Annotated in this window: 47 protein-coding genes and 2 rRNA genes (1 of these 49 only partly in view); 24 read left to right on the top strand and 25 right to left on the bottom strand. The window is 64.5% G+C overall.

Going from position 1 to position 47,013, the window contains the following annotated elements; all coding sequences use genetic code 11:
• Positions 1 to 271 (top strand): 23S ribosomal RNA (locus A7X65_RS36840); the annotation flags it as partial.
• A 102-nt stretch (positions 272 to 373) separates the two neighbouring features.
• Positions 374 to 488 (top strand): 5S ribosomal RNA (rrf, locus tag A7X65_RS36835).
• 110 nt (positions 489 to 598) lie between these two features.
• Here rrf and A7X65_RS36830 read toward each other — a convergent pair.
• Positions 599 to 997, bottom strand: a complete 399-nt coding sequence (locus tag A7X65_RS36830) for a GFA family protein (protein ID WP_063694282.1) — start codon at positions 995 to 997, stop codon at positions 599 to 601.
• Positions 998 to 1,241: 244 nt separating this feature from the next.
• Here A7X65_RS36830 and A7X65_RS36825 point away from each other — a divergent pair, with 244 nt between their 5' ends.
• The 5 genes from A7X65_RS36825 (at position 1,242) to A7X65_RS42310 (ending at position 6,505) form a co-directional block, all read left to right on the top strand.
• On the top strand, positions 1,242 to 1,841 hold the full coding sequence (locus A7X65_RS36825) for a hypothetical protein (protein WP_063694281.1): 600 nt from the start codon (positions 1,242 to 1,244) through the stop codon (positions 1,839 to 1,841).
• Between the two features lie 159 nt (positions 1,842 to 2,000).
• Positions 2,001 to 2,774, top strand: a complete 774-nt coding sequence (locus A7X65_RS36820) for an SDR family NAD(P)-dependent oxidoreductase (protein ID WP_063694280.1) — start codon at positions 2,001 to 2,003, stop codon at positions 2,772 to 2,774.
• A gap of 326 nt (positions 2,775 to 3,100) precedes the next feature.
• Positions 3,101 to 4,606, top strand: coding sequence for a glycerol kinase GlpK (glpK, locus tag A7X65_RS36815; RefSeq protein ID WP_063694279.1), 1,506 nt, complete (start codon positions 3,101 to 3,103; stop codon positions 4,604 to 4,606).
• Positions 4,607 to 4,774: 168 nt separating this feature from the next.
• The gene (locus tag A7X65_RS36810; RefSeq protein WP_063694278.1) at positions 4,775 to 5,368 is read left to right on the top strand and encodes a GNAT family N-acetyltransferase; all 594 of its coding nucleotides are present in this window, start codon (positions 4,775 to 4,777) and stop codon (positions 5,366 to 5,368) included.
• A 99-nt stretch (positions 5,369 to 5,467) separates the two neighbouring features.
• Positions 5,468 to 6,505, top strand: coding sequence for a hypothetical protein (locus tag A7X65_RS42310; RefSeq protein WP_156528403.1), 1,038 nt, complete (start codon positions 5,468 to 5,470; stop codon positions 6,503 to 6,505).
• 56 nt (positions 6,506 to 6,561) lie between these two features.
• On the opposite strand, the gene A7X65_RS36800 is transcribed toward A7X65_RS42310, so the two are convergent.
• Together A7X65_RS36800 and A7X65_RS36795 are read right to left on the bottom strand one after the other, a co-directional pair.
• Positions 6,562 to 6,984: a DUF6636 domain-containing protein gene (locus A7X65_RS36800; protein ID WP_063694276.1), complete on the bottom strand. Its 423-nt coding sequence runs from the start codon at positions 6,982 to 6,984 to the stop codon at positions 6,562 to 6,564.
• A gap of 14 nt (positions 6,985 to 6,998) precedes the next feature.
• Positions 6,999 to 7,946 carry a threonine/serine dehydratase gene (locus tag A7X65_RS36795; protein WP_063694313.1) on the bottom strand — a complete coding sequence of 316 codons (948 nt, stop codon included), beginning with the start codon at positions 7,944 to 7,946 and terminating at the stop codon, positions 6,999 to 7,001.
• 62 nt (positions 7,947 to 8,008) lie between these two features.
• Here A7X65_RS36795 and A7X65_RS36790 point away from each other — a divergent pair, with 62 nt between their 5' ends.
• Together A7X65_RS36790 and A7X65_RS36785 are read left to right on the top strand one after the other, a co-directional pair.
• Entirely contained in the window at positions 8,009 to 8,311 is a 303-nt protein-coding gene (locus A7X65_RS36790) for an ArsR/SmtB family transcription factor (RefSeq protein ID WP_063694275.1), read from the top strand.
• 147 nt (positions 8,312 to 8,458) lie between these two features.
• A complete protein-coding gene (locus A7X65_RS36785) occupies positions 8,459 to 9,088 on the top strand; it encodes a glutathione S-transferase family protein (protein ID WP_063694274.1) in 630 nt (209 codons plus the stop codon).
• 27 nt (positions 9,089 to 9,115) lie between these two features.
• Here A7X65_RS36785 and A7X65_RS36780 read toward each other — a convergent pair whose 3' ends face one another.
• The 5 genes from A7X65_RS36780 to metF all read right to left on the bottom strand — a co-directional run bounded on the left by A7X65_RS36780 (position 9,116) and on the right by metF (position 16,380).
• Positions 9,116 to 9,973 carry a tetratricopeptide repeat protein gene (locus A7X65_RS36780; protein ID WP_063694312.1) on the bottom strand — a complete coding sequence of 286 codons (858 nt, stop codon included), beginning with the start codon at positions 9,971 to 9,973 and terminating at the stop codon, positions 9,116 to 9,118.
• A gap of 199 nt (positions 9,974 to 10,172) precedes the next feature.
• Positions 10,173 to 10,940 carry a hypothetical protein gene (locus A7X65_RS36775; RefSeq protein WP_245324043.1) on the bottom strand — a complete coding sequence of 256 codons (768 nt, stop codon included), beginning with the start codon at positions 10,938 to 10,940 and terminating at the stop codon, positions 10,173 to 10,175.
• The gene (locus tag A7X65_RS43675; protein ID WP_283806199.1) at positions 10,922 to 11,050 is read right to left on the bottom strand and encodes a hypothetical protein; all 129 of its coding nucleotides are present in this window, start codon (positions 11,048 to 11,050) and stop codon (positions 10,922 to 10,924) included. Before A7X65_RS43675 ends, A7X65_RS36775 begins: the two co-directional genes overlap by 19 nt.
• A gap of 551 nt (positions 11,051 to 11,601) precedes the next feature.
• Positions 11,602 to 15,453 carry a methionine synthase gene (metH, locus tag A7X65_RS36770; RefSeq protein WP_063694272.1) on the bottom strand — a complete coding sequence of 1,284 codons (3,852 nt, stop codon included), beginning with the start codon at positions 15,451 to 15,453 and terminating at the stop codon, positions 11,602 to 11,604.
• Between the two features lie 6 nt (positions 15,454 to 15,459).
• A complete protein-coding gene (metF, locus tag A7X65_RS36765) occupies positions 15,460 to 16,380 on the bottom strand; it encodes a methylenetetrahydrofolate reductase [NAD(P)H] (RefSeq protein WP_063694271.1) in 921 nt (306 codons plus the stop codon).
• A 395-nt stretch (positions 16,381 to 16,775) separates the two neighbouring features.
• On the opposite strand from metF, the gene A7X65_RS36760 reads away from it, so the two are divergent.
• Positions 16,776 to 17,789, top strand: a complete 1,014-nt coding sequence (locus tag A7X65_RS36760) for an LLM class flavin-dependent oxidoreductase (protein ID WP_063694270.1) — start codon at positions 16,776 to 16,778, stop codon at positions 17,787 to 17,789.
• 129 nt (positions 17,790 to 17,918) lie between these two features.
• Here A7X65_RS36760 and A7X65_RS36755 read toward each other — a convergent pair whose 3' ends face one another.
• Positions 17,919 to 18,776 (bottom strand): prephenate dehydratase, encoded by an 858-nt coding sequence (locus tag A7X65_RS36755; RefSeq protein ID WP_063694269.1) that lies wholly within the window; start codon positions 18,774 to 18,776, stop codon positions 17,919 to 17,921.
• Positions 18,777 to 18,797: 21 nt separating this feature from the next.
• The gene (locus tag A7X65_RS36750) at positions 18,798 to 19,538 is read right to left on the bottom strand and encodes a 3-deoxy-manno-octulosonate cytidylyltransferase (RefSeq protein WP_063694268.1); all 741 of its coding nucleotides are present in this window, start codon (positions 19,536 to 19,538) and stop codon (positions 18,798 to 18,800) included.
• Between the two features lie 220 nt (positions 19,539 to 19,758).
• Between A7X65_RS36750 and A7X65_RS36745 the strand changes: the two genes are divergently transcribed.
• The 6 genes from A7X65_RS36745 (at position 19,759) to A7X65_RS36720 (ending at position 28,250) form a co-directional block, all read left to right on the top strand.
• Positions 19,759 to 20,316 (top strand): c-type cytochrome, encoded by a 558-nt coding sequence (locus A7X65_RS36745; RefSeq protein ID WP_063694267.1) that lies wholly within the window; start codon positions 19,759 to 19,761, stop codon positions 20,314 to 20,316.
• A 211-nt stretch (positions 20,317 to 20,527) separates the two neighbouring features.
• Entirely contained in the window at positions 20,528 to 22,429 is a 1,902-nt protein-coding gene (locus A7X65_RS36740; RefSeq protein WP_063694266.1) for an extracellular solute-binding protein, read from the top strand.
• A gap of 14 nt (positions 22,430 to 22,443) precedes the next feature.
• Complete coding sequence (locus A7X65_RS36735; protein WP_063694265.1) at positions 22,444 to 24,318, top strand: extracellular solute-binding protein; 1,875 nt, start codon at positions 22,444 to 22,446, stop codon at positions 24,316 to 24,318.
• 2 nt (positions 24,319 to 24,320) lie between these two features.
• Positions 24,321 to 25,430: a microcin C ABC transporter permease YejB gene (locus A7X65_RS36730; protein WP_063694264.1), complete on the top strand. Its 1,110-nt coding sequence runs from the start codon at positions 24,321 to 24,323 to the stop codon at positions 25,428 to 25,430.
• Positions 25,430 to 26,608, top strand: a complete 1,179-nt coding sequence (locus A7X65_RS36725) for an ABC transporter permease (RefSeq protein ID WP_063694263.1) — start codon at positions 25,430 to 25,432, stop codon at positions 26,606 to 26,608. The genes A7X65_RS36730 and A7X65_RS36725 overlap by 1 nt, the downstream gene beginning before the upstream one ends.
• 4 nt (positions 26,609 to 26,612) lie before the next feature.
• Positions 26,613 to 28,250, top strand: coding sequence for an ABC transporter ATP-binding protein (locus A7X65_RS36720; protein WP_063694262.1), 1,638 nt, complete (start codon positions 26,613 to 26,615; stop codon positions 28,248 to 28,250).
• An 85-nt stretch (positions 28,251 to 28,335) separates the two neighbouring features.
• Here A7X65_RS36720 and A7X65_RS36715 read toward each other — a convergent pair whose 3' ends face one another.
• Positions 28,336 to 28,563, bottom strand: a complete 228-nt coding sequence (locus A7X65_RS36715) for a hypothetical protein (protein ID WP_063694261.1) — start codon at positions 28,561 to 28,563, stop codon at positions 28,336 to 28,338.
• A 36-nt stretch (positions 28,564 to 28,599) separates the two neighbouring features.
• Positions 28,600 to 28,881 (bottom strand): hypothetical protein, encoded by a 282-nt coding sequence (locus A7X65_RS36710; RefSeq protein ID WP_063694311.1) that lies wholly within the window; start codon positions 28,879 to 28,881, stop codon positions 28,600 to 28,602.
• A gap of 247 nt (positions 28,882 to 29,128) precedes the next feature.
• On the opposite strand from A7X65_RS36710, the gene A7X65_RS42305 reads away from it, so the two are divergent.
• Complete coding sequence (locus A7X65_RS42305) at positions 29,129 to 29,368, top strand: hypothetical protein (protein WP_156528401.1); 240 nt, start codon at positions 29,129 to 29,131, stop codon at positions 29,366 to 29,368.
• Positions 29,369 to 29,397: 29 nt separating this feature from the next.
• On the opposite strand, the gene A7X65_RS36705 is transcribed toward A7X65_RS42305, so the two are convergent.
• Together A7X65_RS36705 and A7X65_RS36700 are read right to left on the bottom strand one after the other, a co-directional pair.
• On the bottom strand, positions 29,398 to 30,240 hold the full coding sequence (locus A7X65_RS36705) for a C40 family peptidase (RefSeq protein ID WP_063694260.1): 843 nt from the start codon (positions 30,238 to 30,240) through the stop codon (positions 29,398 to 29,400).
• Positions 30,233 to 31,606: a leucyl aminopeptidase family protein gene (locus A7X65_RS36700; protein WP_063694259.1), complete on the bottom strand. Its 1,374-nt coding sequence runs from the start codon at positions 31,604 to 31,606 to the stop codon at positions 30,233 to 30,235. The genes A7X65_RS36705 and A7X65_RS36700 overlap by 8 nt, the downstream gene beginning before the upstream one ends.
• Positions 31,607 to 31,803: 197 nt before the next feature.
• Between A7X65_RS36700 and A7X65_RS36695 the strand changes: the two genes are divergently transcribed.
• The 3 genes from A7X65_RS36695 (at position 31,804) to A7X65_RS36685 (ending at position 34,705) form a co-directional block, all read left to right on the top strand.
• Positions 31,804 to 32,007, top strand: coding sequence for a hypothetical protein (locus A7X65_RS36695; RefSeq protein WP_063694258.1), 204 nt, complete (start codon positions 31,804 to 31,806; stop codon positions 32,005 to 32,007).
• A gap of 291 nt (positions 32,008 to 32,298) precedes the next feature.
• Complete coding sequence (locus A7X65_RS36690; protein ID WP_063694257.1) at positions 32,299 to 33,795, top strand: metallophosphoesterase family protein; 1,497 nt, start codon at positions 32,299 to 32,301, stop codon at positions 33,793 to 33,795.
• An 88-nt stretch (positions 33,796 to 33,883) separates the two neighbouring features.
• On the top strand, positions 33,884 to 34,705 hold the full coding sequence (locus A7X65_RS36685; protein ID WP_063694256.1) for a tetratricopeptide repeat protein: 822 nt from the start codon (positions 33,884 to 33,886) through the stop codon (positions 34,703 to 34,705).
• A gap of 63 nt (positions 34,706 to 34,768) precedes the next feature.
• Here the strand turns inward: A7X65_RS36685 and A7X65_RS36680 are convergent, their stop codons facing one another.
• The 10 genes from A7X65_RS36680 to A7X65_RS36640 all read right to left on the bottom strand — a co-directional run bounded on the left by A7X65_RS36680 (position 34,769) and on the right by A7X65_RS36640 (position 43,723).
• Positions 34,769 to 35,743, bottom strand: a complete 975-nt coding sequence (locus A7X65_RS36680) for a type II secretion system F family protein (RefSeq protein WP_063694255.1) — start codon at positions 35,741 to 35,743, stop codon at positions 34,769 to 34,771.
• A gap of 9 nt (positions 35,744 to 35,752) precedes the next feature.
• Positions 35,753 to 36,730, bottom strand: coding sequence for a type II secretion system F family protein (locus A7X65_RS36675; RefSeq protein ID WP_063694254.1), 978 nt, complete (start codon positions 36,728 to 36,730; stop codon positions 35,753 to 35,755).
• A 16-nt stretch (positions 36,731 to 36,746) separates the two neighbouring features.
• Positions 36,747 to 38,219 carry a TadA family conjugal transfer-associated ATPase gene (locus A7X65_RS36670; RefSeq protein ID WP_063694253.1) on the bottom strand — a complete coding sequence of 491 codons (1,473 nt, stop codon included), beginning with the start codon at positions 38,217 to 38,219 and terminating at the stop codon, positions 36,747 to 36,749.
• A gap of 21 nt (positions 38,220 to 38,240) precedes the next feature.
• Entirely contained in the window at positions 38,241 to 39,509 is a 1,269-nt protein-coding gene (locus A7X65_RS36665; RefSeq protein ID WP_063694252.1) for a CpaE/TadZ family protein, read from the bottom strand.
• On the bottom strand, positions 39,506 to 40,240 hold the full coding sequence (locus A7X65_RS36660) for a CpaD family pilus assembly protein (protein WP_063694251.1): 735 nt from the start codon (positions 40,238 to 40,240) through the stop codon (positions 39,506 to 39,508). The genes A7X65_RS36665 and A7X65_RS36660 overlap by 4 nt, the downstream gene beginning before the upstream one ends.
• Before the next feature lie 20 nt (positions 40,241 to 40,260).
• Positions 40,261 to 41,754 (bottom strand): type II and III secretion system protein family protein, encoded by a 1,494-nt coding sequence (locus tag A7X65_RS36655; protein ID WP_063694250.1) that lies wholly within the window; start codon positions 41,752 to 41,754, stop codon positions 40,261 to 40,263.
• An 11-nt stretch (positions 41,755 to 41,765) separates the two neighbouring features.
• Positions 41,766 to 42,566 carry a Flp pilus assembly protein CpaB gene (gene cpaB / locus A7X65_RS36650; RefSeq protein WP_063694249.1) on the bottom strand — a complete coding sequence of 267 codons (801 nt, stop codon included), beginning with the start codon at positions 42,564 to 42,566 and terminating at the stop codon, positions 41,766 to 41,768.
• Between the two features lie 129 nt (positions 42,567 to 42,695).
• Positions 42,696 to 43,220: an A24 family peptidase gene (locus A7X65_RS36645; RefSeq protein WP_063694248.1), complete on the bottom strand. Its 525-nt coding sequence runs from the start codon at positions 43,218 to 43,220 to the stop codon at positions 42,696 to 42,698.
• Between the two features lie 121 nt (positions 43,221 to 43,341).
• Positions 43,342 to 43,482, bottom strand: coding sequence for a hypothetical protein (locus A7X65_RS42950; RefSeq protein ID WP_167358328.1), 141 nt, complete (start codon positions 43,480 to 43,482; stop codon positions 43,342 to 43,344).
• Positions 43,483 to 43,558: 76 nt separating this feature from the next.
• The gene (locus A7X65_RS36640; protein WP_018646598.1) at positions 43,559 to 43,723 is read right to left on the bottom strand and encodes a Flp family type IVb pilin; all 165 of its coding nucleotides are present in this window, start codon (positions 43,721 to 43,723) and stop codon (positions 43,559 to 43,561) included.
• Positions 43,724 to 43,991: 268 nt separating this feature from the next.
• Here A7X65_RS36640 and A7X65_RS36635 point away from each other — a divergent pair, with 268 nt between their 5' ends.
• From A7X65_RS36635 to A7X65_RS36620, 4 genes are all read left to right on the top strand, one after another.
• Positions 43,992 to 44,819 carry a sterol desaturase family protein gene (locus tag A7X65_RS36635; RefSeq protein ID WP_063694247.1) on the top strand — a complete coding sequence of 276 codons (828 nt, stop codon included), beginning with the start codon at positions 43,992 to 43,994 and terminating at the stop codon, positions 44,817 to 44,819.
• 154 nt (positions 44,820 to 44,973) lie between these two features.
• Positions 44,974 to 45,471, top strand: coding sequence for a pilus assembly protein N-terminal domain-containing protein (locus A7X65_RS36630; RefSeq protein ID WP_063694246.1), 498 nt, complete (start codon positions 44,974 to 44,976; stop codon positions 45,469 to 45,471).
• Positions 45,472 to 45,714: 243 nt separating this feature from the next.
• A complete protein-coding gene (locus tag A7X65_RS36625) occupies positions 45,715 to 46,293 on the top strand; it encodes a TadE/TadG family type IV pilus assembly protein (protein ID WP_063694245.1) in 579 nt (192 codons plus the stop codon).
• Between the two features lie 14 nt (positions 46,294 to 46,307).
• Complete coding sequence (locus A7X65_RS36620; RefSeq protein ID WP_063694244.1) at positions 46,308 to 46,886, top strand: TadE/TadG family type IV pilus assembly protein; 579 nt, start codon at positions 46,308 to 46,310, stop codon at positions 46,884 to 46,886.
• 80 nt (positions 46,887 to 46,966) lie between these two features.
• Here A7X65_RS36620 and A7X65_RS36615 read toward each other — a convergent pair whose 3' ends face one another.
• Positions 46,967 to 47,013, bottom strand: the 3' portion of a protein-coding gene (locus A7X65_RS36615) for a cold-shock protein (protein WP_007599788.1). Its footprint extends 166 nt past the window's final position; 47 of the gene's 213 nt are visible here — the last part of the coding sequence; its start codon lies off the right edge, out of view; the stop codon is at positions 46,967 to 46,969.

Genomic DNA, 47,013 nt, shown 5'->3' with positions numbered 1-47,013 from the left:
TGCCGTGGGTGTTGGAATGTTGAGAGGATTTGCCCCTAGTACGAGAGGACCGGGGTGAACGTACCTCTGGTGGAGCTGTTGTCGCGCCAGCGGCAGTGCAGCATAGCTATGTACGGACGGGATAACCGCTGAAAGCATCTAAGCGGGAAACCCACCTCAAAACGAGCATTCCCTTGAGAACCGTGGAAGACCACCACGTTGATAGGCCGGATGTGGAAGTGCAGTAATGCATGCAGCTTACCGGTACTAATCGTTCGATTGGCTTGATTGCTCTCATTTTCAGTGTCCATGAGGTCTTGAAGACCCAGACAGAGTGAGAGGCGCTAGTCGCCAACACAAAGATCGCTTGCTTCGTTTTCTTGTCCTTCGCCGGCCTGGTGGTTCTAGCGAAGAGCCTCAACCCGATCCCATCCCGAACTCGGCCGTTAAACTCTTCAGCGCCAATGGTACTATGGCTTAAGCCCTGGGAGAGTAGGTCGCTGCCAGGCCTGCCAAGGACAAGAAATCTTCCTCTTTCGATGTTCGAAATACAGAGCGCCGCCTCGGGAAACCGAGGCGGCGTTTTTGTTTGTGCGGTCGTCTTCAGAACTTGTCGCCTTCAACCCGCTTCTCGCGGCCCCGGCCACTGCGATCGCGCAATCTGCTCGACCACCGACATGCCGATGCCCTCCGTCGCGCGCACCGGCACCGTGGCCGGATCGAAATCCTCGAGACAGAACACGTTGACACCGAAATGATCGGGCGCCGCGCGCTTGCGGTGAAACGTGTAGATGCCGCAGCGCGAGCAGAAGAAATGCTTGGCACGGTGCGTATTCCATTCGTAGACCGACAGCAGATCGGTGCCGCTCTCGACCGTGAGTGCGCTCTCATGCACCTCTGTCATCAGCGCGTTCTTCCGCCGGCACAGCGAGCAATCGCAGGTCGTGAGCTCTTCGATTTCTGACACGAGGCTGAACGTCACCGCGCCGCAATGGCAGGATCCGCGATAGGTCGGCATGCTGTCTCCTCCCTGGTCGGCCCGACCATCTGCGCGGCAGGCCGGCAGCACAACAGACGGATTGCACGCCGTACAATGTTTGGTGATCGCTGCCGCCTCCACATGGTTGTGATCATTCAGCCATGATCGCTCACTAGCAGGGGCGAGCGGAGTTCATGTGGAGTTCATTTCGAGTTCCCTAGCCTTTCACCCGTCAGATCTTCGAACACCAAAACCAGCCATCCCCTTCAGGAGGAGAACTTCCATGCCAGCATTGCTTCGTCCCGCCTTCGCCGCGCTCGGCGTCGCGTGCCTCGTGTCCGCGGCATCGCTCGCCTCCTCCGGTGCCGCTTTCGCGCAGGCCAAGCAGCAGGCAGCACCCGCTCAGCCGGCCGCGCCGGCGCAGCAGCAGCAGGCGCCCGTGCTGAAGCAGATCGCGCTGACCGACAAGCAGCTCGACGGCGTGCTCGCCGCGCAGAAGGACATGGATGCGATCACCGAGAAGCTGCCCGAGAACACCGCGCCCGACCAGAAGGTGATCGGCCAGCTCGACGCCGTCGCCAAGAAAAACGGCTTTGCCGGCTATGACGACTACAACAACGTCGTCGACAACATCAGCCTGGTGCTCGGCGGCTTCGATCCCGCCACCAAGAAATATGTCGGCCCCGAAGCCGTCATCAAGTCGCAGATCGCGCAGGTTCAGGCCGACAAGAAGATGCCGGCAAAGGACAAGAAGGAAGCCATCGACGAGCTCAACCAGGCGCTGAAGACGCCGGCGCCGGCGATCGAGAACAAGGGCAACATCGATCTCGTCGGCAAGTACTACGACAAGCTGGTCGCAGCGCTCGGCGACGACCAGAACTGAGCGGCGACCTGCGCCGCCGTCCGCTCTCGACAGACGGCGCAGCGCCAGCCAAACTCTCCGCAAGTCACACCCCGTGCCTCGGCCAAGCCAAAGCTTCGCCGGGGCTTTATGCGGGGCAGGGCAATCAGTGCACAAGCGGAAGCAGCGAGGCCGACAACAATGAAAAACACTCCGTTCGATCTCACCGGGAAGGTCGCCGTCGTCACCGGTTCGAGCCGCGGCATCGGCCGCTCCTCGGCCGAATTGCTGGCGAAGCTCGGCGCGAAAGTCGTGGTCTCCTCGCGCAAGGCGGATGCGTGCAAGGAGGTCGCCGACGGAATCGTCGCGGCCGGCGGTGACGCCGTCGTCATCCCCTGCAACATCGCCCGCAGGAACGAGGTCGAAGCCCTGATCGCGGGCGCGACAAGACACTACGGCAAGATCGACATCCTCGTCTGCAACGCCGCGGTCAATCCGTATTACGGCCCGCTGCTCGACATCACCGACGAGGCCTTCGACAAGATCATGGGCTCGAACGTGAAGAGCAACATCTGGCTCTCCGCGCTCGCGATCCCGCAGATGGCGGAACGCGGCAACGGCTCCGTTGTCATCATCTCCTCGATCGGCGGCTTGCGCGGCTCCACCGTGATCGGCGCCTACGGTATCTCCAAGGCCGCCGATTTCGCGCTGTGCCGCAGCCTCGCCGGCGAATGGGGCCCCAAGGGCGTCCGCGTCAACTGCATCGCGCCGGGCCTCGTGAAGACCGATTTCGCCCGCGCGCTCTGGGAAGACGAGGCTATGCTGAAGCGCCGCACCGCCACCACGCCGCTCCGCCGCATCGGCGAACCCGACGAAATCGCCGGCGCGGTTGCCTATCTCGCCTCGGACGCCTCGAGCTTCATGACCGGCCAGACCATCGTCATCGACGGTGGCGTCACCACGGCGGCGGTGTAGCTCTTTCTTTCCCTCTCCCCTTGCGGGAGAGGGTGGATCGCCGCGCAGCGGCGAGACGGGTGAGGGGTATCTCTCCGCGTGCGCTGCTCTGCCTCCTGAGTTCGCCGAGGGATACCCCTCATCCGGCGCCATAGCCGAAGCTTTGCTTCGGCGTTCTTAAGAACAGCGGCCGAAGGCCGCCTATGCCACCTTCTCCCGCAAGGGGAGAAGGGAAGGGGCGCCGGCCTCGCATCCAACTTGACCTTCCGCCTCCAATCCGCTCCCTTTGGCGCGACACAACGACCCCGTCAGGGAAAAACGCCAAGAGAACGCCAAGGTAAGCCGCCATGTCTTTTGTCCTCGCCATCGACCAGGGCACCACTTCCTCGCGCGCGATCGTGTTTCGCGGTGATATTTCCATTGCGGCAAAGGCGCAGCAGGAGTTTCCGCAGCATTTCCCGGCCTCGGGCTGGGTCGAGCACGAGCCGGAGGACATCTGGACCTCGACGGTGATGGTCTGCCGCGAAGCGATCGAGCAGGCCGGCATCAGCGCAAAGGACATCGCCGCGATCGGCATCACCAACCAGCGCGAGACCACCGTGGTGTGGGACCGCGCCACCGGGCAGGCCGTGCACCGCGCCATCGTCTGGCAGGACCGCCGCACCGCCGACATCTGCGCGAAGCTGAAGCATGACGGCCGCGAACCGGTCATCTCGCAGAAGACCGGCCTGATCATCGATCCCTATTTCTCCGGCACCAAGGTCGCCTGGATCCTCGATCACGTCCCGGGCGCCCGCGCGCGCGCGGCGCGCGGCGAGCTGATGTTCGGCACTATCGATTGCTACCTGCTCTGGCGCCTCACGGGCGGCAAGGTGCATGCCACCGATGCCACCAACGCCTCGCGGACGCTGCTGTTCAACATCCACACCGGGCAGTGGGACGACGAGCTGCTGGAGATCATCGGCGTGCCGCGCTCGATGCTGCCCGAGGTGAAGGATTCCTCGGCCCGCTTCGGCGAGAGCACGCCCGATCTGTTCGGCGGTGCCATCGCCATCTCCGGCATCGCCGGCGACCAGCAGGCCGCGACCATCGGCCAGGCTTGCTTCCGTCCGGGCATGATGAAGTCCACTTACGGGACCGGCTGTTTTGCCCTGCTCAACACCGGCACCACGCCGGTCGTGTCCAAGAACAAGCTGCTCACCACCGTCGCCTATCAGCTCGACGGCAAGCGTACCTACGCGCTCGAGGGCTCGATCTTCGTGGCGGGCTCGGCGGTGCAATGGCTGCGCGACGGCCTCGGCATCATCAAGCACGCCGCGGAGACCGGCCCGCTCGCCGATCAGTCCGACTCCATGCAGAGCGTCTATCTCGTGCCGGCTTTCGTCGGCATGGGCGCGCCCTACTGGAATCCCCGCGTGCGCGGCGCGCTGTTCGGCCTCACCCGCAACACCGGCCCGGCCGAGCTTGCCCATGCCGCGCTCGAAAGCGTCTGCTACCAGACCTTCGACCTGTGGGCCGCGATGCGCGCGGACTGGCCGAGCTCGGAGACGGCCAGCGTCGTGCTCCGCGTCGACGGCGGCATGACCGCCTCGGACTGGACCATGCAGCGCCTCGCCGATCTCCTCAACGCGCCGGTGGATCGCCCCGTGATCCAGGAGACCACGGCGCTGGGCGCCGCCTACCTCGCCGGCCTTCAGGCGGGCGTCTATCCCGAGCCGACAAAATTCGCAGACAACTGGCGCCTCGAGCATCGCTTCAAGCCCAACATGAGCGAAGCCACGCGCGAGCGAAAGCTCGCCGGCTGGGCAAGGGCAGTGAAGGGCGTGCTCGCGAGCGACGAGGGGGAGGGGTAGTTTTTGGTCGTCCCGGCGGAGGCCGGGACCCATACTCCGCAGCAGATGTTGCGAACGGGACTCGCCGTTCCAACTCGCAAACCAACCGATATCAGTGGCTATGGGTCCCGGCCTTCGCCGGGACGACATAGGATGTGCCGCTCGCGCTCGGCTCTACAGGAAACCCCGATGATCCTCCCCGACGGCTACTCCGACGTCCCCGCCGGCAAGATCGCCGCCGTCGTCACCCATCTCGAAATGACCGCACCTCCCGCGCGCCGCGACGATCCGCCCGGTGCCTGGTCCCTGCGCAAGGTCGACACCCCCGCGCTCGATTGGTACCGCGACATCTTCCGCCGCGTCGGCGAAGATTGGCTGTGGTTCTCGCGGGCCCGCATGACCGACGCCGATCTCGCCGCAATCATCAACGCCCCGGGCATTGAGGTCTATGCCCTGACAGTAGACGGCCGCGACGAAGGCCTGCTCGAATTGGACTTCCGCCAGCCCAGCCAATGCGAGCTGGTCTATTTCGGCGTCACCTCAGGCCTGATCGGCACCGGCGCCGCCCGCTTCCTGATGAACCGCGCGCTGGAGCGCGCATGGTCGAACGGCGTGCGTCGCGTCTGGGTCCACACCTGCACCCTCGACCATCCCTCCGCCGTCGCGTTCTACCAGCGCTCCGGCTTCCGCCCCTTCCGCAGCCAGATCGAGATTGCCGACGATCCCCGCCTCGACGGCACCGCGCCGCGCGATGCGGCACGGCATGTGCCTATTATCGAATGATACTATGAGTGTGCTAGCGAACGACGAGGATGGGAGATAATCTTATCGCGCCATTCCGATTTGGAGCTGGGGCGCCAAAGGGCAATTGTAGAGATATTCATGCCTTCAGATGCAGAGTTCTGGTCATTTGCATCGACCTTCCAACGATTTTTAAAGCACAAACTGTGTCTTGCAGAGGATCCAGGCGATCCCTGCAATTCGTCCATCATTGATGCTCACACAATTCCTCGCAGTCAGCTCAAGAAGATTGCAGAGGATGGCCACATATACTCGTTTGATAGCTCGCTCAGCCAATTGGCGAAGAGTGACGGCAACATAGCAATAAAGAGGTTTGGGATTGGTCGATTTTCAGTTCTGAATTGCTTTTGCGGCCGGCATGATAACGCGATCTTCCTCGATATCGAAGATGTGCCGTTGGCTTTTTCACCGAGACAGCTGGCGTTACTTCATTATCGAACTGTGGCCTCTGAGCTCTACCGCAAAATACGAATGGTTGAAGCGACTAACCATCAGCTTGAAACATTATCTAAGGAACAAAAAACTGACCAGGACCGTCGCATTTTGGATGATGTCCGCGCCTTTAATGAAGGGCAGAAGTTGGGCTTGAGAGATGGGAGAGTTGCGTTCGACGAGTGTCAGCGAATTCTGAATGAAAAGGATTATGATTGCCTTAGTGCTCTGATTATCAGGTTTGATCGTATGCCCACGATCATGTCTGTCGGCGGGTTTTATCCGGAGTTTGGATTTGATGGCCTTCCCTTGCAGCGGCTCGGTGATTCTGAGGAGGTTTATGAGACAATTTCCTTCAACATACTTGCTTCCGAGGAGCGCGCCGCGGTCGCAATGATTTGGAGAAAGGGACAGAAAAATCCCTTAGCTTTCGCAAGATCATACGAGAAGCAGCCAAGTAATCTTTACACGACTCTAGCGATTCAAGCTTGCTTTGAACACCTTGAAAATACTTGCGTGCAGCAAAAGTGGTGGGACGGGCTCAAGAAGGTAGAACAAGACTTGCTTTTACGGCGGATGCAAGTCGCAGGAAGTTTGTCTGAGGAGCGAATAGCCTCGTGCCTCCAGTATTCGGGGGTAACACATGATGACTGGGGCTTTAGCTGTCTCCAGCACTTTAACATTTGAGTCTGACGCTGGTTGACGGATTCTAAGAGAGCATCAGACGATTTCGAAGCTGGGCCTCAAAACACCTTCTGCTCCGCCCGCGCCAGCGAGAACCCGTGCTGCATCGCGTTGAAGCACGTCAGCCCTGTCTGCTCCGACCTGCACGTAAATCCCGCGCGCTGCCAGATCTCGCCATAGGCGAGCACCGGCAGCGAGGCGTCCATGACGGTGTCGCCCGCGCAGATGCGCGCCGCGCTGCCCTTTGCGTTCATCGCGAAGGCGTGGCCATAGTCGAGGTCGCAATCGGCGGGGCGGCGCGGGCGCGTGTCCATGTTCATGATGTCGCAGCGGAGCACGTTCTGGTCGTTCTCGGTAAAGAACTGGCAGACGATGTTTTTCGACGGCGTCAGGAAGCCGATCGGGCTGTCCTCGGCGTGGGCCGGGCTTGCAAACAGCGCAAGCAACGCGGACGTCAGGATGAAGGCGCTTCGCCCGATCATGTCTCGCTCCCAGACTAGCTGTCGAAGTTCACCGCCGTGGTGTTGGCGCCGCACAGCAGAACCGCGACCCGTTCGCCGGTCGACGGACGATAGCGGCCGGAGAGCAGCGCCGCAAAGGCGGTCGCGCCGCCTGGCTCGGCCACGAGACGCAGGCTGGACCAAAGAGCGGTCTGGGCCTGCCGGATCGCATCGTCGCTGACCAGGACGACCCGTTCGACATGGGCCCGCGCGATCGGAAACATCAACGTGCCAACGCGCTTCGGCGCGAGGCTGTCGGCAGCGATGCCGCCGGCCGGCGCATCGACCGGGGCGCCCGCCGCAAAAGCGCTGTGCAGGGTCGGCGATTGCTCCGGCTCCACCGCGACGACGCGGGTCCGACCCTGATACCACGCCGCAATCCCGCCGATCAGTCCGCCGCCACCGACGGCCACCAGAAGCGTGTCGATCTCGGGCGCGTCCTGCTCCAGCTCCAGGCCGACGCTGCCTTGACCGAGCAGGGTCTCGGCCTGGTCGTAGGCGTGGACGGCCATGGCGCCGGTTTGCGCGACATGCGCTTCGCTCGCGGCGAGCGCGTCCGCGTAGCGGCTGCCCGCGATCACGAGGTTTGCGCCATAGCCCCTGATCCGCTCGGCCTTCGCGGGAGAGGTGATCTCGGGCACGAAGATCGTGGCGGCAACGCCGACCTGCTGCGCCGCATAGGCTGCCGCGGCGCCGTGATTACCGCCGGACGCGGCGACGATTCCGGCCTTCGGCACCTGCCGCAACAGCAGATTGGCGAAGGCGCCCCGCGCCTTGAACGATCCGGAGTGCTGCAGCATCTCGAGCTTGAACGTGACCGGCGCGGCCGGCAGGCCGAAATCGGCGAGATTGGCCTGAACGAGTGGCGTTCGGCGGATATGCGGACGGATGACGGCCTCGGTCGCCGCGATCCGCTCCCGGGTGATGTCCATTGTCGCTGTCATGATACGTCCTTGATAGCGCATCGGACCGTTGACATCAATTAGGCAATTAGCAAAATGACTAAATGAAATTTGCCCTTGCCCTGCGCGCGCTGGCCAACGAGCGCCGCCTGCAGATCCTGGACTGGCTGCGGGACCCGCGGAAGCATTTTCGCGAGCAGGCCGACGGCGACCTGGTCGAGGACGGTGTCTGCGGGTTGCTGATCGCCGAGAAGCTCGGCGTCAGTGCGCCGACGGTCAGCGAGCATATGCGGGTGCTGACGGCGGCAAAGCTGGTGCGCGCAAAGCGGGTCAAGCAGTGGACGATGTACAGGCGCAACGAAGCCGCGATCGCCACTATCAAGCGCGCCATCCAGGACGGTCTCTGATCTTGCAGCCCGCGGCTCGCGCGCAAAGTCGTCGCACGCGCCGTTGCAACCGGCGCAATGCTCCGTTTCCAAGATCATCCTTGCGCGGTGCCGGCCCGGTCGTGGAAACTCGACGGCCCTGCCTCATGCCTGAGAAGAGCGCGAACCATGTTCCTGATCGGCCAATATGATTCCCCCTTCGTCCGCCGCGTCGCGATCGCGCTCCGCCTTTACGGGCTCGCTTTCGAGCACAGACCGTGGTCGACCTTCGGCGATGCCGACAAGATCGCGCCATATAATCCGCTGCGACGCGTGCCGACCCTGGTGCTCGACGACGGCGAGGCGCTGATCGAGAGCACGATCATCCTGGATTATCTCGACGAGCTGGTCGGCGAGGCTAAGGCAATGCTGCCGCGCGATGGTGCTGAACGGCGCAGGCACCTGCGGATCTGTGCGCTCGCCTCGGGCCTCGGCGACAAGGCGGTCAGCCTGCTCTATGAGCGCGTGCTACGGAAGGAGCAGCTTGCCTTGTGGGTCGAGCGCTGCAGTGCGCAGATCGCCGACGTGCTCAAGGTGCTCGAGGCCGAGCGCGCCAAGGTGACGACGCCGTACTGGCTAGGCAATCGTATCGGCCACGCCGACATCGCGGTCGCCTGCGTCGTGCGCTTCACCCGCGAGGCTCATCCGCAACTGTTCGATGCGGCCCGTTATCCGGCCCTTGCCCGGCATTCCGAACGTTGCGAGGCGCTGGCGGAGTTCACGGAGATCGTTCAGCCCCTCGCGCCGCCGAAGGGGTAGGAGCGGGCTCGACGAAGATCTCGCGGGCTATCTCTTCCGCTTCACGCCATTCTCGTTGAGATAGGCGTCCAGCTCAAATCCCAGTTCGTCGGCGCGATCGAAATAGGCTTCCGCGGCGTCGGGATCTTTCTCCATCCCTTCGCCGCGGCTTGCCATCACGCCGAGCGCCGCTGCGGCACGGCCGACGCCGAGATCGGCGGCGCGCTTGTACCAGCGAACGGACTCGTTGAGATCCCTGGCAATGCCGGGAAATTGGCCGGTGGCATAGAGCGCGCCGAGATTGGCGCAGGCGCGTGGCTGGTCGCGCTGTCCGGCTTCCTTCAGGTAGGTAACCGCCTTGCTGCGGTCGCCGATCCCCTGCATCGCATAGACGAACAGCTCGAAAAAGGCGTCGGCATTGCCGCGTTTCGCCGCCTCCTGATGCAGCGAGAGACTTTCCGCGACGTCCTTCGGACGCCCGCGACCGTTATAGGCCATCAATCCCAGCAGATAGCGCACCGCGCCGTCGGGATCGCCGCCTGCAAGCGCCTTCTGCGCGTAAGAAAAGGCCTCGTCATATTTCCGGAGCGTCCAATAGAGATTGTAGGCGGCGAGATAGGCGCCGTAGTCCGAGCCGAGCTCCGCGGCGCGCTTGTAGGCGGCGACCGCCGCGTCGCGATCGCGCGGCATGCCCCAGCCATTCCAGAGGCAGCGGCCATAGTCGATCCACGCGCTGGCGTGCCCGCCGAGCGCGACCTCGCGCAGTGCCTTGGCCAGCGTCTCGCGGTTCTCGACCGGCGCCTCGCCTGCCTCGATCGCTTTGAACAGGGCCAGGGCGGCGGCATAGAGCTGGCCGTCACGCGAGGGCGAACGGGGCTCGGCGAGGAGCTTCGTGACGGTTTCCATGTTCGAATGCGTATCCGCTGGTGTCGATGGCGGCTGCGTGGCCTGCGCCGTCGCCGCATCGGGTGAGACTGCGTGATGCGCGACAGACAACCCGGCCGCCATCGCGAGGCAGACGGCCAGGGACTTCAGACGATTGCGAATGCCACCCTCCCATGCGCCGACCGGGTGTTTGTCGGCACGAGACGCGCGCCGGTTCATTCTACCTGCGCGTACACGGCTTGATCTCTCCGGCCGCGGTCTTCAGCACGATCGGGTTTGGCGACAGCCTGATGCCGAAGAACAATTGCGAGCCGGACACCTTGTCGTCCGACCCCTGATGCGCGTCGAGGTCGAGCTTTGCCGCGATCTCGGATGTCAGCTTGGCGCGCTCCTCCATCGAGACCTTGTTGTGGTACTTGATCTCGTACACGACGTCGGCCTCCAGCACGGACCGGGTCTGGCACACGACGCCGCCGCTCGAAATGTTCAGCGTGACCGCGTCCTCGCACTCGGCCTTCAGCAACGCGTTGCGGGTCGCGATCAGCGCCTCGTCCGAGATCAGCAGGATGTTGGCGTTCTCGAGCTTGAGGCGGATCGAATCGACCTGCTGCATCCCGGCGACGGCGGACAACTTGTCCCTGATCTGCGCGGAGACGTCGAGATTCCTCTCCAGCGATTGCTTCAGGTCGCGGTCGACGGTCGGCGATTTCTGGATCTTGCCCGTCAGCAGCGCGGGATCGACGTCACAGGTGGGATGCAGCTCCAGCCGGCCGTTGCTTAAGTATTCAATCGTGTTGATCGTGCCGGGGCCGCCGAACGTGCTCGGCGGCACCACCTCGAAATAGCCTGTCTCGGAGAGGATCGCCGTGATCGTCTGCTTCTTGCGCGGGAAGCCGACCCAGGTTGCGATCATCACGAGCCCGATCGCCACAAACACGCCGCTGCCGAGCCAAAGCCATTTGCGGCTGGCTACTTTCCCGGGCAGCACAGCTGGTTTCGTTCGCCGCATGGCACGTAGCCTTTCGGACAGTCCGCCGCGGCAATCGCGGGCAGCACGACGAGCGCGATCGCGGCGAACAATGCAATGATTTGATTCATATGCCCGATCCCAAACCTGGCCACCGGTTTGAAGGTAGTAGGCCGGGAGGTTATCGAATCGAGGTTGAGCGGACAAGTGAACGAGTTCACAGGGCCCCGGTTCCCGCGAGACGAGAGTTGTCGAGGCGAGTTGTGGGGTGCGTCGACTTCGCGCTGGTTGCACGTGTGTCTGCTGGGGACGCAACAGCAACGACGAGCCAGGGCGCTCGCTGCTTCTCCAACGTCGTCCTGGCGAAAGCCAGGACCCATTACCCCGGTGAGCAGTTTGGCGAAGATTGGTCGTTTGGTATTGCCAGTGAGTACCGCCGATGGATCACGCGGTATGGGTCCTGGCCTTCGCCAGGACGACACCGGTGATGTCCGGCGCTCGTCCTGGACGACGACAAGCGCGGCTGGCGATGATGAAATACTACCCCTGTTTTGCCCGACGCCGCAATCGGATTCGGTAAGACCGAAATTGATGAGGCTTTTCAGCCCCACCTCTACTGTGCATGGGGTTGTTTTCACACTTTTTGTTTGGAGCGGCCGCGCCGCTCCAAACGTAGCGCGAGCTACCCCGCCCCGGCGCGCTTCTTCTGCCAGACCAGATGCACGGCGCAGGTGCAGCCCGGCGGATGCGAGGCGAGGTCCTTCGAGGTCTCGTCGTTCGCGGCAGTGGCGGCGAAGGCCTTGTCCGCGTCCTCGCGCGACGGGATGTAGTTCAGCACCGGCGCAAGCCAGCGTTCGGTCTCCGCGACCGTCATGCCCTTGCGCGCGGCGTAGTCCTCGACCTGGTCGCGCTCGATCTTGCCGACACCGAAATAATAGCTCTCGGGGTTGGCGAAGTAGAGCCCGCTCACGCTGGAGCCCGGCCACATCGCAAAGCTCTCGGTCAGCTTCACGCCGGCGCTGGCTTCCGCATCGAGCAGCTCGAACAGCGTCGCCTTCTCGGTGTGATCGGGCTGCGCGGGATAGCCGGGCGCCGGGCGGATGCCCTGATACTTCTCGAGAATCAGCTCCTCGCTGGAGAGCGCCTCGTCCGGGGCATAGGCCCAGAACTCGCGGCGCACGCGGGCATGCATGCGCTCGGCGAAAGCCTCGGCGAGGCGGTCGGCCAGCGCCTTGCACAGGATCGAGGAGTAATCGTCGTTTGCCATCTTGAAGCGGTCGGCGACCGCATCCTCGCCGATGCCGGCCGTGACGACGAAGCCGCCGATATAGTCGGGCACGCCTGCGGGCGCGATGAAGTCCGACAGTGCGGCATTGAAGCGGCCCTCGCGCTTCTCGAGTTGCTGGCGTAGCGTGTGCAGCGTCGCGATCTGCTTCGTACGGCTCTCGTCGGCGTAGAGCACGATATCGTCGCCTTGCGCATTGGCCGGCCAGAAGCCGACCGTCGCGCGGGCCCGGAACCACTTCTCCTTGACGATGGTGTCGAGCATCTTGCGCGCGTCGTCATAGAGCGAGCGTGCGACCTCGCCGACCTTGGCGTCATCGAGGATCGCCGGGAAGCGTCCCGCGAGCTCCCAGGTCTGGAAGAACGGCGTCCAGTCGATATAGGGCACGAGCTCAGCGAGATCGTATTCGTCGAAGCTCTTGGTGCCGAGGAAGGTCGGCTTCACCGGCTTGCTCGCGGCGAAGTCGACCGGCACGCGGTTCTTGCGGGCGTCGGCCAGCTTCAGGCGCTTCTTGTCGGCCTGCGCGCGCAGATGCGCGTCCGAGATCTTGGCGTATTCGGCCCGCACCTCAGCCGCATAGGCCTCGCGCTTCTCCGGCGAGAGCAGCGAGGAGGCAACGCCGACGGCGCGGCTGGCGTCGTTGACATGCACGACGGGACCGGCCCGATAGCTCGGGTCGATCTTCACCGCCGTGTGCACACGGCTGGTCGTGGCGCCGCCGATCAGCAGCGGCAGCTTCAAGCCTTCGCGCTGCAATTCGCCGGCGAAGAACGCCATCTCGTCGAGCGAGGGCGTGATCAGGCCGGAGAGCCCGACGATGTCGGCCTTCTCGGCCTTCACCGTCTCGACGATCTTGGCGGCCGGCACCATCACGCCGAGGTCGATGACCTCGTAATTGTTGCACTGGAGCACGATGCCCACGATGTTCTTGCCGATATCGTGGACGTCGCCCTTCACCGTCGCGAGCACGATCTTGCCGGCGGACGAGGAGCCCTCGCTGCCGATGCCGTTCGCAAGGTTGCGGGCCTTCTCCTCCTCCATGAACGGCATGAGATAGGCAACGGCCTGCTTCATCACGCGGGCGGACTTCACCACCTGCGGCAGGAACATCTTGCCGTCGCCGAAGAGGTCGCCGACAACGTTCATGCCGGCCATCAGCGGCCCCTCGATCACGTCGAGCGGGCGCGAGGAGGTCTTGCGGGCTTCCTCGGTGTCCTGCTCGATGAATTCGGTGATGCCGTGCACCAGCGAATGCGACAGCCGCTTCGCCACCGGCCATTCGCGCCAGGCGAGATCGGCTTCCTTGCTCTCGGTCTTCTTGCCGCGGAATTTCTCGGCGAGCGCGAGCAGCCGCTCGGAAGCGCCCGCGTCGCGGTTGAGGACGACGTCCTCGCAGGTCTGGCGCAGCTCGGGGTCGATGTCGTCATAGACGATCATCTGCCCGGCATTGACGATGCCCATGTCCATGCCGGCCTTGATGGCGTGATACAGGAACACCGAGTGCATGGCCTCGCGCACCGGCTCGTTGCCGCGGAACGAGAACGACAGGTTGGAGACGCCGCCCGAGACATGCGCGCCCGGCAGGTTCTGCCGGATCCAGCGCGTCGCCTCGATGAAGTCGACGCCGTAATTGTTGTGCTCCTCGATGCCGGTCGCGATCGCGAAGATGTTCGGATCGAAGATGATGTCCTCGGGCGGGAGGCCGACCCTGTTCACCAGGATGTCGTAGGCGCGCTTGCAGATCTCGGTCTTGCGCGCGAATGTGTCGGCCTGGCCGACCTCGTCGAACGCCATCACCACCACGGCGGCGCCATGGCGGCGGGCGATCTTCGCCTCGTGGATGAACTTGTCCTCGCCTTCCTTCATCGAGATCGAATTGACGACCGGCTTGCCCTGCACGCATTTCAGGCCGGCTTCGATCACCGAGAATTTCGAGGAGTCCACCATCACGGGGACGCGGGCGATGTCGGGCTCGGCGGCGACGAGGTTGAGGAAAGTCACCATCGCCGCTTCGGAATCGAGCAGGCCTTCGTCCATGTTGACGTCGATGATCTGCGCGCCGTTCTCGACCTGGTCGCGCGCAACCTGCAGCGCGGCGGTGTAGTCGCCGTTGGTGATCAGCTTGCGGAATTTCGCAGAGCCCGTGACGTTGGTGCGTTCGCCGACGTTCACGAAGGGAATGGCATCTGTCAGCACGAAAGGCTCGAGGCCGGACAGCCGCAAGCGCGGCTCGATCTCGGGCACGATGCGCGGCTTGTGCGGGGCGACCGCGGCGGCGATCGCGGCGATATGGTCCGGCGTGGTGCCGCAGCAGCCGCCGACGATGTTGACCAGGCCATCACGGGCGAACTCGCCGACGAGGCGCGCCATGTATTCCGGCGTCTCGTCATACTGGCCGAACTCGTTGGGCAGGCCGGCATTCGGGTAGGCGCAAACAAGCGTGTCGGCGACGCGGCCGATATCGGCGATGTGGGCGCGGAGGTCTTCGGCGCCGAGCGCGCAGTTGAAGCCGATGGTGATGGGCTTTGCGTGCCGCACCGAGTTCCAGAACGCTTCCGGCATCTGGCCCGACAGCAGGCGGCCGGACTTGTCGGTGATGGTGCCGGACACCATCACGGGCATGTCGATGCCGAGCTCCTCGGTGATCTCGGCGATCGCGTAAAGCGCCGCCTTGGCGTTGAGCGTGTCGAAGATGGTCTCGACCAGCAACAGGTCGACGCCGCCGTCGATCAGGCCGCGGATCTGCTCGCCATAGGATTTGCGCAGATCGTCAAAGGTGACGGCGCGATAGCCCGGATTGGAAACGTCGGGCGAAATCGAGGCCGTGCGGTTGGTGGGGCCGATGGCGCCGGCGACGAAGCGCGGCTTGCCGTCCTCGGCCTCGACGCGGCGGGCGGCGTTGCCGGCGAGGCGAGCGCCTTCACGCGCCATCTCGTAGACGATGTCGGTGAGGTCGTAGTCGGCCTGCGCGATCGACGTCGTCGAAAACGTATTGGTCGCGACGATGTCGGCGCCGGCGCGCAAATAGGCCGCGTGGATGTCCTCGATCGCCTGCGGCTGGGTCAGGATCAACAGGTCGTTGTTGCCGCGCAGGTCGCGATGGAAATTCTTGAAGCGCTCGCCGCGGAAGGCGGCCTCGTCGAACTGCAGGTTCTGGATCATCGTGCCCATGGCGCCGTCGAGCACGAGGATGCGCTCGCGTGCGGCGTTGATGAGGGCAGTTCGCTTGGTGGAGACGGGTACGGTCATTTTCTCTTACGCAGCCTTCTGGGCGCTCTTGGCGCGAATGCCGAGCAAATGGCTGATCGCGAACACGAGATCGGCGCGGTTCATGGTGTAGAAATGGAAGGTGTCGACGCCGTGTTTTGCCAGTTTCTGCACCTGGCCGGCAGCAACGGTCGCAGCGACCAGCTTGCGGGTCTCGGCGTCTTCGTCGAGGCCTTCGAATTTCGCGGCAAACCAGTCCGGCACGGTTGTGCCGGCGCGGGTGACGAAATTGCGGGCCTGCTTGAAATTGTGCATGGGCATGATGCCCGGCACGATCGGGATATTGATGCCGCGGGCGCGGACGCGGTCGAGATAGCGGAAGTAGAGATCGTTGTCGAAGAACACCTGGGTGATGGCGCGCGTCGCGCCGGCATCGACCTTGGCCTGCAGCGTGTCGATATCGTCATCGAAGTCGCGCGCCTCGGGGTGCTTCTCAGGATAGGCCGAGACCGAGACCTCGATGTCGGCATGCCGCTTCTTGATCCCCGCGACGAGCTCGGCCGAGCTCTGGTAGCCGTCGGGGTGGCTCGAATAGGGCGTGCCGATGCCGCCGGCGGGATCGCCGCGCAGGCCGACGATGTGGCGGACACCGACCTCGTGATAGCGGTCCACGATCTCGTCGATCTCCGCGCGCGAGGCGCCGACGCAGGTCAGGTGCGCGGCCGGCAGCAGCGCGGTTTCTTTCAGGATACGGGCGATGGTCGAATGGGTGCGCTCGCGGGTCGAGCCGCCGGCGCCATAGGTCACCGAGACGAATTTCGGGTCGAGCGGGGCCAGCCGGTTGATGGTCTCCCAGAGATTGCGCTCCATTTCCTCGGTCTTGGGCGGAAAGAACTCGAAGGAGATCGCAGGCCGCTTCAGGTGCCCGTCATGCCGGTCGGCTGTCGCAGGCGTCGTCAGGTCAGTCATGGCACCGCTCACTCCAGGGATCCCGCCAGTCTTCGTGGCCGGCCGTCAGGTCTCGTTTGGGAGCCGCTAAGATAGGGCAAAGGCGATTGGGCCGACAGCCCATTGGCAGTGGGAATTCGCCCATCCGTGGTTAGATGAGCGGTATTCTTTGCCATATTAACGATTGGGTGGGACGTGGGTATGAACTGTAATTATGTAATATATACATAGCTTTATATGATATAGCGGCGTGGTGAGGCCTCTCCGGATCGTTGTGGGCAAGACGAAGGTTGTGATTCTTCTGCTGCTTTCGTCCCACCGACGTCGGCTTGGCCGGGCACAGGCGCGGCGCGCACACGCCAGATCTGCGCCGGGCGCCATTGCCGCAGCGCTCCCCTCCACTAGGTTAACGCGCCATGATCCCGCTCTCAGTCCTCGACCTTTCCGTCGTCACCACAGGCACCAAGCCCGCCGCGGCGCTGCGCAACAGCATCGATCTGGCCAGGCATGTCGATGGTCTCGGCTACGTCCGCTACTGGCTCGCCGAGCATCACAACCTCGCCTCGGTCGCGAGCCCTGCACCCGACGTGATGATCGGGCAGATCGCGGCGGTCACGAAACACATCCGCGTCGGCTCGGGCGGCGTGATGCTGCCCAACCATGCGCCGCTGGTCGTGGCCGAGCGCTTCAAGATGCTGGAGGCGCTGTTTCCCGGCCGCATCGATCTCGGGCTCGGCCGTGCGCCGGGCACCGACGGCGCCACGGCTTACGCGCTGCGCAGCCGGCTCGACCGCCGCGAGGGCGATGACTTCCTGGAGCGGCTGCACGAGTTGATCCTGTGGCAGACCCGCGAATTCCCGTCAGGACACCCCTACAACAATGTCGTGGCGATGCCCGACGATACCGCCTTGCCGCCGATCTGGCTGCTCGGCTCCAGCGATTATTCCTCGGAGCTCGCCGCGCAAGTCGGGATGGGCTTCGCCTTCGCACATCATTTTGCGTCCCACGATGCGATCGACGCGATGGTGCACTACCGCGACCACTTCACACCCTCGGCCTGGAGCGCGAGCCCGCAGGCGATTCTCGCGGTCGCCGTCATTGCGGCGGATACGGATGAGGAGGCCGAAAAACTCGCGGCGTCCTTCGACCTCAACCGCCTGCGCCGCGACCGTGGCCAGTACCTGCCGCTGCCGAGTGTCGAGGAGGCGCTGGCTTATCCCTATACGGATTCCGAGCGCATCTCGATCAAGCGCAACCGCTCGCGCCTGTTCGTCGGAAATCCCGCGACGGTGCAGAAGAAGCTGCAGCCGCTGATCGATGCGAGCAAGCCGGACGAATTGATGGTGATCACCGCCGTGTACGATCACGAGGCGCGAAAGAAGTCGTATTCGCTGCTGGCGGAGGCGTTCGGGCTTAGAGCCGCGGCGTAGGCCGCTCTCGTGCCCCGAACGCAGCGCAGCGCTTCTTCAGCGGTGCGCTGCAGAGCCTGGGCCCATCGCAGCCCCGGATATCGCAGCCCCTGGGTCCCGGCTCGCGCTGCGCGCGTCCGGGACACGAGACTAATCCTGCGTTTCGCTGAACGTCGCGCGGAACGGGTGGCCCGGATAGACGCCGACGATGCGGAATTCGCGCGAGAAGAATTTCAGCTCCTCGATCGCGAAGGCGAGGCCCTTGTCATCGGGATGGCCGTCGACGTCGGCATAGAACTGCGTGGCGAAGAAATTGCCGTCGACCATGTAGCTCTCGAGCTTGGTCATGTTGACGCCGTTGGTGGCAAAGCCGCCGAGCGCCTTGTAGAGCGCCGCGGGCAGGTTGCGCACGCGGAAGACAAAAGTGGTGACCAGCGGGCCGGAGCCTTGCGCGGCCCATTTCGGCTCGCGCGCCAGCACCACGAAGCGCGTGGTGTTGTGCGCCTCGTCCTCGATGTCCTCGGCGAGGATGTCGAGGCCGTAAATTTTCGCGGCGAGGCGCGAGGCGATCGCGGCGACGGTCTTGTCCTTGCGCTCGGAGATGTCGCGGGCGCTGCCGGCGGTGTCGGCATGCACGATCGGCTTGATGCCGAGCTTGCGGATGATGCGGCGGCACTGGCCGAGCGCATGGACGTGGCTCTCGACGCTCTTGATGTCCTCGAGCTTGGTCCCCTTCACGGCCATCAACTGGTGCCGGACCGGCAAGAACCATTCGCCGATGATGAAGAGGCCGGAGGCCGGCAGGAGGTGATGGATGTCGGCAACGCGGCCCGCGACCGAATTCTCGATCGGGATCATGCCGAGATCGGCCTCGCCCGATGAGATCGCCGACAGCGCGTCCTCGAAGGTGGCGCAGGGCATCGGCTCGGCGTCGGGATAGGCCTCGACGATGGCGATGTGGGAATTGGCTCCGGGTTCGCCCTGGAATGCGATCTTCATCTTGCTCATGGTCGGCCTTGTAGCAGCGGCTCAGGATTTGGAAAGGATGCTGCGCGCGGTTTCGAGATCGGGCGGCGTGTCGACGCCGCGGGGCACACTATCGACGATCATGATGTCGATCCGCATGCCGGCTTCCACGGCTCGGAGCTGCTCCAGGCTCTCCTGCTTTTCGAGGGGGGAGGGCGGCAGCGACACGAACCGCTCCAGGGCAGCACGGCGATAGGCGTAAAGCCCGATATGGTGGTATCGCGGTCCGTTGCCGTAAGGCGCGGTGGCGCGGGTGAAATAAAGTGCCCGCAGCCGCTTCGGCCCGATTTGCGAGCCGACCGCCTTGACGACGCTCGGGGCGAGGTCCTCCTCCTCGGTGTGGATTTGCGAGGCCAGCGTCACGATGTCGACCGCGGGGTCCTCAAAGGGCGGCAGCACCTCGCGGATCGTTGCCGGCGTGATGGTCGGGAAATCGCCCTGCAGATTGATCACGATCTCGGCCTTGCCCTGGGGATCCAGCTTCTGCATGGCCTCATGGATGCGGTCCGAGCCGGAGGGGTGGTCGGCGCGGGTCATCACGGCCTCGCCGCCATGGGCGGTCACGACCGCGGCGATCTCGTCGGTGTCGGTGGCCACCGCAACCCGGCCGATGCCGGCGGCCTCGGCACGGCGCATCACGTGCACGATCATCGGCTGGCCCGCGATGTCGGCGAGCGGCTTGCCGGGCAGGCGGGTGGCGGCCATGCGGGCCGGGATCAGCACCAGGATGCGGGGATCGATCATCGGTTCATGAGCCTGGAAATGGGGCGTTTTCCGCGCCGAGAAATGGGGTGGGGACGGGCTGAAAGCCGGGTCGCTTATACGGGTTGCCAGACCCCGGGCAAACCGATATCTCAATGGCAAAACTCGGGGAAACAATAAGGAACGTTTTTGATTCTCCCGAGGCTCGTCCTGGCGGCCGCCCGGCCGCTAATCCTTCTTGCGGTGTGGGGCCTGGCCGGAAATGGACTCTTTCGAACTCAATAAAATTCTCGGTGCCGTTCTTGGCACCTGTCTCATCCTGCTGGTGACGAGCTTCACCGCCCAGGCGCTATTCTCACCGAAGATGCCGGAAAAGCCGGGTTTCGAGATCGCCGTGAAGGAAGACGCCGGTCATGGCGGCAAGGAAGGCGGCGCTGCCGCGGCTTCCTCCGAGCCGATCGAAAAGCTGCTCCAGACTGCCTCCGTCGAGAAGGGCGCGGCTGCCGCCAAGAAGTGCGGCGCCTGCCACACCTTCGAAAAGGGCGGCCCGAATCGCGTCGGTCCGAACCTCTATGGTGTCGTCGGCGAAGCCCGGGGCGAGGGCCGCAACGGCTTCAACTTCTCGGCTGCGATGAAGGGCAAGGGCGGTACCTGGACCTTCGACGACCTCAACAAGTTCATCGCCAATCCGAAGGGCTTCATCCCGGGCACCGCGATGGGCTTCGCCGGTATCCCCAAGGATTCCGAGCGCGCCGACGTCATTGCCTATCTGAATTCGCTGTCGGAGCATCCGCAGCCGCTGCCGACGGCCTCGAAGTAAGGCCTCAAAAGCTGGACTTGGAAGACGCGGCCAGGCTGGAAAGCCTGGCCGTTTCCATATCCGGGCCTCGCGGCGAATTTATCGGGGCGTTTGGCCGCATCCGGCAGGCCATCCGGCCTTCCAACATGAGGAAAAAGCAACATATTCCGTCGAAACCTCGCCTATATTGGGAACTTAAAGGAGTAGCCTCCTTCAAGACAGGACTATTGATTTGGCCATTACCCGACGCGATCTCCTGCTCACCGGTGCTGCGGCCGCAGCGCTCCCTGCCCTCGGTTCCGTGGCGGGCGTTCCCGTCATCGGTACGGCCGCGGCGCAATCGGCGAGCGAGCCGCCATGGCGCCATGCGTTGTCGCTGTTCGGGAAGGTCAAGTATCCCGCCGACTTCAAGCGCTTCGACTACGTCAATCCGGAAGCGCCGAAGGGCGGCGTCGTGCGCCAGATCGCCGTCGGCACGTTCGACAATTTCAACATCGTCGTGTCGGGGGTGAAGGGCCAGGTGTCCGGAGCGGTCGCTTTCATCTACGAAACCCTGCTGACGCCCGCGCTCGACGAAGTCTCGACCGAATACGGTGCGCTGGCCGAAGCCGTCAGCCACCCCGATGACTTCTCCTTCGTCATCTATCGTTTGCGGTCGCAGGCCAAATGGCATGACGGCAAGCCGGTCACGGTCGAGGACGTGATCTTCTCGCTCGATTCCTTCAAGAAGCACCACCCGATGTACTCGGCCTATTACAGTCATGTGGTCCGGGCCGAGAAGGTGGGCGAGCGCGACGTGAAATTCGTGTTCGACGCGCCGGGCAATCGAGAACTGCCGCAGATCGTCGGCCAGCTCACGGTCCTGCCCAAGCATTGGTGGGAAGGGACGGATGCACAGGGCCGCAAACGCGATGTCTCCGCGACCACGCTCGAAGTGCCGCTGGGCTCCGGCCCCTACAAGATCAAGGAATTCGTCGCCGGACGCTCGATCGCGCTGGAGCGCGTCAAGGACTATTGGGGGCGCGATTTCGCCGCCAACGTGGGCCGCAATAATTTCGACGAGCTGCGCTACGAGTATTTCCGCGACGCCACCGTGGCGATCGAGGCTTTCAAGGCCGATCAGGTCGATTGGCGTAACGAGAACAGCGCGAAGAGCTGGGCGACGGCCTACGACTTCCCGGCCGTGGCCGAGAAGCGCGTGATCCTCGAAGAGTTCGCCAATCGCAGCTCCGGCGTGATGCAGGCTTTCGTGCCGAACCTGCGCCGCGCCAAGTTCAGCGATCCGCGTGTGCGTCGCGCGCTCAACTACGCATTCGACTTCGAGGAGATGAACAAGCAGATCTTCTTCGGTCAGTACAAGCGCATCAGCAGCTATTTCGACGGCATCGACGAGCTCATGGCGACCGGCCTGCCGCAGGGGAAGGAGCTCGAGATCCTCGAGACCGTACGCGCCCAGGTGCCGGCCGAAGTCTTCACGACGGCCTACACCAATCCGGTCGGCGGCAGCCCGGAAGCCGTGCGCGACAATCTGCGCGAGGCGCTCCGCCTGCTCAAGGAGGCCGGCTACGAGGTGCGCGACCGCAAGCTGATCGACGTCAAGACCGGCACCCAGTTCTCGCTTGAATTGCTCAATCAGGATCCGAGCTTCGAGCGGGTCACACTGTTCTACAAGCCGTCGCTGGAGCGGCTCGGCATTGCCGTGAGCGTGCGGACGGTCGACCCGACCCAATACGAGAACAGGACGCGTGACTGGGATTTCGACATCGTCACCAATTCCTGGGGCGAGTCGCAATCACCGGGCAACGAGCAGCGCGAGTTCTGGTCGTCCAAGACCGCCGACATCGCCGGTTCGCGTAACATCGCCGGCATCAAGAACCCGGCGGTCGACAAGCTGATCGAGCGGCTGATCTACGCCACGGACCGCGACGACCTCGTCGCGGCCACCAAGGCGCTCGATCGCGTGCTGCTGTGGAATCACTACGTCGTGCCGCAATGGACTTATAACAAGGTGCGCACCGCGCGGTGGGACCGCTTCGGCCGGCCCTCGGAATTGCCCAAATACGGCCAGTCCGGCTTCCCGTTCATCTGGTGGTACGACGCAGACAAGGCCGCGCGGATCGCAAAGAAGTCGTGAAGGATTTCCCCCGCATGGCGCAGCTTTCACGCCGGCATGTGCTGGTCCTGGGTGCGGGCGGTGCGCTCAGCGCCGCCCTGTCGCGCGGCGCGGCGGGTTCGGAAGGGCCGGTCGAAGCCCACGGCATCTCGGCCTTCGGCGACCTCAAATATCCCGCCGACTTCCGCCATTTCGACTACGTCAATCTCGACGCGCCGAAGGGCGGCACGTTCTCGCTGATTCCGTCGGTGCGCGCCTACAATCAGTCCTATCAGACCTTCAACTCGCTCAATGCCTACATCCTCAAGGGTGACGGCGCGCAGGGCATGGACATGACGTTCGTGCCGCTGATGGTGCGCGCAAACGACGAGCCCGACGCGATGTACGGGCTGGCCGCCAAATCCGTGCAGATCTCGCCGGACAAGCTGGTCTATCGCTTCACCATGCGGCCCGAGGCGAAATTCCACGACGGGACCAGGCTGACGGCCCATGACGCTGCGTTTTCGCTGACGGCACTGAAGACCAAGGGACATCCGCTGATCATCGTGCAGATGCGCGACATGGTCAGTGCGGAAGCCGTCGACGATGCGACGCTGGTCGTCACCTTCGCCAAGGGACGGGCGCGCGACGTTCCGCTCTACGTCGCGGGCCTGCCGATCTTTTCCAAGGCCTATTATGCATCCCGTCCGTTCGACGAGTCGTCGCTGGACATCCCGCTCGGCTCGGGGCCGTACAAGGTGGGCAGGTTCGAGGTCAATCGCTACATCGAATACGAGCGGGTGAAGGACTGGTGGGCTGCCAACCTGCCGGTCTGCCGCGGCAGCTACAATTTCGACGTGGTGCGCTATGAATTCTATCGTGATCGCGACGTCGCCTTCGAGGGCTTCACCGGCAAGAACTATCTGTATCGCGAGGAGTTCACCTCCCGCATCTGGGCGACGCGTTACGACTTCCCGGCCGTGAAGGACGGTCGCGTCAAGATGGAGGTCGTGCCCGACGATACGCCCTCCGGTGCGCAGGGCTGGTTCATCAACACGCGGCGCGACAAGTTCAAAGACCCTCGCGTGCGCGAGGCCCTGATCAACGCCTTCGATTTCGAGTGGACCAACAAGACCATCATGTACGGCGCCTATGCCCGTACGGTGTCGCCGTTCCAGAATTCGGACCTCATGGCCGGCGATGGGCCTCCGTCGCCGGAGGAGCTGAAGCTGCTGGAGCCGTTCCGTGGCCAGGTTCCCGACGACGTGTTCGCCGCGCCGTTCACGCCGCCCGTTTCAGACGGCTCCGGCCAGGACCGCAGCCTGCTGCGCAAGGCGCAGCAATTGCTGAACGAGGCCGGCGTGCCCATCAAGGACGGCAAGCGGGTGCTGCCGAACGGCGAGGTCTTCAAGATCGAGTTCCTGCTCGACGAGCCTTCCTTCCAGCCGCACCATGCGCCTTACGTCAAGAATCTCGGGACGCTTGGCATCGAGGCGAGCGTGCGCGTCGTCGATGCCGTGCAGCACAAGGCGCGCCAGGAAGATTTCGATTTCGACATGACAATCCAGCGCTTCAGCATGTCGGCGACCCCGGGCGATGCGATGCGCGCGTTCTTCTCGTCGCAGGTCGCGAACACCAAGGGGTCGTACAATCTTGCGGGCGTCGCCAATCCGGCCATCGACGCCATGATCGAGAAGATCATGGCGGCCGACAGTCGCGAGGAATTGACCATCGCCTGCCGTGCCTTCGATCGCCTGTTCCGCGCCGGCCGCTATTGGGTGCCGCAATGGTACAACAAGACCCACCGGCTGGCTTACTGGGACCAGTTCGGTCATCCGCAGAAGCTGCCGCGTTACGCCAACGGCGTCGGTGCCCCCGACATTTGGTGGCATGACGGCACCAAGGCGGCCAAGCTCGAGCAGGCGAAATAATCATGAGCGCCTATATCGCCCGTCGCCTCCTCCTGATGATCCCGACCTTGCTCGGGATCCTCTTCGTCTCCTTCGTCGTGGTGCAGTTCGCGCCGGGTGGCCCGGTCGAGCGCGTAATCGCGCAGCTCTCTGGCGCCGACACCGGCGGCACCTCGCGCATTTCGGGCGGCGGCGACTTCGCGCAGCGCGCACCGGGGCAGGTCGGTGCCGGCGGCGATGCCATCAACTCCAAATATCGCGGCGCGCAGGGCCTCGACCCTGATTTCATCAAGAAGCTCGAGGTGCAGTTCGGCTTCGACAAGCCGGCGCCGGAACGCTTCGCGCTGATGGTGTGGAATTTCGCTCGCTTCGATTTCGGCAAGAGCTATTTCCGCGATGTCAGCGTGCTGCAGCTCATCAAGGAGAAGCTGCCGGTCTCGATCTCGCTTGGCCTCTGGCTGACGCTTCTGACCTACCTGATCTCGATCCCGCTCGGCATTCGCAAGGCGGTGAATGACGGTGCGCGGTTCGACACCTGGACCTCGACCGTGCTCGTGCTCGGCTATGCCATTCCGGGCTTCCTGTTCGCGATCCTCCTCATCATCCTGTTTGCCGGCGGCTCGTTCTTCAACTGGTTCCCGCTGCGCGGACTGACCTCGGACGGCTGGTCGCAATTTCCCTGGTACTGGAAGATCATCGACTATTTCTGGCACCTGACGCTGCCGCTGATCGCCATGGGGCTGGGTGCGTTCACCACCATGACGTTCCTGACCAAGAACTCGTTCCTGGACGAGATCCGCAAGCAATATGTCATGACCGCCCGCGCCAAGGGCTGCAGCGAGAACCGGGTGCTGTACGGCCACGTCTTCCGCAACGCGATGCTGATCGTGATCGCCGGCTTCCCCGGCACCTTCATCCACGCCTTCTTCTCCGGCTCGCTTCTGATCGAAACCATCTTCTCGCTGGACGGGCTCGGGCTGCTCAGCTTCGAGAGCGTGCTCAACCGCGACTATCCCGTGGTGTTCGGCACGCTCTACATCTTCTCGCTGGTCGGACTCGTGATCAACCTGGTCTCCGACCTGACCTATATGTGGATCGATCCGCGGATCGATTTCGAGGCGCGGGAGGTCTGATGACGATCACCGCACCGACGCCGATCGAGACCACGGCGAAGTCGCCGCTCGGCGATGCCGTTCCGATCACGCGCAAGCCGTTCGCGCCCTCGCCGCTCAACAAGCGGCGCTGGCAGAACTTCAAGGCCAACCGGCGCGGCTACTGGTCGTTCTGGATCTTCATCATCCTGTTCGTGGTCTCGCTGTTCGCCGAGCTGATCGCCAACGATCGGCCCTTCCTGATCAAGTTCGACGGCCGCCTCTATTGGCCTGCCTTCGTCACCTATTCGGAGACGACCTTCGGCGGCGATTTCGAGACGGCGGCGGACTACCGCGACCCCTATCTGCAGAAGCTGATCAAGGACAAGGGCGGCACCATCGTCTGGCCGCTGATCCGTTACTCCTACGACACCCACAATCTCGACCTGCCGACGCCGGCGCCGTCGCCGCCGACCTGGATGCTGACGGAGAAGCAATGCCAGCCGGTGGTGGAGAAGAAGGGGCTGAAGAGTTGCCGCGACCTCGAATACAACTGGCTCGGCACCGATGATCAGGGTCGCGACGTGGTGGCGCGGCTGATCTACGGCTTCCGCATCTCGGTGCTGTTCGGCCTCTGCCTCACCATCGTCTCGTCCGTCGTCGGCATCGCGGCGGGCGCGGTGCAGGGCTATTTCGGCGGCCGGGTCGACCTGATCTTCCAACGCTTCATCGAGATCTGGACGGCGATACCCTCGCTCTACCTTCTCCTGATCCTGTCCTCGGTGCTCGTGCCCGGCTTCTTCGTGCTGCTCGGCATCCTCTTGCTGTTCTCCTGGGTCTCGCTGGTCGGTCTGGTACGGGCCGAATTCCTGCGCGGGCGCAATTTCGAATATATCCAGGCGGCACGGGCGCTCGGCGTCTCCAACCCGGTGATCATGTTCCGTCATCTGCTGCCGAACGCGATGGTGGCGACCATGACGTTCCTGCCGTTCATCGTGTCGAGCTCGGTGATGACACTGACGGCGCTCGATTTCCTCGGCTTCGGTCTGCCGCCGGGATCGCCTTCGCTCGGCGAGCTGCTGTCGCAGGCCAAGGCCAATGTGCAGGCGCCCTGGCTCGGCTTCTCCGGCTTCTTCTCGGTCGCGATCATGCTGTCGCTGCTGATCTTCATCGGCGAAGCCGTGCGCGACGCCTTCGATCCGCGCAAGACGTTCAGGTAAGGCCATGGACGCGATCAACCAGCCCCTCCTTAGCGTGCGCGACCTCTCGGTGGCCTTCCACCAGGGTGGCGCCACCACGCTCGCGGTCGACAAGGTCTCGTTCCAGATCAAGCGCGGCGAGTGCGTCGCGCTGGTCGGCGAATCCGGCTCCGGCAAGTCGGTCAGCGCACTCTCGATCCTCAAGCTGCTGCCCTATCCGAACGCCTCGCACCCCTCGGGCAGTATCCGCTTCAAGGGACAGGAGCTGATCGACCAGTCCGAGCAGCAGATGCGGGGAATCCGCGGCAGCGACATCTCCATCATCTTCCAGGAGCCGATGACCTCGCTCAATCCGCTGCACACGATCGAGGCGCAGATCGGCGAGATCATCCAGCTGCACAATCCGACCAGCAATGCCGAGGCGCGCAAGCGGACCCTGGAGCTCTTGACGCAGGTCGGCATTCCCGAACCCGAGACGCGGCTGAAGAGCTATCCGCATCAGCTCTCCGGCGGCCAGCGCCAGCGCGTCATGATCGCGATGGCGCTCGCCAACGAGCCGGACCTGTTGATCGCGGACGAGCCCACCACGGCGCTCGACGTCACCGTGCAGGCGCAGATCCTGGCGCTGCTCGCCGAGATCCGTTCCCGGCTCGGCATGAGCCTGCTGTTCATCACCCATGACCTCGGCATCGTCCGCCGCATTGCCGACACCGTCTGCGTCATGAAGGGCGGCGTGATCGTCGAGCAGGGGCCGGTCGAGCAGGTCTTCAAGACCCCGAAGCATCCCTATACGCGCGATCTGCTTGCCGCGGAGCCCAAGCCAGATCCGGCGCCGCCGCAGCCGGACGCGCCGGTGGTGATGTCGGCGGACGATCTGAAGGTTTGGTTTCCGATCAAGCGCGGCCTGATGCGCAAGACGGTCGGTCACATCAAGGCGGTCGACGGCGTCAGCGTCGCCGTGCGCAAGGGCGAGACGCTCGGCGTCGTCGGCGAATCCGGCTCGGGCAAGACCACGCTGGGGCTGGCGCTGTTGCGGCTGATTTCCTCGAATGGCCGCATCGTGTTCCTCGGCCAGGACATTCAGGGCCTGCGCTTCAAGGAGATGCGCCCATTCCGGCGCGACATGCAGATCGTATTCCAGGATCCGTTCGGCTCGCTCAGCCCGCGCATGTCGGTCGCCGACATCATCGCCGAGGGCCTGTCCGTGCATCAGCCGAACCTCTCGCGCGAGGAGCGCGAGGCGCGCGTCGTCAAGGCGCTGGAAGATGTCGGGCTGAAGCCGGAGACGCGCCACCGCTATCCCCACGAATTCTCCGGCGGCCAGCGTCAGCGCATCTCGATCGCGCGCGCGGTGGTGCTGGAGCCGGATTTCGTCGTGCTGGACGAGCCGACCAGCGCGCTCGACATGCTGTTCCAGGCCCAGATGGTGGATCTGCTGCGCGAGCTCCAGCGCAAGCGCGAGCTCACCTACATGTTCATCTCGCACGATCTGCGCGTCGTCGCCTCGCTCGCCAGCCACCTCATCGTGATGCGCGGCGGCAAGGTGGTCGAGGAAGGCCAGGCCGCCGAGCTGTTCAAGAACCCGAAGACGGACTACACGCGGGCCCTGTTCGCTGCGGCGTTCCGGCTGGAGACGGCGGGCAACGGGGCGGTGGCGACGTAGCCCGCCATTTCCAGGCGTGCGAGCGCGGCTCCAGGGACGCTTCCAATTGTGACTAAGGTGGTCTCACCGGGCCAGTCGCGTTGATTTACGCGGCGCGATCCTTGTCCGACCGTTCCTCGGCCGAGGTTGCCGTTTCTTCCAACTTCTTTTCGTAGTTGGCCTCGAACCTCTCGATGCTGTCGGCCCACATCCTCAGCATTGAGATCTGAAAGTGCATCATCGGCTTCAGGGCATTCATGCCCATTGCTGTCGCGGCGGCGATACGTCGTTGCGGCTCGCTCGCGAAACGATCTGCATTGGTGTTGTCTGCCATGCTGTTCGCTCCTTCGCTCTGGTGCTGTTGCCTAAGCTATCGGCCTTGCTGTGAACTGCGTTCTTCCAGGCGCTCGGCCAAAATCTGATCTGCCGCGAGCCGCGCACATTGCTCGTCGTGCAATTCGTCCAGCTTTTTCAGGTAGGCGACTGCGGCGATTTGCAGGAGATCGAAATCATCTTCGCCGGTATCGCGAAGATTGGAAATGTAGCGGTGGAGGGCGGAGCGCCTGTCATCATTCTCGCTGATGCCACTGTGGACCAGCAAGTAGTTCCGCCAAGCGAACGCACACGCGCCTTCTCTGGCATGAGAACCCATGGGCACCTCCCTAAGCCAGAGAAGGGCTGACGACGCGTTTCGTTCCGCGAAACTCTGAGATGTAACGTTGTTCCGTAGCTGCACCGCACGGTGTCAGAAGCCGGAGCGGATCGCCCTTCCGCTACCGGGGGCCCACGCCCGTGTTCCCGGAACGCGAGGGATCTGCGCTGGAGTGTCGCAGCCGGCTCTCACAAATGTATTGGTTTCCGAGGTAATATCCCGCCTCAAGCTGATTGCGGAGCCGGTGATGGCTTCAAAGCTGTCTGCGAGCACTGTCGCCTTGCTGATGCTTGGTGCAACGGTGCTTTTGATCGCAATTCGAGCACCCTTGTGGCTATCGCTGCTGCTCGGCTCTTTTACGCTGGCGGTGCTGTATATCGTCGCGAGAACGCGGTCGCGTTACGATCCGCTCGATCCGCGCTTCGGCAGCTGCATCCCCCCGATCTACAAGCCGAAGCCCGGTGCCGGCCACGATCGTGACGTCTGATCCACGCGGCGACTTCGTGAGGAGACGGCCTATAGCCGCTTGATCGCCGCGACTTCGCTGCCGGCCTGCCTGATCCGCGCAATCGCAGGCTCGATCGGCTCGACCACCGTCGCCATGTGATGGGCATTGGCGTGAACCATGGTGTCGCCGTCGCTGACGATGGCGACATGCCCTTTCCAGAAGATCAGGTCGCCGCGTCGCAAGCTGCCGCGCTCATGCGGCTCCAGCGCGCGGCCGAGCCCCGCCTGCTGCATGTCGCTGTCGCGCGGGCAGCCGATGCCGGCCGACGTCAGCGAAACCTGAACCAGGCCCGAGCAATCGATGCCGAGACTGCTCTTGCCGCCCCAGAGATAGGGCGTGCCGACGAAGCGCTCGGCGACGGCGACGAAGTCCGGCTCGCTGTGGTCGAGCGAAGCGAGATGCGTCTTCGGCACGAATGTCCCTTCGCGCGTCACGGCAAAGCTGCCGTCTTCGCGGGCCACGGCGATCTTCGATCCCAGCACCAGCGTGTCGGCCGGCGGCAGCTTGATCGAGGGCCCGGGGAAAGCAAAGGTTCGGAGCGCACTCACCTTGTGCGTCGGAACGGCTACGGGCTTTGCGAGCGCCGCATCCGGCAGCCAGCCGACATAGCCGTCGCCATTGAGCTGGCCCCAGGCCCAGCCCTCGCCGTTGCGATCGTAGACCGTAACGCGCTCGCCGCGCAGCGCCTGTGTCATCAACATCGCGCCTGAGGACGGCTGCTCGCGCACGGGCGCGACCGGTTCGACCACCTCGAACTCTTCACCCTCGACGAAGCGCTGCGCCTCGACCTTGCCTTCGAGATATTTCGCGGCAAGATCGCCGCGGGCCGGTGTCACTCGCGAATCATGCATAGCGCTCGCTCAGCACCTTGTAGATGGCGCGCGCGGCCTGGCACTCGCCGCCCTCGGGCCGCGCCGGCTTGGCCGACGGCGTCCAGCCGTAGATGTCGACATGCAGCCAGCTGCCGGCGTGCTCGACGAAGCGTTGCAGGAACAGCGCGCAGGTGATCGAGCCGGCAAAGCCGCCGGACGGCGCGTTGGTGATGGTGGCGGTCTTGGAGTCCAGCCAGGCATCGTAAGGCGGCCACAGCGGCATGCGCCACAACGGATCGTTCTCCTTCGCCGCGCAGCGCGCGACATCGGCGGCCAGCGTCTCATCATGGGTGTAAAAGGGCGGTAAATCCGGGCCTAGCGCAACGCGCGCCGCGCCGGTCAGCGTGCCCAGATCGATCAGCAGGTCGGGCTTCTCCTCGTCCGCCAGTGCCAATGCGTCGGCGAGCACCAGGCGGCCCTCCGCATCCGTATTGCCGATCTCGACCGTGATGCCCTTGCGGGAGGTGAAGATGTCGAGCGGGCGGAAGGCATTTCCGGCGACCGCGTTCTCGACCGCGGGGATCAGCACGCGCAGCCGCACTTTCAGCTTGGCGTCCATCACCATGCGCGCCAGCGCCAGCACGTTGGCGGCGCCGCCCATGTCCTTCTTCATGATCAGCATGCCGCTCGACGGCTTCAGGTCGAGCCCGCCGGTGTCGAAGCAGACGCCCTTGCCGACCAGCGTCACCTTGGGATGCGCAGGGTCGCCCCAGCCGATGTCGATCAGCCGCGGCGCGCGGTCGGAGGCCATGCCGACGGCGTGGATCAGCGGAAAATTTGTCTCCAGCTCCTCGCCGATGGTGCACGCGAAGCTCGCGCCGAATTCGGCGGCAAGCGCTTGTGCGGCCGCGGCGAGCTCATCCGGCCCCATGTCGTTGGAGGGCGTGTTGATGAGGTCGCGTGCCAGCATCGCGGCGTTTGCGATGCGATCGATCTCGGCGGCGTCCACGCCGTCGGGCGGCACGAGGCGGACCTCCGGCCTGTCGGCCTTGCGGTAGCGGGCAAAGCGGTAGGTGCCGAGCGCGAAGGCGAGCGCGGCGAGCCGTGCATCGTGCGGTGCGTTGGCGAAGCGATAGGTCCCCGGCGGCAGCAGGCCGGGCAGGGCGCCCGGCCGGAACAGGTCGCGCGACCTTGCCCCTTCGTCCTCGAGGCCGAACAGCACTTGCGCGATCGTGCCGTCGGGCGCGGGCAGCGCGAGATAGCCGCCCGGCTTGGCCGAATAGGCGCTCGCGGCGGCGTACTGGCGCTGCGCCGGCGGCAAGCTCTCGCGCACGGCATCCCAGCCCGACTTGGTGACGAAGGTGATCGGGATGGCGGTCGAGGACGTCTCGAAGACAGAGGGCATTGGCGGGTCCGGATCGTCTGGTCAGGTAAACTCCAGGAGACTTCGCAGAGTTTTGCCGTGGCCGCAATCGGCTTTGCTGCCGGTCGATCAGCGGCCGCTACTCGCAGCAACTTGGCCATGCTAGGTTCCGGCAAAGGCCGTCAGGCGTACGAAGGATCGCCGGTGGCCGGAGGCGAAGCCTGCCCGGAGGGAACGCAATGGAATTTGTGTGGAGCGTGGTCACATTCATCGGCCAGGCCGTCGAGGCGATCTTTGTTTACGTCGAGCATCATCACTGGATCTTCGCGTTCCTGGCCGGCGGCTACGTCTTCTATCTTCATGACCGCTCCGTCCACGCGCGCTTCGATGCACTCGACAAGCGCATCGACGAAATCCGCAAGCGGCTTGCCATCGAATATTGATCGGGCGGAACGAAACCGTCGTGCGGCAGCCCTCGTATCCACGTTGAGAACTGCCGTTCACGAGAGCGCGGCCGCGGGGCTTTACTAGCGCTGCGGTTGTGGCATTATTGGTGGATATTTTAGATTGTGCTCCGCGTCCCTGCACGTATCGAGCGCAAGAGCGCGGCGGCATGCGGTTGATACTTGCTCCGGTGTCATCCCTGCGCCGGTCGAGACCAGCCTGAACCTGTTCGTCGAAGCCATTTCTCTTTTCGTTTGAGCGGCGCGGCATTCGCAAATGAGCGGCGCAAAATGCATAGATCGTTCGTCATTGCCCAGATCTCAGACCTGCATCTGGATGGATCAGGCCGGCTGCTCGCGACGATCGAGGCGCTGGGAGCCGCTCTGCGCGAGAAGATGGCGGACTTCGCCGATGTTCCCGATCGCATCCTGCTGATCACCGGCGATCTCGTCGACGACCCGACGCCGCGCGCGCTGGACGAAGCCCTCGCCGTCATCGCGTCCTTCCGGCAGGGCGGGCTGTTCACCGATATCCAGGCGGTCGCCGGCAATCACGACGCCGGGCGGGCGGGCCGGCGCGCGGGCCGCCACGACGTCTACGACTACCTGCACCTGCCGCGGACCTCGAAGAGCGTCTATTACCGCCAGGCCGGCCTCGACCTCGTGCTGCTCGATTCCAACCGCGCCAGCCTCACCACCTTTGCGAGCGGCAACATCGACCAGGCCGCCTACAACGCCATGGTCGCCGATTCCGCGCGGCTGAGCGTCGATCTCGCAGGCAGCCTCGGATCGGCCGGTCGCGCCGACTATTCCGAGCCGGTCGAAAACCTCGTGCGGGTGCTGGCGATGCACCATCATCCGCTGCCGCAGGCAACCGGCGAAGGAAAACGCTTTCTCGGCGCGCCGGACGAGCCGCTGATGTATCTCGCCGCGCCCGCGACCTTCCTCGAAGCGGCGACCTCGCTCAACGTCGATCTGGTCCTGCACGGCCACCGGCACGTCGAGGGGCTGACCCGCTATTCGATTCCCGATCCGCGTGCGACGCGGAGCAGGGGCGATGAAGCGTTCTGGCGCACGATCTATGTGCTGTCCTGTCCGTCCTCGACCGGGCAGGCCGGCGACGATGCCGGCTTCAACCTCATCCATTTCGGCCCGATGTCCGGCACGGGCAATGATGAGTATTGCTTCGCGATCGCCCGCTATTCGCGGCGGCGCAACGACAGCGTCTTCAAATTGCTCGACTCGAATTTGCCTGATGGCGTGATCAGGCTGCCCGCCGGGCGGGATTTTTCCCGCGACCCGGTGGTTCAATCGGCCATCGAGATCGGTGCATTGACGACACTGACGCGGGATCGAGCTGCGGCTTTCGCCCGCCAGCTCCTGAAGCGCCACGTCTTCCACCCCGTCGACGACGTGGACTGGCCCGGCGCGTTCCTCACCTACCTCGTCACCGCCGAGACCTGGGCCGAACTGGAGGGCAGGTTCGCAAGGTCGGCGCGCAGGCAGGACGCCGAGGCGCTTGCCGCGGTGACGCAGATGCTGCGGCGGCTGACCGCCCACTCCGCGGGCGTGCTCGGTATCGACGACGCTCAGCTCGACGAGATCCGCATCAGGTGTCTGGGCAATCGCGACGATCTCCTGCGCGAGCTGCCGGGCGGACCGCGTGCGGACGTCGACATCGAGGCGCAGGTGCAGCGAAGACTGCAATTGTTGCGGGACCTGTACGAGCAGGTCAGCAGGCTCGGCGTCGACCCTGGCGGGGAGGCGCCGCCGCGGACGCCAAATTGACGGGCAACCGGCGTTAACCGGCCATTAGGGTTAACAGTCTATTGCTGGCGCGTTCGGCTCGATCCCTCCGCTCGAGAGTCAAAGCGTCATGCGTCAACGGTTCAGTCCTGCCCGGCTCCTCGCGTCCGCCTCGCTCGTCGCGATGGTGGCGATCAGCCTCGGCGGCTGCACGGCAATGTCAAAGCTCTCCGACGTCACCGGCTCGATCGGGTCGAGCGGCTCGCGCGCGGAGGCAGCTCCCGCCGAACCCGCCCGCGCCGTCGAAGTCTATGGCGAGCGCTACCGTGCCAATCCCAAGGACCCTGACGCCGCGCTCGGCTATGGCCAGGCGCTGCGCGCCAACGGCCAGCGCGCGCAGGCCGCCGCCGTGCTCGAGCAGGCGACCATCGCCAATCCCGGCAACAAGGTGCTGCTGGCCCAGTACGGCCGCGCGCTCGCCGACAACGGCAATTTCCAGCAGGCCTTCGACGTGCTGTCGAAGGCGCATTCGCCCGACAATCCGGACTGGCGCCTGCTCTCGGTGCAGGGCACGGCGCTCGACCAGATGGGCCGTCACGAGGAGGCGCGCGGCTACTACACGAGCGCGCTGAAGATCGCACCGGGCGACCCCGGCGTGCTCTCCAATCTGGGCCTGTCCTACATGCTGTCGAAAGACCTGCCGAAGGCCGAGGAGGCGCTGCGGCAGGCCTATGCCTCGCCGCGCGCCAGCAGCCGGGTGCGGCAAAATCTCGGCCTGGTCGTCGGTCTCCAGGGCCGCTTCGCGGAGGCCGAGACCATCGTGAAGGCGGACCTGCCGCCGGACCAGGCTGCGGCCAATGTCGCCTACCTCAAGGACATGCTGAGCCGCAGCGAAGGCCCGCGCGGCGCGCCGAAGCGGATGCCGGTCGCCTCGCTCAGCCAGTCCGACTGATCCAGACCGGATATCCTCGTCCCGATACTGCCGGCGCGGACCGCTTGCGGTCCGCCTCCCGCATCATTGCAGCTCGGAGATCTTGATGCCGGTCGGTCCGAGAATGACGACGAACAGCACCGGCAGGAAGAACAGGATCATCGGCACCGTCAGCTTCGGCGGCAGCGCGGCGGCCTTCTTCTCGGCCTCGTTCATGCGCATGTCGCGGTTTTCCTGCGCCATGACGCGCAGCGAGTGCCCGAGCGGCGTGCCGTAGCGTTCCGCCTGCTGAAGCGCCAGACACACCGATTTGACGCCTTCGAGGCCGGTGCGCCGCGCCAGGTTTTCGTAGGCGACCTTGCGATCCTGCAGATAGGACAGCTCGGCGGTGGTCAGTGTGAATTCTTCCGACAGCGCGATCGACTGGCCCACGATCTCGGTGGCGACCTTGCGGAAGGCCATTTCGACCGACATGCCGGATTCGATGCAGATCAGCAGCAGGTCGAGCGCGTCCGGGAAGGCGCGCTTGATCGAGAGCTGGCGCTTGGAGATCGCGTTCCTGAGGAACAGCATCGGCGCCTGCAGGCCGAGATAGGCGGCGCCGACACAGATGCCGATCTTGATCGGCATCGGCTTCTCCATATGCGCGATCAGGAACACATACAGGATCGAGCCGACGAACAGCACGATCGGAGCCACCATGCGCGCGAACAGGAATGTGACGTAGGGCGCCTGGCCGCGGTAGCCCGCCATGATGAGCTTGTCGCGCGCGGCCTCCTGCGCGAGCCATTTGGTGAGGTTGAAGTCCTCGACCACACGCGAGACGAGCTGCTTCGGCGTTTGGCGCAGCGAGACCTTCTCGTTCTTGTTGAGACGCTCGCGCTCGCGCTGGCGGATGCGTTCGCGCTCGCTCGCCACCGCCTTCATCCGCTTGGAGAGGCCCTCGCCGGCGAACAGCGGCATCACCAGCGTATAGACGGTTGCGCTCGCGGCGATGGCCGCAAGCAGCATGGTCATGAAGCGGACGTCATGCAGTTTTGAAACGAGGAACTCGACCATACGCCACCGTCAGAAATCGAAGTTGATCATCTTCTTCATCACCATGATGCCAACCGACATCCAGATGACGCAACCGACCAGCATGAGCTGACCGGTCGGATGGGTCCATAGCAGAGAGATGTAGTGCGGCGTCGTGAGATAGACGAGGAACATCACGATCGGCGGCAGCGACCCGATGATGCCGGCCGAAGCCTTGGCTTCCATCGACATCGCCTGGATCTTTTCCTTCATCTTCTTGCGGTCGCGCAGCACCTTGGAGAGGTTGCCGAGCGCTTCGGAGAGGTTGCCGCCCGACTTCTGCTGGATCGAGATGACGATGCCGAAGAAGTTGGCTTCCGGCAGCGGCATGCGATCGTAGAGGCGCGAGCAGGCTTCGCCGAGCGGCATGCCGATCGCCTGGGTCTCGATGATGGCCAGGAACTCGCTGCGCAGCGGCTCGGGCGCGTCGGCGGCCACGACCTTGATCGATTCGAACAGCGGCAGGCCCGCCTTGATGCCGCGGACGATGACGTCCACGGCGTCGGGCAGTGCCGCCAGGAACTTGGTTTCGCGGCGTTTCTTCAGGAAGCCGAGGGCCCAGCGCGGCAAGCCGAAGCCGCCGGCAAAGGCAAGACCGGCGGCGCCGAGCACACCGCCGCCGACAAACATGGCGGCCGCGAACAGCGCGCCCCCGACGATGGCGGAGACGATCCAGAATTTCTGCGGTGTCCAGTTCAGCCCGGCCTGCGAGATGCGGACGCTGAGCGGGACGCTCTTCTCCTGCTGGCGCCGGGCCTCGAGATCCTTCAGCGAGGTCTCGACCTGCTCGCGGCGCGAGCGCTGGCTCTTTTCGGACTGCTTGGCCGCCGGCGCGTCGGCGCGGGCAATCGAGGCGCGTCGGCTTTCGGCCTTCCGCTCTCCGGACAGCATCGGATAGAGGAAGACCCAGGCGATGCCGCCGACAGCGGCGGTGGCGAGGAAGGCAAGGGCAAGGATCTGAATGTTCATGGTGTCGCTGCCCCGCTCACGTCTTCGGCGCCACTTCCGCGGCGTCGAGCGCGGCGGCAAGGCGCTTCTCGTCGCCGTAATAGCGCGCACGCTCCCAGAACTTCGGACGGCCGATGCCGGTCGAGCGGTGCTGGCCGATGATCTTGCCGTTGGCGTCCTCGCCGACCAGGTCGTAGAGGAAGATGTCCTGGGTGATGATGGTGTCGCCTTCCATGCCCATCACCTCGGTGATGTGGGTGATGCGGCGCGAACCGTCGCGCAGGCGCGCAGCCTGGACGATGACGTCGATCGAGGCGCAGATCATCTCGCGGATAGTGCGCGAGGGAAGCGAGAAGCCGCCCATCGTGATCATGGATTCGCAGCGCGACAGCGCCTCGCGCGGATTGTTGGCGTGCAGCGTACCCATCGAGCCGTCATGGCCGGTGTTCATGGCCTGCAGCAGGTCGAACGCCTCGGGTCCGCGGACTTCGCCGACGATGATGCGTTCGGGGCGCATACGCAGGCAGTTGCGCACCAGTTCGCGCATGGTGACCTGGCCCTCGCCCTCGATGTTGGGCGGGCGGGTTTCCAGCCGCACCACATGGGGCTGCTGGAGCTGGAGCTCGGCGGCGTCCTCGCAGGTGATGACGCGCTCGTCGTGCTCGATGTAGTTGGTCAGGCAGTTGAGCAGCGTGGTCTTGCCCGAACCGGTACCGCCGGAGATCAGCACGTTGCAGCGGACGCGGCCGATGATCTGGAGGATCTCGGCGCCCTCCGGCGAGATCGCGCCGAACTTGACGAGCTGATCCAGCGTCAGCTTGTCCTTCTTGAATTTGCGGATGGTGAGCGCGGGGCCGTCGATCGACAGCGGCGGCACGATGGCGTTGACGCGCGAGCCGTCGGCGAGACGCGCGTCGCAGATCGGCGAGGATTCGTCGACGCGCCGGCCGACCTGGCTGACGATGCGCTGGCAGATGTTGAGGAGCTGCTGGTTGTCGCGGAAGCGGATACCGGTCTTCTGGATCTTGCCGTTGACTTCGATGAAGACCGTGTTGGCGCCGTTGACCATGATGTCGGCGATGTCGTCGCGCGACAGCAGCGGCTCCAGCGGACCGTAACCGAGCACGTCGTTGCAGATGTCGTCGAGCAGTTCCTCCTGCTCGGCGATCGACATCACGATGTTCTTGATCGCGATGATCTCGTTGACGATGTCGCGGATTTCCTCGCGCGCGGACTCGGAATCGAGCTTGGCGAGCTGGGCGAGGTCGATGGCCTCGATCAGCGCGCCGAAGATGGTCGCCTTGACCTCGTAGTAATTGTCCGAGCGGCGGCTCTCCATGGGGGGAGGCGGCGGCGGGGCCTTGATCGGGGCGAGCGGCGGCGAGGCGACGGCCGGCGGAGGCGGCGCGCGCGACACCGTCGGCGCCGGAGCCGGGGTCGGCTCTGGCGACACGGCACCGGGCTTGGGGGCCCGAAGATCGGTGTCTGTTCCGCTACGCTTACCGAACACTTAACGACTCCATGCGGCGGCTTATTTTCCCCGCAACTTCTCAATCAGGGGTGAAAGCAAGGACGACTTTTGTTTCTTCGTTTCGCTGCGGCCGGTCAGGCGCTGGGCGATCTGGAGGAACATCTCGATCGACTTGTGGTTGGCCGAGATCTCCGCGATCATCTGGCCGTTGTTGGCGGCCGAGCCGAAGATCTGCGGCTCGAACGGGATCGAGACGACCGGCTGGCTCTCGATCGCCTTGGCGAACTCGGCGGCGGCGATTTCGGGCCGTTTCGGCACGCCCACTTGGTTCAGGCAGTACAGCGGCGGCCGGTCGTTCGGGCGCGAGGCCTTGAGCAGGTCGAACAGGTTCTTGGTGTTGCGCAGATTGGCAAGGTCGGGCGCCGCCACGATCAGGATGTCGTCGGCGCCGATCAGCGCGCGCTTGGTCCAGCCCGACCATTGATGCGGGATGTCGAGCACGATGCAAGGCATGGTGGCGCGGAGCGTGTCGAACACGGAATCGAACGCGTCGGTGCCGAAATCATAGACCCGGTCGAGCGTGGCGGGGGCCGCCAGCAGGCTCAGATGGTCGGTGCATTTCGACAGCAGGCGGTCGATGAAGGCGGTATCGACGCGATCGGGCGAGAACACGGCGTCGGCGATGCCCTGCGGCGGGTCCTGGTTGTAGTCGAGCCCGGCGGTGCCGAAGGCGAGGTCGAGGTCGGCGACCACTGCGTCCATCGCGAGGTCGCGCGCGATCGCCCAGGCGACGTTGTGGGAGATGGTGGACGCGCCGACGCCGCCCTTGGCGCCGACCACGGCGATGATGCGGCCGACCGCCTTGGCTTCCGGCGCGGAGAACAGGTTGCAGATCGAGCGCACGACGTCGATCGGGCCGACCGGCGCGAGCACGTAGTCGCTGACGCCGCGGCGCACCAGCTCGCGATAGAGCGTGACGTCGTTGATGCGGCCGATCACCACCACGCGGGTGCCGGCGTCGCAGACGGTGGCGAGGTGGTCGAGCCCGCCGAGGAGGTCGTTGCGGCCGTCGCTCTCGAGCACGATCACGTTCGGCGTCGGCGCCGAGCGGTAGGCTTCGATCGCGGCCGCCATGCCGCCCATCTGGATCTTCAGGTGAGCCTTGCCGAGCCGGCGATCCTCGCCGGCCGACTGCACCGCGGCGGCGGTCTCCACGGTCTCGCAGAAAGCCTGGACCGACACGCGCGGCGCGGGAGCAATATGCTCCTCGACCGGCGGAGGCGCTGCTTCCGGCTGCTCTTCTTGGGACTGGCGAGCGTAGTTGATCATTTGCCGGTGTCGCTGAGTTTGGCCTTTTCGGCTTCAGGATAGGGGACCGCCGTCGGCAATCCCTTGCGATACTTCTCGAAGAAGGCGGTGCGCCGTGTCGTGTAGGACGGCGTCTCGGACCGCGGCTGCTCGAGGTCCGACGGGTTGTCGACCATGGCCGCGAGGTTGCGCTGATAGGCGCAGCCGTAATTGTAATAGTCCTTGTTCTCGAACCAGCTCTTGTTCTTCATCGAGGGTCCGATGTCCTCCGGCCACAGGCCGCAGGGGCCGGCGACCGCGGCGATCTTGGAATAGGTCAGCCGGATCGGCGGCAGGAAGCGCTTGTCTTCCGGCTGGTAGGGGCGGGTGATGATGCCGCGCGGCGGAACGCCCGCGGCGCTCAGCATCGCCTGGATCTCACGCATCGATTCCGCCGCCGGGCGCGCATTCGGCGTGCCGGCCGGTACGTCGATATGGATGGCGCCGGTGCCTTCGCGCAGCCAGGTCGACGCCACGCCCATCACGTCGGCGCGCTGGGCGGCGGTCAAGCCGCCGCGGGCGTGGCCGACGAAGACGACGATCGAGCGGTTCTGCTCCTCGATCGCGATCGGATGGCGCTGCTTGTAGTCGTCGGGAATGGAGGCGGTCGCAATCTCGTCGTGCTGGCAGCCGCCGAGCGCAAGCGCGATACCGACGAGCGCGCCACCGAAGCCGGTGGCGCGTTTGCGAAGCTGGGGTGGTCTTGTGATCATCGTGAAGTCCCCGTTCCGCCTCAGTCGGTGATGAAGCCGTAGGTGCCGCGGTAATTCCGGCCCGGTTCGGTCCGGCCAGGCACGCCGTAGATGCGGTTGATGTTGCCGATCAGTTCGGCCTGCGGGTCCGCAGGCGCGGAGAAGCCGTCATCCGGCCGCGACAGGTCCTTGGGCGTCGTTGCGCGAACCACATAGGGCGTCACGATCACGACGAGCTCGGTCGCATTGTTGACGAAGTCGCGGCTGCGGAACAGCGTGCCGAGGATCGGGAGCTGCATCAGTCCCGGCAACCCGCTCACGGCCTGCTTGGTCTGCTGCTGGATCAGGCCGGCCATCGCCATCGCGCCGCCGGAGGGAATTTCCAGCGAGGTCTCGGCGCGGCGGGTCCGGATCGAGGGCACCGTCAGCGAGTTCACCGAGGTCGAGGTCACGGCCTGTGACAGCGTGATCGCATTTTCGTTCGAGAGCTCCGAGACCTCGGTCATCACCCGCAGGCTGATCTTGCCCTCGGTCAGAACGATCGGGGTGAAGTTGAGCGAGATACCGAACTTCTTGAAGCTGATCTGGGTGGTACAGACATGCGTCGTGGGATCGCACGAATAGCCCGCGGGCACCGGGAATTCGCCGCCGGCGATGAAGGTCGCCGATTCCCCGGAGATCGCGGTCAGGTTCGGCTCGGCCAGCGTGCGGATCACGCCCGCGGTTTCCATCGCGCGCAGTGTGGCCTGCACCGAGGGCGTGGCGCCGAACTTGGTGGTCAGGTTGTTGCCGTCCACGAGGTTGCGGCCGAGCGCCGTGAACGGGTTCGAGTTGGTGAAGCTCACCACCGAGGTGCCGTAGTTCAGGTTGGCGGAGAGGTCGATGCCGAGCTGCTTGACGATGGTGCGCTGGACCTCGGCCACCGTCACCTTGAGCATGACCTGGTCGCGGCCGCGGACCACGATCGAGTTCACCACCTTGTCGGCGCCGCCGGCGAGGCGCGCGGCGAGCTCGTTGGCCTGCTGCGCCTCCATCGGGTTCGCCGCCGTGCCGGACAGCACGATGCTCTCGCCGAGCCCGTCGATCTGGATGTCCGAGCCGGGCAGGATCTGCTTCAGCGCGGCGCGCACGCCGTTGAGGTCGCGCTTGACCGCGATGTCATAGGCCGCGATCTGCTGACCGGCGGAATCGAAGAACACGATGTTGGTCTGCCCGACCGTGGCGCCGATGATGTAGGCGCGCTGCGCCGAGCGCACCACCGCGTTGGCGATCTTGGGGTCGGCGACCAGCACATCCTTGATGTCGCGCGGCAGGTCGATCACGATGGACTTGCCGACGCCGAGCGAGAGGAAGCGCGCGTTCATCTGGCCGTCGGCTGCAACCGGCACCGGCGCCGGCGCTCCCGCCACCGGACGGTAGTCGGCGGCGAGCACGGGGGTCAGCGCCGGGTTGAGCACCAGCGCGACGGCGGCCGAGAACGACAGGGCGCGGACCAAGGAGGTTCGCATCGTCGTCAAATCTGCCCTGCATTTCATATCGACTGCCCTCATCGTGCCTTTGCCGTCGAGCTTGGAATTCCGTAGCGGATGATCGAGACGCCATCGCGCTTCTGTGCGGAGTCATCGAGCGTGATCTCGCTCATCTTGACGTCGACGATGCTGCGCAGCGCGAGCGACAGCGTGCCGCTCTGGCGCGCCGCGGACAGCGTCGCGGTCTGCGCGGGATTGAGCTCGAGGGTGACGGTCTTGCCGACCACCGCGTTCTGGCCGTCCTTCTCCTTCGGCGCCTGGTCGATGGCGAGGACGCGGATGTTGGCCAGGATGATCTCGGAGGTGACGATATCGGGAGCGCCGCTGCTCTGGTCCGGATTCTTGAGGCGGCGGGTCAGTAGGACGTCGACGCGATCGTTGGGCAGGATGAAGCCGCCTGCGCCGGTCTCCGGCGAGATCTCGGTCGAGATCGCGCGCATGCCGGTGGGCAGGATCGCCGCCATGAAGCCCGAGCCCTCGGGCTTGACCAGCTTCTGGTCGCGGATCGGTTCACCCTGGATGAAGGGAGCGCGCGCGATCGAGCCCGTCACCTGGGTCGCGCCCTCGGGACGTTCGTTGCGGCGGATGAAGGTGGCGCTGGCGGTCGCAGCCGGCCAGGTCTGCCACTGCACGTCTTCCGGCTTGACGGTCTGGCCGAGGCCGATGTCGTTCTTGGCCACCAGCACGTCGACGGTGGGAAGCTGCGCGACCGGAGCCGCTGGGGGCGGCGCAGAATTGTCCGAGCCGCTCGCCAGGTACGCGGCGACGCCGCCGGCGCAGATGGCGACCGTCAGGACGACAATGCGTGCCCTATTCATACGCTTCACTTTCCAACAAAACGCCGCGACGCTGCCGCCGCCGTAATCGGCAGTTGACCAGCTATTCGTCAAAGCATGGTTAATGAGGCGTATCTAAATCGCCTTAACGCCGGGTTTACCCGTGGGCGTTCAGCGCAGTGCGAGGTGAGCGAGGTCGATCGCCTTCACCCAATCGGTCTCCGGATAGACCATCAGCGCGCCAAGCGTGAGCGCGATGCCGTAGGGAATGCCGCTCTCCTTGTCGTGCAGCCGCGCGAGCCAAGCCTGGCCCGCAAGGCCGTAGGGCAGCGGCCATTGCCGGAACTGCAGCAGGAGCAGCGTCAGCGCTCCGCCGAACAGCGAGGCGTAGAGCAGGAAGTTCATCAGATGAGCGAAGCCGAACCACAGCGCGACGGAGGCTGCGACCTTGGCGTCACCGCCGCCCATCCAGCCCATCGCAAAGCAGGTGAACGCCACGGCCAGGAGAAGCGCGCCGGCGCCGACATGGGTCAGCATCTCGTAAGGTGCCATGCCACCGGCGAAGGCAAGCACGAAGAAGCCGGCGACCAGCGCCAGCGACACACGGTTCGAGATGGTCATCGTGAACAGATCGCTCGCGGCGGCGAATGCCATCAGGGCCGGGAAGAGCATAAGGCGCGCAAGGTCGAGGATCATGGGCTGCGTCTTGAGGCCTGGGTTGTCGCGGGATCTGGCGTCGCCCCGAGGCTAGCCGGCAGTGCTAAATAAACCGACAACAGGGCAGGGGCCTTAACAGGCGCTGCCTGGAGCGGCAGGCTCACCACAGGCTGGCGATACGCGCGGCGAGCGCGACCGTCGCCAGCAGCAGCGCAAGGCATACCCAGTAGGCCGGCGAGCCGGCTTGCGCCGTCTCCGCCTCGCTCGCCGCAACCGCGGCATCGGTTCTGTACTTTCGCAACGCCACTGGAACTCGCCGTGCTCAGAAAAACAAAGGCCCCGGCGGACCGGGGCTTTTGCCGTCGTTTGTCGGTCGCTTACTTCAGCGACGAGCTGATCGAGCCGAACTTGGTGTTCAGCGTGCTGCCGAGGTTGTTGACGACGGTGATGATGGCCAGCGCGATGCCGGCGGCGATCAGGCCGTATTCGATGGCGGTAGCGCCGGATTCATCCTTGGCGAAACGTGCAATCAAGTTCTTCATGAACAAACTCCATCTGGGGTTGGATCGCCTCGTTCGGCGCTGTCTTTGACGCGCCGAAGATGAGAGCCGAGCTCTTTCGGTAGAGTTAATTCGATCGCGCAAAGGCGCCTTCCGCGCGATGCTTTTGCCCAGAGTGAATTTCACCTTAAGGCGCCTATCGAATTTCGCCCCGGTTCCGGACGTGCCGCAAGTGCACGCCTTGACTTCACCCTCCCTTAAATTTCGCGGAGTAGGCGTAAGGGGACCCGCAATCCGAAAAGAGGCGACGATGTCGAGCCTGCCCATGCAAGTCGCTCTGATGCTCGGCGAGACCATCGCGAAGGTGGTCCCGGTCACCTTCGTGCTCGCGATGGTGTTCACGGTGCTCGAACATTTCTGGGCCTGCAATCCCGGCGCGCCGTGGTGGCGCAAGCGGGAGATCGTCACCGACATCTGCTACTGGTTCTTCGTTCCCGTATTCGCCCGGACCATGCGGATCGGGCTCCTGATCGTCGGGGCGAGTGCCTTCTTCAACATCCATGATGCCGACGGTCTCATCGCCTTCTACGACAACGGCCATGGTCCGCTGGCGCAATTGCCGCTCTGGATGCAGGCCGCGCTGTTCCTGGTGCTGTCCGATTTCATGCTGTACTGGCTGCACCGGCTGTTCCACGGCGGCGAGTTCTGGAAGTACCACGCGATCCATCACTCCTCCGAAGAGATCAGCTGGATTTCGGCGGCCCGCTTCCATCCGGTCAATCTCGTGCTCGGCACGATCGGGGTCGACGTCGTGCTGCTGATGGCCGGCATCTCCCCGAACGTCATGATCTGGCTGTCCCCGTTCACGACCTTCCATTCGGCCTTCGTGCACGCCAATTTGAACTGGACCTTCGGGCCGTTCAAATACGTGCTGGCGACGCCGGTCTTCCATCGCTGGCACCACACCCCGCTCGAAGAGGGCGGCGACACCAATTTCGCCGGGACGTTCCCGGTCTGGGACGTGCTGTTCGGCACCTTCCGCATGCCGGAGGGGAAGCTTCCGCAGGATTACGGCAAGGACGAAGCGACCATGCCGAAGGAGATCGGAGGGCAGCTTGCCTATCCGTTCCGCCGCTAAGGCCCTCCAGAGCGGCAAATCGGCGGTCCGTTCAAACAATAGAAGGCGAATTTGCGGAACGTTCACGAATTGAAGGCAGGTTAGCGGGGTCGGGCACCGGCTCCGCTGTTATCTGATCGCTTCTGCCGGTTTGTGACGTCCCGGGGGTAAGAGTATGCGTAAACAATTGCTGCGCCGCCATGCGCGCGTCTGTCTTCTGGTTGCGGCTGCGGTGCTGTCGTCGCCGGCTGCCGGCCTCGCCGAATCCACCGCCGAAATGATCGCGGTCAATGTCGACCAGGCCAAGCTGGTCCGGCTGCCCGGCAAGGTGGCGACCATCGTGGTCGGCAATCCCTTGATCGCCGACGTCACGCTGCAGCCCGGCGGCATGATCGTCGTGACCGGTAAGGGCTACGGCGCTACCAATTTCATCGCACTCGACCGCGCCGGCGAGATCCTGGTCGATCGCCAGATCCAGGTCGAGGGTCCGAGCGACCGCCTCGTCACCGTCTATCGCGGGGTCGAGCGCGAGTCCTACAGCTGCGTGCCGATTTGCCAGCGCCGCGTGACGCTGGGCGACAGCGACGCCTACTTCAACACCACGATGAGCCAGGCCGGTTCGCTGAGCAGCAATGCAAGCGGCAACGCCGGCGCGGGCGCCAAAACCAACTAGCAAGACCAGCTGGCAAGACCTGCTGGCAAGTCAGATCGACGAGGTGCCCGGGCGGATCGTGTGATCCGGTCCGGGCATTTGCGCTGGCGTCTTGCTGCGCCCTTCTCCTGCACGTCCGATCGTCCCCGGTTAACGAACCGTTAGCGGCGCGCTTCGCCGGCTGCGGCCGGTCCGCAACACTTAAACAATCAGTTTTAGCTAGTTTTGAGCGAATGAATTGCCGTTGCTGGGGAATTTGACGCGATGCCATCGCCTGCACCTGTAAGGTTCACGCTGCGAACCGCGCTGCGCCGGTTTCGCGGCAACCGCCGCGGCTCTGCGGCCGTCGAGTTCGCGCTGGTCGCTCCGATCTTCTTCGCACTGCTGTTCGCCATCATCGAGACGGCGCTGATGTTCTTTGCGAGCCAGGTGCTCGAGACCATCACGCAGAACTCGGCCCGCGTGGTGCTGACCGGGCAGGCGCAGTCGGGTTCGGTGACCGCCTGCGCGGTGTCCGGTGTCAGCACGCCCTGTACGCAAACCACCTTCAAGACCTACGTCTGCAGCCAGATCCCGGCCCTGTTCGATTGCAGCAAGCTCTATGTCGACGTCACGAGCTACTCGACCTTCTCCGCGGTGACGCTGTCGAGCCACATCGACGGCTCCGGAAATTTCGACACGACCGTGAGCTACAGCCCGGGCAGCGCCGGCGACATCGTGGTGGTGCGGCTGTTCTATCAGTGGCCGCTGTTCGTGACCGGGCTCGGCTACAACATCGCCAATCTCACCGGCAGCAAGCGGCTCCTGGTGGCCACGGCCGCATTCAAGAACGAGCCCTATTAGAGATCGGTGGAACGATGCAGGCGATTGCGAAGATCCGGCGGGCGATGCGTCTGTCCGCGTATGAATTCCTTGCCGACGGCCGCGGCCTGGCGGCGACCGAATTTGCGGTCGTCGTGCCGCTGATGCTGGTGATGTTCTTCGGGACGGTGGAGTTCTCGTCGGCGGTGGCGATCGATCGCAAGGTGACGCTGATGGCGCGGACGCTGTCGGATCTCACCTCGCAGTCGACGTCGGTCAGCGATACCGACATGACGAACTTCTTCGCCGCCTCGACCGGCATCATGACGCCCTATGCCACCTCGCCGGTCTCGGCGACGATCACCGAGCTCTATGTCGATCCCTCGACCTTGCAGGCGCATGTGCAGTGGAGCAAGGGATCGGTGCCGCGCACGCAGAAGTCGGCGGTCACCATTCCCACGACGCTGGCGGTCGGCGGCACCTATCTGATCTTCAGCGAGGTCAGCTACACCTACACGCCGTCGGTGGGCTACGCGCTCAAGAGCGCGATCACGCTGAGCGACGTGGCCTATACGAGGCCGCGGCAGTCGACCTGCGTCTATTACAGCCCGGATACCTCCTGCACGACCTACTGAGCGCGCAGCATCGTTCGAGCATGAAAAAAGGCCGTGCATTGCGCACGGCCTTTTCCGTTGTCATTTCGACGTCCGCTGGCTCAGCCGGCGGAACGAAGGTTGTCGGCGGCCGACTTGCCGGAACGAC

Source organism: Bradyrhizobium stylosanthis, assembly GCF_001641335.1.
Taxonomy (GTDB): Bacteria; Pseudomonadota; Alphaproteobacteria; order Rhizobiales; family Xanthobacteraceae; genus Bradyrhizobium; species Bradyrhizobium stylosanthis.
This window is presented reverse-complemented; position numbering and strand designations above follow the sequence as displayed.

What these genes read in the sequence shown, in the direction of transcription:
- A7X65_RS36830 (WP_063694282.1), bottom strand. Translation starts at nt 997, where the DNA reads ATGCCGACCTATCGCGGATCCTGCCATTGCGGCGCGGTGACGTTCAGC.
- A7X65_RS36825 (WP_063694281.1), top strand. Translation starts at nt 1,242, where the DNA reads ATGCCAGCATTGCTTCGTCCCGCCTTCGCCGCGCTCGGCGTCGCGTGC.
- A7X65_RS36820 (WP_063694280.1), top strand. Translation starts at nt 2,001, where the DNA reads ATGAAAAACACTCCGTTCGATCTCACCGGGAAGGTCGCCGTCGTCACC.
- glpK (WP_063694279.1), top strand. Translation starts at nt 3,101, where the DNA reads ATGTCTTTTGTCCTCGCCATCGACCAGGGCACCACTTCCTCGCGCGCG.
- A7X65_RS36810 (WP_063694278.1), top strand. Translation starts at nt 4,775, where the DNA reads ATGATCCTCCCCGACGGCTACTCCGACGTCCCCGCCGGCAAGATCGCC.
- A7X65_RS42310 (WP_156528403.1), top strand. Translation starts at nt 5,468, where the DNA reads ATGCCTTCAGATGCAGAGTTCTGGTCATTTGCATCGACCTTCCAACGA.
- A7X65_RS36800 (WP_063694276.1), bottom strand. Translation starts at nt 6,984, where the DNA reads ATGATCGGGCGAAGCGCCTTCATCCTGACGTCCGCGTTGCTTGCGCTG.
- A7X65_RS36795 (WP_063694313.1), bottom strand. Translation starts at nt 7,946, where the DNA reads ATGACAGCGACAATGGACATCACCCGGGAGCGGATCGCGGCGACCGAG.
- A7X65_RS36790 (WP_063694275.1), top strand. Translation starts at nt 8,009, where the DNA reads ATGAAATTTGCCCTTGCCCTGCGCGCGCTGGCCAACGAGCGCCGCCTG.
- A7X65_RS36785 (WP_063694274.1), top strand. Translation starts at nt 8,459, where the DNA reads ATGTTCCTGATCGGCCAATATGATTCCCCCTTCGTCCGCCGCGTCGCG.
- A7X65_RS36780 (WP_063694312.1), bottom strand. Translation starts at nt 9,973, where the DNA reads ATGGAAACCGTCACGAAGCTCCTCGCCGAGCCCCGTTCGCCCTCGCGT.
- A7X65_RS43675 (WP_283806199.1), bottom strand. Translation starts at nt 11,050, where the DNA reads ATGAATCAAATCATTGCATTGTTCGCCGCGATCGCGCTCGTCGTGCTG.
- metH (WP_063694272.1), bottom strand. Translation starts at nt 15,453, where the DNA reads ATGACCGTACCCGTCTCCACCAAGCGAACTGCCCTCATCAACGCCGCA.
- metF (WP_063694271.1), bottom strand. Translation starts at nt 16,380, where the DNA reads ATGACTGACCTGACGACGCCTGCGACAGCCGACCGGCATGACGGGCAC.
- A7X65_RS36760 (WP_063694270.1), top strand. Translation starts at nt 16,776, where the DNA reads ATGATCCCGCTCTCAGTCCTCGACCTTTCCGTCGTCACCACAGGCACC.
- A7X65_RS36755 (WP_063694269.1), bottom strand. Translation starts at nt 18,776, where the DNA reads ATGAGCAAGATGAAGATCGCATTCCAGGGCGAACCCGGAGCCAATTCC.
- A7X65_RS36750 (WP_063694268.1), bottom strand. Translation starts at nt 19,538, where the DNA reads ATGATCGATCCCCGCATCCTGGTGCTGATCCCGGCCCGCATGGCCGCC.
- A7X65_RS36745 (WP_063694267.1), top strand. Translation starts at nt 19,759, where the DNA reads ATGGACTCTTTCGAACTCAATAAAATTCTCGGTGCCGTTCTTGGCACC.
- A7X65_RS36735 (WP_063694265.1), top strand. Translation starts at nt 22,444, where the DNA reads ATGGCGCAGCTTTCACGCCGGCATGTGCTGGTCCTGGGTGCGGGCGGT.
- A7X65_RS36730 (WP_063694264.1), top strand. Translation starts at nt 24,321, where the DNA reads ATGAGCGCCTATATCGCCCGTCGCCTCCTCCTGATGATCCCGACCTTG.
- A7X65_RS36725 (WP_063694263.1), top strand. Translation starts at nt 25,430, where the DNA reads ATGACGATCACCGCACCGACGCCGATCGAGACCACGGCGAAGTCGCCG.
- A7X65_RS36720 (WP_063694262.1), top strand. Translation starts at nt 26,613, where the DNA reads ATGGACGCGATCAACCAGCCCCTCCTTAGCGTGCGCGACCTCTCGGTG.
- A7X65_RS36715 (WP_063694261.1), bottom strand. Translation starts at nt 28,563, where the DNA reads ATGGCAGACAACACCAATGCAGATCGTTTCGCGAGCGAGCCGCAACGA.
- A7X65_RS36710 (WP_063694311.1), bottom strand. Translation starts at nt 28,881, where the DNA reads ATGGGTTCTCATGCCAGAGAAGGCGCGTGTGCGTTCGCTTGGCGGAAC.
- A7X65_RS42305 (WP_156528401.1), top strand. Translation starts at nt 29,129, where the DNA reads ATGGCTTCAAAGCTGTCTGCGAGCACTGTCGCCTTGCTGATGCTTGGT.
- A7X65_RS36705 (WP_063694260.1), bottom strand. Translation starts at nt 30,240, where the DNA reads ATGCATGATTCGCGAGTGACACCGGCCCGCGGCGATCTTGCCGCGAAA.
- A7X65_RS36700 (WP_063694259.1), bottom strand. Translation starts at nt 31,606, where the DNA reads ATGCCCTCTGTCTTCGAGACGTCCTCGACCGCCATCCCGATCACCTTC.
- A7X65_RS36695 (WP_063694258.1), top strand. Translation starts at nt 31,804, where the DNA reads ATGGAATTTGTGTGGAGCGTGGTCACATTCATCGGCCAGGCCGTCGAG.
- A7X65_RS36690 (WP_063694257.1), top strand. Translation starts at nt 32,299, where the DNA reads ATGCATAGATCGTTCGTCATTGCCCAGATCTCAGACCTGCATCTGGAT.
- A7X65_RS36685 (WP_063694256.1), top strand. Translation starts at nt 33,884, where the DNA reads ATGCGTCAACGGTTCAGTCCTGCCCGGCTCCTCGCGTCCGCCTCGCTC.
- A7X65_RS36680 (WP_063694255.1), bottom strand. Translation starts at nt 35,743, where the DNA reads ATGGTCGAGTTCCTCGTTTCAAAACTGCATGACGTCCGCTTCATGACC.
- A7X65_RS36675 (WP_063694254.1), bottom strand. Translation starts at nt 36,730, where the DNA reads ATGAACATTCAGATCCTTGCCCTTGCCTTCCTCGCCACCGCCGCTGTC.
- A7X65_RS36665 (WP_063694252.1), bottom strand. Translation starts at nt 39,509, where the DNA reads ATGATCAACTACGCTCGCCAGTCCCAAGAAGAGCAGCCGGAAGCAGCG.
- A7X65_RS36660 (WP_063694251.1), bottom strand. Translation starts at nt 40,240, where the DNA reads ATGATCACAAGACCACCCCAGCTTCGCAAACGCGCCACCGGCTTCGGT.
- A7X65_RS36655 (WP_063694250.1), bottom strand. Translation starts at nt 41,754, where the DNA reads ATGAAATGCAGGGCAGATTTGACGACGATGCGAACCTCCTTGGTCCGC.
- cpaB (WP_063694249.1), bottom strand. Translation starts at nt 42,566, where the DNA reads ATGAATAGGGCACGCATTGTCGTCCTGACGGTCGCCATCTGCGCCGGC.
- A7X65_RS36645 (WP_063694248.1), bottom strand. Translation starts at nt 43,220, where the DNA reads ATGATCCTCGACCTTGCGCGCCTTATGCTCTTCCCGGCCCTGATGGCA.
- A7X65_RS36640 (WP_018646598.1), bottom strand. Translation starts at nt 43,723, where the DNA reads ATGAAGAACTTGATTGCACGTTTCGCCAAGGATGAATCCGGCGCTACC.
- A7X65_RS36635 (WP_063694247.1), top strand. Translation starts at nt 43,992, where the DNA reads ATGTCGAGCCTGCCCATGCAAGTCGCTCTGATGCTCGGCGAGACCATC.
- A7X65_RS36630 (WP_063694246.1), top strand. Translation starts at nt 44,974, where the DNA reads ATGCGTAAACAATTGCTGCGCCGCCATGCGCGCGTCTGTCTTCTGGTT.
- A7X65_RS36625 (WP_063694245.1), top strand. Translation starts at nt 45,715, where the DNA reads ATGCCATCGCCTGCACCTGTAAGGTTCACGCTGCGAACCGCGCTGCGC.
- A7X65_RS36620 (WP_063694244.1), top strand. Translation starts at nt 46,308, where the DNA reads ATGCAGGCGATTGCGAAGATCCGGCGGGCGATGCGTCTGTCCGCGTAT.